At 58.2% G+C, this 57,671-nt stretch carries 47 protein-coding genes, 1 tRNA gene and 1 pseudogene (1 of these 49 running past the window's edge); 29 read left to right on the top strand and 20 right to left on the bottom strand.

Annotation, left to right across the window (positions count from 1 at the left end; genetic code table 11):
- A protein-coding gene (locus GWQ27_RS13035) for a hypothetical protein (protein ID WP_275907539.1) crosses the window boundary here: on the bottom strand, positions 1-1,324 show its 5' portion. 101 nt of this gene lie to the left of the window's left edge; the window shows 1,324 of its 1,425 coding nt (coding positions 1-1,324); its start codon is at positions 1,322-1,324; the stop codon falls past the left edge of the window.
- Entirely contained in the window at positions 1,324-1,674 is a 351-nt protein-coding gene (gene hinT / locus GWQ27_RS13030) for a purine nucleoside phosphoramidase (protein WP_005314859.1), read from the bottom strand. Before hinT ends, GWQ27_RS13035 begins: the two co-directional genes overlap by 1 nt.
- Before the next feature lie 250 nt (positions 1,675-1,924).
- Between hinT and GWQ27_RS13025 the strand changes: the two genes are divergently transcribed.
- Positions 1,925-3,937, top strand: a complete 2,013-nt coding sequence (locus GWQ27_RS13025) for a methyl-accepting chemotaxis protein (protein ID WP_011898620.1) — start codon at positions 1,925-1,927, stop codon at positions 3,935-3,937.
- A gap of 71 nt (positions 3,938-4,008) precedes the next feature.
- Here the strand turns inward: GWQ27_RS13025 and GWQ27_RS13020 are convergent, their stop codons facing one another.
- Positions 4,009-4,884, bottom strand: a complete 876-nt coding sequence (locus GWQ27_RS13020; protein ID WP_011898619.1) for a 6-carboxytetrahydropterin synthase — start codon at positions 4,882-4,884, stop codon at positions 4,009-4,011.
- 79 nt (positions 4,885-4,963) lie between these two features.
- Between GWQ27_RS13020 and GWQ27_RS13015 the strand changes: the two genes are divergently transcribed.
- The 4 genes from GWQ27_RS13015 to GWQ27_RS13000 all read left to right on the top strand — a co-directional run bounded on the left by GWQ27_RS13015 (position 4,964) and on the right by GWQ27_RS13000 (position 8,730).
- Positions 4,964-6,307, top strand: coding sequence for a dihydroorotase (locus GWQ27_RS13015; protein ID WP_087755504.1), 1,344 nt, complete (start codon positions 4,964-4,966; stop codon positions 6,305-6,307).
- Positions 6,308-6,547: 240 nt separating this feature from the next.
- Positions 6,548-6,624: transfer RNA gene (locus GWQ27_RS13010), tRNA-Pro, on the top strand.
- A 147-nt stretch (positions 6,625-6,771) separates the two neighbouring features.
- Positions 6,772-7,266, top strand: a complete 495-nt coding sequence (locus GWQ27_RS13005; RefSeq protein ID WP_275907538.1) for a hypothetical protein — start codon at positions 6,772-6,774, stop codon at positions 7,264-7,266.
- 204 nt (positions 7,267-7,470) lie between these two features.
- Entirely contained in the window at positions 7,471-8,730 is a 1,260-nt protein-coding gene (locus GWQ27_RS13000; RefSeq protein ID WP_034523991.1) for a dicarboxylate/amino acid:cation symporter, read from the top strand.
- 76 nt (positions 8,731-8,806) lie between these two features.
- Here GWQ27_RS13000 and GWQ27_RS12995 read toward each other — a convergent pair whose 3' ends face one another.
- On the bottom strand, positions 8,807-9,247 hold the full coding sequence (locus GWQ27_RS12995) for an isoprenylcysteine carboxylmethyltransferase family protein (RefSeq protein WP_275907537.1): 441 nt from the start codon (positions 9,245-9,247) through the stop codon (positions 8,807-8,809).
- Between the two features lie 191 nt (positions 9,248-9,438).
- Between GWQ27_RS12995 and alr the strand changes: the two genes are divergently transcribed.
- Entirely contained in the window at positions 9,439-10,665 is a 1,227-nt protein-coding gene (gene alr, locus GWQ27_RS12990) for an alanine racemase (protein ID WP_275907536.1), read from the top strand.
- A 52-nt stretch (positions 10,666-10,717) separates the two neighbouring features.
- Here the strand turns inward: alr and GWQ27_RS12985 are convergent, their stop codons facing one another.
- The 7 genes from GWQ27_RS12985 to GWQ27_RS12955 all read right to left on the bottom strand — a co-directional run bounded on the left by GWQ27_RS12985 (position 10,718) and on the right by GWQ27_RS12955 (position 18,580).
- Positions 10,718-11,677, bottom strand: coding sequence for a TerC family protein (locus GWQ27_RS12985; protein ID WP_059112226.1), 960 nt, complete (start codon positions 11,675-11,677; stop codon positions 10,718-10,720).
- A 295-nt stretch (positions 11,678-11,972) separates the two neighbouring features.
- The gene (oppF, locus tag GWQ27_RS12980) at positions 11,973-12,968 is read right to left on the bottom strand and encodes a murein tripeptide/oligopeptide ABC transporter ATP binding protein OppF (protein WP_058395427.1); all 996 of its coding nucleotides are present in this window, start codon (positions 12,966-12,968) and stop codon (positions 11,973-11,975) included.
- 110 nt (positions 12,969-13,078) lie between these two features.
- Positions 13,079-14,065, bottom strand: coding sequence for an ABC transporter ATP-binding protein (locus tag GWQ27_RS12975; protein WP_042869676.1), 987 nt, complete (start codon positions 14,063-14,065; stop codon positions 13,079-13,081).
- A 32-nt stretch (positions 14,066-14,097) separates the two neighbouring features.
- Complete coding sequence (gene oppC, locus GWQ27_RS12970) at positions 14,098-15,009, bottom strand: oligopeptide ABC transporter permease OppC (protein WP_099992815.1); 912 nt, start codon at positions 15,007-15,009, stop codon at positions 14,098-14,100.
- Between the two features lie 14 nt (positions 15,010-15,023).
- Positions 15,024-15,944: an oligopeptide ABC transporter permease OppB gene (oppB, locus tag GWQ27_RS12965; RefSeq protein WP_021139963.1), complete on the bottom strand. Its 921-nt coding sequence runs from the start codon at positions 15,942-15,944 to the stop codon at positions 15,024-15,026.
- Between the two features lie 98 nt (positions 15,945-16,042).
- Complete coding sequence (locus GWQ27_RS12960) at positions 16,043-17,662, bottom strand: ABC transporter substrate-binding protein (protein WP_099992811.1); 1,620 nt, start codon at positions 17,660-17,662, stop codon at positions 16,043-16,045.
- Positions 17,663-17,944: 282 nt separating this feature from the next.
- Positions 17,945-18,580 (bottom strand): YchE family NAAT transporter, encoded by a 636-nt coding sequence (locus GWQ27_RS12955; RefSeq protein WP_005314822.1) that lies wholly within the window; start codon positions 18,578-18,580, stop codon positions 17,945-17,947.
- Positions 18,581-18,848: 268 nt separating this feature from the next.
- On the opposite strand from GWQ27_RS12955, the gene GWQ27_RS12950 reads away from it, so the two are divergent.
- The 11 genes from GWQ27_RS12950 to GWQ27_RS12900 all read left to right on the top strand — a co-directional run bounded on the left by GWQ27_RS12950 (position 18,849) and on the right by GWQ27_RS12900 (position 33,961).
- Positions 18,849-19,481, top strand: coding sequence for a 2OG-Fe dioxygenase family protein (locus GWQ27_RS12950; RefSeq protein WP_265434100.1), 633 nt, complete (start codon positions 18,849-18,851; stop codon positions 19,479-19,481).
- Between the two features lie 295 nt (positions 19,482-19,776).
- On the top strand, positions 19,777-22,452 hold the full coding sequence (gene adhE, locus GWQ27_RS12945) for a bifunctional acetaldehyde-CoA/alcohol dehydrogenase (protein ID WP_169045920.1): 2,676 nt from the start codon (positions 19,777-19,779) through the stop codon (positions 22,450-22,452).
- Between the two features lie 110 nt (positions 22,453-22,562).
- Positions 22,563-23,798, top strand: a complete 1,236-nt coding sequence (locus tag GWQ27_RS12940) for an HD-GYP domain-containing protein (protein WP_111588691.1) — start codon at positions 22,563-22,565, stop codon at positions 23,796-23,798.
- Positions 23,799-24,151: 353 nt separating this feature from the next.
- Entirely contained in the window at positions 24,152-25,828 is a 1,677-nt protein-coding gene (locus tag GWQ27_RS12935; protein WP_275907535.1) for a sensor histidine kinase, read from the top strand.
- A gap of 75 nt (positions 25,829-25,903) precedes the next feature.
- Positions 25,904-26,608 carry a two-component system response regulator BtsR gene (btsR, locus tag GWQ27_RS12930; RefSeq protein ID WP_021139958.1) on the top strand — a complete coding sequence of 235 codons (705 nt, stop codon included), beginning with the start codon at positions 25,904-25,906 and terminating at the stop codon, positions 26,606-26,608.
- Positions 26,609-26,750: 142 nt separating this feature from the next.
- A complete protein-coding gene (locus GWQ27_RS12925; RefSeq protein WP_021139957.1) occupies positions 26,751-28,172 on the top strand; it encodes a carbon starvation protein A in 1,422 nt (473 codons plus the stop codon).
- Between the two features lie 287 nt (positions 28,173-28,459).
- The gene (locus tag GWQ27_RS12920) at positions 28,460-28,798 is read left to right on the top strand and encodes a DUF3302 domain-containing protein (protein WP_005314799.1); all 339 of its coding nucleotides are present in this window, start codon (positions 28,460-28,462) and stop codon (positions 28,796-28,798) included.
- 3 nt (positions 28,799-28,801) lie between these two features.
- Positions 28,802-29,839: an HlyD family secretion protein gene (locus GWQ27_RS12915; RefSeq protein WP_111588688.1), complete on the top strand. Its 1,038-nt coding sequence runs from the start codon at positions 28,802-28,804 to the stop codon at positions 29,837-29,839.
- Positions 29,840-29,940: 101 nt separating this feature from the next.
- Positions 29,941-31,701, top strand: coding sequence for a DEAD/DEAH box helicase family protein (locus tag GWQ27_RS12910; protein ID WP_275907534.1), 1,761 nt, complete (start codon positions 29,941-29,943; stop codon positions 31,699-31,701).
- A gap of 106 nt (positions 31,702-31,807) precedes the next feature.
- Complete coding sequence (gene dacB / locus GWQ27_RS12905; protein ID WP_265461872.1) at positions 31,808-33,253, top strand: D-alanyl-D-alanine carboxypeptidase/D-alanyl-D-alanine-endopeptidase; 1,446 nt, start codon at positions 31,808-31,810, stop codon at positions 33,251-33,253.
- 444 nt (positions 33,254-33,697) lie between these two features.
- Positions 33,698-33,961 (top strand): GrxA family glutaredoxin, encoded by a 264-nt coding sequence (locus GWQ27_RS12900; protein ID WP_005314790.1) that lies wholly within the window; start codon positions 33,698-33,700, stop codon positions 33,959-33,961.
- A 60-nt stretch (positions 33,962-34,021) separates the two neighbouring features.
- Here GWQ27_RS12900 and GWQ27_RS12895 read toward each other — a convergent pair whose 3' ends face one another.
- Positions 34,022-34,234 carry a DUF1653 domain-containing protein gene (locus GWQ27_RS12895; protein ID WP_265452348.1) on the bottom strand — a complete coding sequence of 71 codons (213 nt, stop codon included), beginning with the start codon at positions 34,232-34,234 and terminating at the stop codon, positions 34,022-34,024.
- Positions 34,235-34,626: 392 nt separating this feature from the next.
- Here GWQ27_RS12895 and GWQ27_RS12890 point away from each other — a divergent pair, with 392 nt between their 5' ends.
- Positions 34,627-35,841 (top strand): pyridoxal phosphate-dependent aminotransferase, encoded by a 1,215-nt coding sequence (locus tag GWQ27_RS12890; RefSeq protein WP_275907533.1) that lies wholly within the window; start codon positions 34,627-34,629, stop codon positions 35,839-35,841.
- Positions 35,842-35,905: 64 nt separating this feature from the next.
- On the opposite strand, the gene GWQ27_RS12885 is transcribed toward GWQ27_RS12890, so the two are convergent.
- Both GWQ27_RS12885 and fabV read right to left on the bottom strand, forming a co-directional pair.
- The gene (locus tag GWQ27_RS12885; RefSeq protein WP_275907532.1) at positions 35,906-37,381 is read right to left on the bottom strand and encodes a YfcC family protein; all 1,476 of its coding nucleotides are present in this window, start codon (positions 37,379-37,381) and stop codon (positions 35,906-35,908) included.
- Positions 37,382-37,543: 162 nt separating this feature from the next.
- The gene (fabV, locus tag GWQ27_RS12880) at positions 37,544-38,737 is read right to left on the bottom strand and encodes an enoyl-ACP reductase FabV (protein ID WP_021140931.1); all 1,194 of its coding nucleotides are present in this window, start codon (positions 38,735-38,737) and stop codon (positions 37,544-37,546) included.
- Positions 38,738-39,090: 353 nt separating this feature from the next.
- Here fabV and GWQ27_RS12875 point away from each other — a divergent pair.
- Positions 39,091-40,390: pseudogene (locus GWQ27_RS12875) on the top strand (methyl-accepting chemotaxis protein).
- Between the two features lie 191 nt (positions 40,391-40,581).
- On the opposite strand, the gene GWQ27_RS12870 reads toward GWQ27_RS12875, so the two are convergent.
- Both GWQ27_RS12870 and GWQ27_RS12865 read right to left on the bottom strand, forming a co-directional pair.
- On the bottom strand, positions 40,582-40,779 hold the full coding sequence (locus GWQ27_RS12870; protein WP_275907531.1) for a hypothetical protein: 198 nt from the start codon (positions 40,777-40,779) through the stop codon (positions 40,582-40,584).
- Positions 40,780-40,874: 95 nt separating this feature from the next.
- Entirely contained in the window at positions 40,875-41,771 is an 897-nt protein-coding gene (locus GWQ27_RS12865) for a DMT family transporter (protein ID WP_275907530.1), read from the bottom strand.
- Between the two features lie 112 nt (positions 41,772-41,883).
- Between GWQ27_RS12865 and rsxA the strand changes: the two genes are divergently transcribed.
- The 8 genes from rsxA to gloA all read left to right on the top strand — a co-directional run bounded on the left by rsxA (position 41,884) and on the right by gloA (position 49,352).
- Complete coding sequence (gene rsxA / locus GWQ27_RS12860) at positions 41,884-42,465, top strand: electron transport complex subunit RsxA (RefSeq protein WP_005310657.1); 582 nt, start codon at positions 41,884-41,886, stop codon at positions 42,463-42,465.
- A gap of 4 nt (positions 42,466-42,469) precedes the next feature.
- On the top strand, positions 42,470-43,033 hold the full coding sequence (gene rsxB / locus GWQ27_RS12855) for an electron transport complex subunit RsxB (RefSeq protein WP_017412577.1): 564 nt from the start codon (positions 42,470-42,472) through the stop codon (positions 43,031-43,033).
- 14 nt (positions 43,034-43,047) lie between these two features.
- The gene (gene rsxC / locus GWQ27_RS12850; RefSeq protein ID WP_275907529.1) at positions 43,048-45,621 is read left to right on the top strand and encodes an electron transport complex subunit RsxC; all 2,574 of its coding nucleotides are present in this window, start codon (positions 43,048-43,050) and stop codon (positions 45,619-45,621) included.
- Positions 45,622-45,624: 3 nt separating this feature from the next.
- Positions 45,625-46,677, top strand: a complete 1,053-nt coding sequence (gene rsxD, locus GWQ27_RS12845; RefSeq protein ID WP_005310650.1) for an electron transport complex subunit RsxD — start codon at positions 45,625-45,627, stop codon at positions 46,675-46,677.
- 34 nt (positions 46,678-46,711) lie between these two features.
- On the top strand, positions 46,712-47,344 hold the full coding sequence (gene rsxG, locus GWQ27_RS12840) for an electron transport complex subunit RsxG (protein ID WP_275907528.1): 633 nt from the start codon (positions 46,712-46,714) through the stop codon (positions 47,342-47,344).
- A 73-nt stretch (positions 47,345-47,417) separates the two neighbouring features.
- Positions 47,418-48,176 carry an electron transport complex subunit E gene (locus tag GWQ27_RS12835; RefSeq protein ID WP_021140424.1) on the top strand — a complete coding sequence of 253 codons (759 nt, stop codon included), beginning with the start codon at positions 47,418-47,420 and terminating at the stop codon, positions 48,174-48,176.
- An 18-nt stretch (positions 48,177-48,194) separates the two neighbouring features.
- Positions 48,195-48,836, top strand: a complete 642-nt coding sequence (gene nth, locus GWQ27_RS12830; protein WP_005310645.1) for an endonuclease III — start codon at positions 48,195-48,197, stop codon at positions 48,834-48,836.
- Positions 48,837-48,938: 102 nt separating this feature from the next.
- On the top strand, positions 48,939-49,352 hold the full coding sequence (gene gloA, locus GWQ27_RS12825) for a lactoylglutathione lyase (RefSeq protein ID WP_005310643.1): 414 nt from the start codon (positions 48,939-48,941) through the stop codon (positions 49,350-49,352).
- 71 nt (positions 49,353-49,423) lie between these two features.
- Here gloA and GWQ27_RS12820 read toward each other — a convergent pair whose 3' ends face one another.
- On the bottom strand, positions 49,424-50,299 hold the full coding sequence (locus GWQ27_RS12820; protein WP_034524193.1) for an OmpA family protein: 876 nt from the start codon (positions 50,297-50,299) through the stop codon (positions 49,424-49,426).
- 68 nt (positions 50,300-50,367) lie between these two features.
- Entirely contained in the window at positions 50,368-52,341 is a 1,974-nt protein-coding gene (locus GWQ27_RS12815; protein ID WP_275907527.1) for a methyl-accepting chemotaxis protein, read from the bottom strand.
- 148 nt (positions 52,342-52,489) lie between these two features.
- On the opposite strand from GWQ27_RS12815, the gene rnt reads away from it, so the two are divergent.
- Both rnt and GWQ27_RS12805 read left to right on the top strand, forming a co-directional pair.
- On the top strand, positions 52,490-53,161 hold the full coding sequence (gene rnt / locus GWQ27_RS12810) for a ribonuclease T (protein WP_219593742.1): 672 nt from the start codon (positions 52,490-52,492) through the stop codon (positions 53,159-53,161).
- Positions 53,162-53,412: 251 nt separating this feature from the next.
- Positions 53,413-54,735 carry a Na+/H+ antiporter family protein gene (locus GWQ27_RS12805; RefSeq protein WP_275907526.1) on the top strand — a complete coding sequence of 441 codons (1,323 nt, stop codon included), beginning with the start codon at positions 53,413-53,415 and terminating at the stop codon, positions 54,733-54,735.
- Positions 54,736-54,854: 119 nt separating this feature from the next.
- Here the strand turns inward: GWQ27_RS12805 and GWQ27_RS12800 are convergent, their stop codons facing one another.
- Together GWQ27_RS12800 and GWQ27_RS12795 are read right to left on the bottom strand one after the other, a co-directional pair.
- A complete protein-coding gene (locus tag GWQ27_RS12800) occupies positions 54,855-56,780 on the bottom strand; it encodes a bifunctional diguanylate cyclase/phosphodiesterase (RefSeq protein ID WP_275907525.1) in 1,926 nt (641 codons plus the stop codon).
- Position 56,781: 1 nt separating this feature from the next.
- Entirely contained in the window at positions 56,782-57,210 is a 429-nt protein-coding gene (locus GWQ27_RS12795; protein ID WP_275907524.1) for a molybdopterin-binding oxidoreductase, read from the bottom strand.
- Between the last annotated feature and the right edge of the window lie 461 nt (positions 57,211-57,671).

The following is a 57,671-nucleotide window of genomic DNA, read 5'->3' as shown; positions in this document are numbered from 1 at the left end:
CACTCCCCGCCCCCAGAGTGAGTTGCACCTCACCGGCCGGCAGCATGCCCTGCCAGCTGGATGCCTGAGCCGGCAGCGTCAGCCAGCTGCGGGTATCGGCCCGCTCAGAAAGGGTGTTGAAGATGCCCACCAGAATATTGCCCACATCACCTCCCTCCTTGGCGGCTGTGCGCCTCAACTGCTCCTTGGCCACCAGCCGCAGCGCCTGACGGGTCAGCATGCCCGGCAATCGCTCCTGCAAATCCTTGGCGGCCAGCGCTTCCAATCGCACCAGCTCGCTGGTCTGCTCGATTCGCTTGCCAACCGAGACAACAAGGGGACCGGTCTGACTGGCTCTATTGTCGTAATAGGGGACGGCCACGGTAAAGGTACGAAAATCACCACTGGAGGTAGAAATGGGCAGCGGCAGGAACAGCTCCCGCCGCGCCGGGATCAGCCCATCTTCAAACAACACCACCAGCTGACCCTGATCCTTGGCAAGCAGAGGCGCTTTGCGGCCCACCTTTTTCTCGGTCTCTTTCAGCTCATCCGGCGAGCCACGCAGCCGTGCCAGGCGCAGCAAGGCGTCCTGCAGGCTCTGGTTGTCCGGCGCTATCTGGTAACCCCGCTGATAGTCGACCCAGGCGTCGTTGAGATCCCCGGCCGCCTCATAGAGCACGCCGGAGAAATAGAAGGTGTAGGCGTTCTGAAAACCGTTTTTCACCTTGCCGATCAGCCGATCAAGATCCGGTGCCCCGCGCGACATGAGCTGGCGCATATTGCGCTCTGTGCTGGCTTCAGTGCCTTTTTCCCGGGCCTTGCTTACCTCCCCCGCTCGCGCCTTGAGGGCCCGCTCCTGCACCTGGTTGGCACGGCGTACCTCCACCAGCGCGCCGTCGGCATCCCCCCGTTGCAGGTAATTCAGCGCCAGATAGTGATGCAGCATGGTGCGCTCATAATCCGGCGTCAGGTAGGCCATGCTCTGATCGTTGGTAAGCAGGCTGCCCGCCTGACTCAGGCCCTGGCTCAGCCGATACTCGGCCTGATTGTCTTCCCACTCGAGGCGGCTGTCGGCGGCGGCAAAGGCCTGCTTGCTGCCCGCATCCTGCCCGGCCAGCCAGGCGATGCGCCCCTGCTCCAGCCGGTCCAGCACATAGGTGTCATCACCCAGGGTGGATTCACGCACCTCGGGCAGGGCCTCGGCGGCGTGTCCCAGCAGCAGCTGGTTGCGCAGGGGCACCATCTGATCGGAATAGGAGACGAACATATCCTGCCACTGGGAGGCGCAGCCCCCCAGCAGGGTGCTGGCCAGCAACAGACCGGCCAGACGGGGAAACGGACTCATCACAGGCAGAGCAGCGGCCCCAGGGATTGACCACCCACCAGATGCATATGGATGTGGTAGACCTCCTGCCCGCCGTGGCGGTTGCAGTTCATGATGAGGCGATAGCCATCCTCGGCGATACCGGCATCGGCTGCCAGCTTGCGTGCCACCGTGAACATGCGGCCAAGGGCCAGCTCATGCTCGGGCTCTACATCGTTGACGGTGGGGATCAGCACGTTCGGCACTATCAGGATATGGGTCTTGGCCTTGGGTTGAATGTCCCGGAATGCGGTCACCAAATCGTCTTGATAAAGGATGTCGGCGGGGATCTCTTTACGGATGATTTTGCTGAAAATGGTTTCTTGCGCCATGGATAACTCCCTTATATGAAAAAGAAAATTCTAAACCCACCTCAAGCGGCTCCCAAAGTTGCCGTCAGGGCCGGTCAAGTGTGACACAAGCCGATATTTGACACAGCCGTTGTCCCATTCTCTTCAGTTATTGTTAAAAATACCGATAGCCGGAGGACGTCTGCCGACGTCGCTCGCCCAGGGTGATAGCAGGGTATCAAATGGACGGGGTATTCAGGCAAGGGACTTTTGCATATACAGCGGGACAATAATGAAACAATCCATGTCAGACCTCTCCATCTTGCAGAGGGTCTATTTAGGCTTTGCCATTCTGGTGGCCGTGATGGCGGCGACCTCGGTACTCACCTTTCGCAGCCAGAGCGAGCTCAATCAGGCGCTGGATCAGGTTACCCGGCAATCCATGCCGCTGGTGATCGCCAGCAGCCAGACCCAGATAAGCCTGCTCAGCGCCAACAAATGGCTCACAGACGTGTTGACCGAGCAGGATCCCAAGCAGATCCCGGCCGAAGTGGCCGAGCTGCAACAGGCCAAGGCCCAGGTCGACAAGACACTCGCCACCCTCAGCCAGCAGGCCGCGGCGCACCCGCAACTGCAGGGTGACATGGCGACACTGACCAAGCTGGTCAGCGACTATCTGCAGCTGACCGGGACGCTACCCACCGAACACCAGGCCCTGCTCACCCGTCTGCACAAGGTGAACCAGGCCAAGGGGCAGTTTCAGGTCAGTCTGCCCCAGTTCAAGAAAAACCTCGGCGACATGATGATCACCATCGACGACAGCTTCATCAAGATGCTGTCCGAGACCTTGACCACCAAGCTCTCCGCCATCGAGCTCTCCACCATGGATGCGCTCAACCAGAGCATCCCCGCCCCCATAGAGGCGGCGCTCAAACGCAACAAGATGCAGATCGAGGGCTTCAACAGCACCATCAAGGATCTGCAGGGGGAGCTCAAGGATTTCGACAACAACATGGGGCACTACGTCCATGGGTTCGTGCGCGACACCACGGCCAGCGAAGGGGTGCTTGCCCAATACCTGGCGTTGATGAAGCAGCAGGAGCGGATGCGCGAGGAGAGCAAGCAGGCCAGCAAGCTCATCGTCAGCATACAGAGCAAACTGGAAGGGATCACCGATCAGAGCCAGCAGCTGATGAACAACAGCATTCGCGCCTCCGGCAAGGTGCAGGCCCAGAGCACCCTGACCCAGGGGATCAGCATCGCCATCGCCATTTTCATCGCCATCCTGGTGGCCTACACCCTGGGCAAAGCCATACGCCGCCCCCTCAAGGAGCTGCTGCGGGTGCTGACCGAAGTGACCCAGGGGGACATGACACAGCGCGTCGGTTTCAAGAGCCAAAATGAATTCGGCCAGCTCGGCAGCCAGGTCAACCTGCTGATCCAGCAGATGGGGGATGTACTCACCCAGCTCTCCCAGGCCTCGACCCAGCTCAATAGCGCCGCCCACGACAATCGCCACACCACGGAATCGGTGCGGGCGGATCTGGAAACACAGCGCCAGGAGACCGCCTCGGTCGCCGCCGCCATGACCCAGATGGAAGCCTCGGTGCGGGAAGTGGCCCAGGCCGCCAACCAGACCCTGGAGCGGGTACAGGACGTGGAGAAAGCCTCCGAGACCGGCCGCAAGGTGATGGCGGGCAACATCACCACCACCCATCAGCTGGCAGGCAAGTTGCAACAGACCGGCAAGGTGATTGGCGATGTCAGCGCCATGAGTGGCCAGATTGGCAATATCCTCGACGTCATTCGCGGTATCGCAGAGCAGACCAACCTGCTGGCCCTCAATGCCGCCATCGAGGCCGCCCGTGCCGGCGAGCAGGGCCGCGGCTTTGCCGTGGTGGCCGACGAAGTGCGCAGTCTGGCGGGGCGCACCGCCCAGTCCACCAGCGAGATCCAGACCATGATCGAGAACCTGCAGCAGGGGGTCGCCAAGGCGGTGACAGTGATGCAGGAGTGCTCCCGCGAGATGGACAGCTGCGTGGATCAGAGCTCCCACGCCAATACCGCCATGGAGGAGGTGCAGGGGATAGTGGTGCTCATCAGCGACATGTCGAGCCAGATAGCCTCCGCCGCCGAGCAGCAGCAGGCGACCAGTGCCGACATCGCCACCAACCTCAACCGCATCTCGGATATTTCGGATCTCAACTATCAGGGCATTGAACGGGTCGCCGAGACCAGCCAGCAGCTGGACGCCCTGGCCGAGCAGCAGGAGAATCTGGTCAAGCGCTTCAAGCTCAGCGCCTGAATCTCTCTCGCTGAAACAACAAGGCCCCGCTGTTGGCGGGGCCTTGTTTATCTGGTGGCAGTGCGGTGGGATCAGGCGTAGGCGATGGCGCCCTTGCCGACCCCTTCATAGGCCACGACCTTCACAAACTTGTCACCCACCGCTTTTTTCACTTCACGGGCTATGTAGCACGCCAGCAGCTCTATGGTGGTGTCGGTGTAGATCATCTCCACCTCGGCCGCCGGCATGGCGAGCTGAAACAGCCCCTGGGGGGCCACATACTTGAATCCCAAGTGCTGCTCACCCAGTTGGGACCGGGCGACATCGCTCAAGTTCAGTTCGCTCAGGTCCACCTTGTCTTCATCGGTGCCAAGGTAGATATCGGCCCAGCGCTCGGCCCAGTTAAGCTCGAGCTCACCGTCACGCATCCCATCCACATGGATTTCGATGGGAGAACGGTGGCCGTGGGCGATCCGCTGGCAGTTGCCATCGTGCTTCTTGAGACCGTGGCTGTAGTGATAGAAGGCACCGTCGATCTGCTCCTGACGCAGGGTCACCGACAGATCCCGGATGTTGCCGGGCAGACGCTGTGCCAATACCGCCAGCAGGTAGCGGGTGACGGACTCTTTATCGACCTGGGGCGCCGGTATGAAGGCAAAGCCCTGAGTCGGGCAGCGCAGGTGAATGGATCCCTGGGGGCGCAGCAGATCGACCGTGCTCTCCTCCCCCTCCAGATGCGCCACATGGATCAGGGCGCACTCGGCCGGCACCAGCAGCTTGTGATCCACCTCTTCGTCGATGATCGACTTGATCAGCTTTTTCACCCGACCAAAGTCCAGCAACATGCTCATCTCGTTGAGCTCGCCGCTCATCTCGACGTCCACCAGCCAGCTCTCCCCCACCATGCCGCGGCGTTCGCACAGGTAGCTGGAGTCGATCACGGTCAAATCTCTTACAAATAACTTCATCAGTCAGACCTTGCTACAGAGAAAGTACAGTTTGCGATATTATGACCCGCGATCACTGACAAAGGAACTGGACTCCCCCATGAACAAATTGCTTATCAAGAATGCCACCCTGGTCAACGAAGGCCGCATCTACGCCTCTGATGTATTGATTGAAGGGGAACGGATCGCCCGGATCGCCCCCCATATCGAGGCGCCCGATGCCGTTGTGATCGATGCGGCAGGCCGCCACCTCATCCCCGGCATGATCGATGATCAAGTCCATTTCCGGGAACCTGGCCTGACCCACAAGGGGACCATCGCCAGTGAATCCCGGGCCGCCGTGGCAGGTGGCACCACCAGCTTCATGGAAATGCCCAACGTCAATCCCCAGACCACCACCCTCGACGCCCTCGAAGCCAAATACCAGATAGCCGCCAACTCCTCCGCCGCCAACTACAGCTTCTATCTCGGCGCCACCAACGACAACCTCGACGAGATCAAGCGCCTCGATCCCAAGCAGTCCTGCGGGGTCAAGGTGTTCATGGGGTCGTCCACCGGCAACATGCTGGTGGACAATCAGGAGACACTGGCGGCGATTTTCCGCGAGAGCCCTGTGATGATAGTCACCCACTGCGAGGACACCCCCTCCATCAAGGTGCTGGAAGATGAGGCCCGCGCCAAGTGGGGCGAAGATGTACCGATGCGCGAGCACGGCCGCATTCGCAATGACGAGGCCTGTTACAAGTCCTCCAGCATGGCGGTGGGTCTGGCGAAAAAGTACGGTGCCAAGCTGCACGTGCTGCATTTGACCTCCGCCAAGGAGCTGTCGCTCTTTACCGCCAGCCACGACTTGAGCGAGCTGAAAGACAAGAACATCACCGCCGAGGTATGCGTCCACCATCTCTTCTTCAACGAGGCGGATTACGACACTCTGGGCAGCCAGATCAAATGCAACCCGGCGGTGAAGACAGCCGCCGACCAACACGCCCTGCTGGATGCTGTGCGGAGCGACGTGCTGGACATCATTGCCACCGACCATGCCCCCCACACCTGGGAGGAGAAGCAGAACAGCTACTTCAAGGCGCCGTCCGGCATCCCCCTGGTGCAGCACTCCATGCTGGCGCTGCTGGAGCTCTACCACAACGGCGTGTTTTCACTGGAGACTATCGTTAAGAAGACATCCCATGCGGTAGCCGAGCGCTTCCAGGTGCAGGATCGCGGCTACATTCGTGAGGGCTACTTCGCAGATCTGGTGCTGCTGGATCTGGGCAAGCCTTATGTGGTCAACGACAGCAACCTGCTCTACCTGTGTGGCTGGTCACCCTTCAACGGTTACCGCTTCCACAGCACGGTGGAGATGACCCTGGTGAATGGCCAGATCGCCTGGCAAAACGGTCAGGTCACCGATCAGGTGCTGGGCAAGCGGTTGACCTTCAACCGCTGATCAGATCACCACTGATGCAAACGGCCGCCTCCAGGGCGGCCGCTTTTTTATGGTGCCTTGAAAAATACGTCACAACGCCCCCTGAAATGAGCTATCGATGGCCGAATTCAACCACTGTGGCGGCACTTTGAGCGTCAATTGCTCGCAAAGCAGGCAAACAGTCTCAGAGCTGGATTTCCCCTGTTGACAGGGTCGGAGCATCTCCATAAACTCAGCCCCCGTCAGCCGAGCTGACTCCGTCGGTGTGTAGCGCAGCCAGGTAGCGCATCTGCATGGGGTGTAGAGGGTCGGAGGTTCGAATCCTCTCACACCGACCAAATTCCCCGGTAAAGGCCTTGTCAAACGACAAGGCCTTTTCTTTTGTGCCGCGTCTCTGGCACTGCCCGTTGATGACCTGAGCGACGATTGTCTCACTGATCAGTTTGTGCTGTAGTGACAAGGTGTTTTGCCAACCGGCCATCGAGATGCAACGTCCGCTCCTCCTCTCCTTTTGCTCACCCCTGCATGTTCTGCTGCTTGTCGTCAGCCTGTTCGGCACCCTACTGGGCGGCTGTGCCACCTCCTATCACAGCGAAAAGTCATTCTGGAACGGCAGGACCGGCTTCTCAAAGACACAACTTGGCCCCGACAAGTGGCAGCTGGAGTTTGTCGGCAACGATCTGATCGACCGGGAAACGGCTCGCAAGTATGTGCTCAAGCGCGCGGGCGAGATGGCGCAAAGCCGGGGCTATGAGTGGATTGAGGTGAACGAACTGACGCTGCAGCGCGATGCGGTCAGGGTCACCCCCTCGCGCCCCGTGTTCGGCTTTGATGAAGAGGAACCTGACCTCTTCCTGGCACAGATGCAGGTGCAACACGCCACCTCGGCCCTGCTGATTTTTACCCTGCTGCATCAGCCCTTACACGAACAGTGCATGGAAGCAAAATATCTTGTTAACATCAAAATAAACGGCGATTAATATCGATAAAATGCAAGATCCATATCACATACAACTAACTACAGCATAAAACACTGATACAAGACGCTGGATTTACCCCCCCGAATTAGGCATGCTGCAAGCACACCGGCTGTCAGGAATCTACGGCCCGGATCACAAAAACGGACTGAAGTGGCACCCCTGCCACTCAAAACGCTTTGCACTTATCAAAACTGGGACCACCTCATGAAAATGAATAAATTGACGGCTGCCATCATCATTTCGATGTTATGTGGCATCCTCACTGGTCAAGGCTATCGCGTGTTCGCCCCGGAGCAGGCCGCAGGCTTTGCCGACGATATCACCATACTGACCGACATTTTTTTGCGTCTGATCAAGATGATCATCGCCCCCCTTGTCTTCACCACGCTAGTGGTCGGCATCGCCAAGATGGGCGACACCCGCACCGTCGGTCGCATCGGCGCCAAGACCCTTGGCTGGTTCATGCTGGCCTCCCTGCTCTCCCTGACACTGGGACTGGTGATGGTTACCCTGCTGCAACCGGGCGTGGGCCTCTCTCTCGCCTTGCCGGATGATACCGCCAGCTCAGGTGTGGTCGTCACCGCCATCTCCCTCAAGGACTTTGTCACCCACGCCATACCGAAAAGCGTGGTAGAGGCCATGGCCACCAACGAGATCCTGCAGATAGTGGTGTTCTCCCTCTTCTTTGGACTAGCCTCCGCCGCCTTGGGCGATACCGCCAAGCCGGTGGTCAAGCTGATGGCCAGCGGCGCCGAGATAATGCTGAAAGTAACCGGCTACGTGATGAATTTTGCGCCGTTCGCGGTATTTGGTGCCATCGCAGCCATGGTCGCCAAGGAAGGTCTGAGCATCCTGGCCACCTACGGCACCTTCATGGCGCAATTCTATCTGGCTCTGGGTTGCCTCTGGCTGCTGCTGATTGCCATGGGCAGTCTGTTTATCCGCCGCCGCATCCTGACCCTGCTGGCCATGATCCGCGAACCCATACTGCTCGCCTTCTCCACCGCCAGCTCCGAAGCTGCCTACCCCAAAACCCTGGATCGATTGGAGAAGTTTGGTTGTGACAAGCGCATCGCCAGCTTCGTGCTGCCCATGGGCTACTCCTTCAACCTGGACGGCTCCATGATGTACTGCACCTTCGCGGTCATGTTCATCGCCCAGGCCTATGGCATAGAGCTCTCCCTGGCTCAGCAGATCACCATGCTGCTGCTGTTGATGGTCACCTCCAAGGGAATGGCCGGTGTGCCACGCGCCTCTCTGGTGGTCATCGCTGCCACTCTCAACCAGTTCCACATCCCGGAGGCAGGCATTCTGCTGCTGCTGGGGATCGATCATTTCCTCGACATGGGCCGCTCCGCCACCAACGTGCTGGGCAATGCCATCGCCGCCAGCGTGGTCGCCAAAACCGAAGACAGCCTGGGGGAAACCGAACCTCTGGGTGAGGTCGATACCGCCAAGGCGTGATCCTTCCCACGAAAAGCAGAACGGCCCGCTGATGCAGGCCGTTTTTTATCTGTATTTTTTCAGCGTGTCGCGCGGCTCAGCACCAGCGACGAACCCGCCGGCAGTACTCTGCATACGCCTCACCGAAGCGAGCCTGCAGAGCCCGCTCTTCCGGCACGATTTGAAAGCGATTCAACCAGCCCCACAGCACCAGGGGCCCGATCCAGACCCCCATGCCACCCAGATAGCAGGCCAGCGCCATTGTCCAGCAGAGCAGCCCCAGGTACATGGGATTGCGGCTGAGCCGATAAAGCCCTGCGGTCACCAGCACGCTGGCCTGCGCCGGCCGGGTTGGACTGACGGTGGTGCCATGCTGGCGAAAGCGCAGCACGCCGCCAAAACCGAACACACAGCCGACCACCGTCAGCAACAGGGCCAGCTCTGGCCGCCCCTCCCCGCTACCGCCCCCCAACACCATGGCCAGCACCACTATGCCAAACAGCAGGACAGGCGGCACACGACACTCCAGATCTCTCATCTACTGGCTCCCATGAGACGTGCCACAATCGACACCTTGCGATACACTTCCCACAGGAATAATGCCGCAGGAAATTGACAAAGTTCATAACAATAACAATGCCTTGGCTACACTCTATCCCATCTGCATGACAAAGGCCGTCATAAGGTCGTCATGCACCTCAACGCCAACAATAAAAAAGGAATCACCCCATGCACAAGAAGACACTGCTGGCCACCTTGATCCTGGGCCTGCTGGCCGGTCAAGCCGTCGCAGCCCCCTATCTGCCGCAGGCGAGCGATCATCGCAACGGCGAAGTACAAACCGCCAGCAACGCCTGGCTGGAAGTAGACCTGACCGCGTTTGAACAGAACCTGCAGACTCTCAAGACCCGCCTCGGCGACAAGGGCCCGCAGATCTGCGCCATCATGAAGGCGGATGCCTACGGTCACGGCATCGATCTGCTGGTTCCCTCCGTCATCAAGGCCGAGATCCCCTGTATCGGCATCGCCAGCAACGAAGAGGCCCGCGTCGCTCGCGAGAAGGGCTTTACCGGTCGCCTGATGCGGGTGCGCGCCGCCACTCCTGTCGAAGTGGAACAGGCCCTGCCCTACAAGCTGGAAGAGCTGGTTGGCAGCCTGGTGAGTGCTCAGGGGATCTCCGACATCGCCCTGCGCCACAATACCCGGATCCCGGTGCATATTGGCCTCAATTCCGCCGGCATGAGCCGCAACGGCATAGACCTGCGTCTGGCCGATTCCAAGCAAGATGCGCTGGCCATGCTCAAACTCAAGGGGATCACCCCGGTCGGCATCATGACCCACTTCCCGGTGGAGGAAAAAGAGGACGTCAAGCTGGGGCTGGCCCAGTTCAAGCTGGACTCCCAGTGGCTGCTGGAAGCAGGCAAGCTGGATCGCAGCAAGATCACCATCCATGCCGCCAACTCCTTCGCCACCCTGGCAGTGCCGGACGCCTACTTTGACATGGTGCGCCCGGGCGGCCTGCTCTACGGCGACTCCATCCCCTCCTACACCGAATACAAGCGGGTGATGGCATTCAAGACCCAGGTGGCGTCGGTCAACCACTATCCGGCAGGCAACTCCGTCGGCTATGACCGCACTTTTACCCTCAAGCGTGACTCCCTGCTCGCCAACCTGCCGCTCGGTTACTCCGACGGCTATCGCCGTGCGCTCAGCAACAAGGCCTATGTACTGATCCAGGGTCAGAAGGTACCTGTGGTGGGCAAGACCTCCATGAACACCATCATGGTGGACGTGACCGATCTCAAAGGGGTGAAACCCGGTGATGAAGTGGTGCTGTTTGGCCGTCAGGGTGAGGCCGAAGTGAAACAGGCCGATCTCGAGGAGTACAACGGTGCCCTGCTGGCGGACATGTACACCATCTGGGGCTACACCAACCCCAAGAAGATCAAACGCTAAGATGTGACAATCTCACCAGCAAAGAGGGCTCCCGCGGGAGCCCTCTTCATATTCACCGTTCTGCGTTGACCGACTGCTGGCTGCGAGTAGTCCAGAGGCTCAGCCCCATGGAGATCAGCAGGATCAAGCTCACGACCCCAAGGGCAATGCCGGTCGGTATCTTGAAGATATCCAGCAGCAGCATCTTGATCCCGATAAACATCAGGATCAGCGCCAGACCGTATTTCAGCAGGGCGAAACGCTCGGCCACACCGGCCAGCAGGAAGTACATGGCGCGCAGGCCCATGATGGCGAAGATGTTGGAGGTCAGCACGATGAAGGGATCCGTGGTCACCGCGAAGATGGCCGGGATACTGTCCACCGCGAAGATGAGATCGCTCACCTCCACCAGCACCAGAATGAGCAGCAGCGGCGTCGCATACCGCACACCGTCACGCCAGACGAAGAACTTCTCCCCCTCCAGGGTCTCGGTCACCTTGAAGCGACGGCGCATCCAGCCCAGCAGCGGGTTGTTGGCCAAGTCAGGCTCCTTGTCGGCTGCCCACAACATCTTGACCCCGGTCAGCAACAAGAAAACCCCGAACAGATACAAGATCCAGTGAAACTCCTCGATGAGCCAGCTGCCCGCGAACACCATGCCTGCCCGCATCACTATGGCACCCAGTACCCCGTAGAGCAGCACACGGCGCTGCAACTCGGCCGGGATGGCGAAGTAACCGAACAGCATCAGCCAGACGAAGACGTTGTCCACCGCCAGCGCCTTCTCGAGGAGGTAGCCGGTGAGAAACGCCAGTCCCTTCTGGTTGGCGATTTCGCGGCCTGCGCTGTGATCCAGCCAGAGCCAGATTGCCAGGTTGAAGAGCAGCGCCACGCTGACCCAGACCAAAGACCAGATGCCCGCCTCTTTGAGGGATACCTTGTGCGCCTTGCCACCACCGACAAAACGTATATCTATCCATAACAGGACCAGCACTATGCTGAAGAAACCGGTCCACATCCACCATTCACCCATGTTCATCTCTCCCAAAAACGACAAAACCCACGACCGAGAGGCGTGGGTTTGCGTTTGGAGCAGATACACCTTGCCTCTCGGCAAGGTCTCACTTACAGCTGATTTGCATCAACTGCCCGGCTGCCGGGTGCACTGCAGGAAATGGGTGCACCGTAATGACGACAAACCAGCGAGAAGTTACTCCCCTTGTTGAAGCGGATAGTAACAGCAGCAAAAGAGAACACCAAGATGCATCTTGTCCAAATGCAAAATGAATCGGGGCGCCACCTAGGCGCCCCGTATCGGATTCTCACACTCAGAGCGGATCGGCCTTGAGGCAGGAGACGGCGTGGTCGAAATTGCCCTCCAGCTGGGGCCGGGTCTTGGCACACTCGGGACCCGCCACCGGGCAGCGGGTACGAAAAACGCATCCGGACGGCGGATTCATGGGGGATGGCAAGTCCCCTTCCAGGATCTGGATGACCTTGCTGCGCTCCAGATCCGGATCCGGAATGGGCACGGCCGACATCAGCGCCTTGGTGTAGGGATGCAGGGGGTTCGCGAAGATCTCTTTGCGCGTACCCAGCTCCACCGCATTGCCCAGATACATCACCAGCACCCGATCCGAAATGTGTTTGACCACGGACAAGTCGTGGGCGATGAATATAAGCGACAACCCCATCTCCTTCTGGATTGCCTTGAGCAAGTTCACCACCTGAGCCTGGATGGAAACATCCAGCGCCGACACAGGCTCGTCACAGATGATCATCTTGGGTTCCAGGATCAGCGCCCGGGCGATGCCGATACGCTGGCACTGACCGCCGGAAAACTCGTGGGGATAGCGGTTCACCAGGTTGGGCAGCAGACCCACCTTGCTCATCATGGCGCGCACCTTCTCCTTCACCTGCTCTTTGGAGAGGTTGGGATAGAAGGTGATGAGCGGCTCGGCGATGATGTCGCCGATGGTCATGCGCGGGTTCAGGGAGGCCAGCGGATCCTGGAAGATCATCTGGATCTCTTTGCGCTTCTCCCGCAACGCCTTCTGGTCAAGCTTGGTCAGATCGTTGCCCAGCCACACCACCTTGCCGTCGGTAGCCGGCACCAAGCCTATCAGGGCACGGGCAAACGTAGACTTGCCACAGCCGGACTCCCCGACTACGCCAAGGGTTTCCCCTTCATACAGGCGCAGGGTTACCCCATCTACCGCCTTCAACGCCGAGGGCTTGGCCCAAGGCCAGGCCTTGTCACTCTTGATGCTGAAGTGGACCTTGAGGTCGGACACTTCCAGCAGCAGTTTCTTGTCAGTACCCATTTAATTCGCCCCCTTGATCATGGCATCCGATACCCAACGACATGTCCGCTCACGCCTGTCGTTAAACGGCGTCAGGAGCATGGAGGATGGCTGGCCGCATATAACCGCATTCATACGCTCACCTCCTTGGCGTTGATGGCATCCGATACCCAATGGCAGGCCCGCTCACGCCCGTCGTTGAACGGCGTCAGAACAGGTGACTGCTGGCCGCAAATCTCGCTCACCCGGTGGCAGCGCTCCTGGAAGGGGCAGCCGGTGGGCAGACGCAGCAGGTTGGGCGGATTGCCCGGTATGGTGGGCAGCTCTTCCCCTTCGGTGTCGAGGCGGGGAATGGCGCGCAGCAAGCCTTCGGTATAGGGATGGCTCGGGCGATAGAAGATATCGTTCACCCGGCCGTACTCCATGGTTCGACCGGCGTACATCACCAGCACCTTGTCACAGATACCCGCTACTACGCCGAGATCGTGGGTGATCATGATGATGGAGGTGTTGAACTCGCGCTTGAGCTCGTTCATCAAGGTCATGATCTGGGCCTGCACCGTCACGTCCAGCGCCGTGGTCGGCTCATCGGCGATGAGCAGCTGCGGCCGGCAGAGCAGGGCCATGGCGATCATCACCCGCTGGCGCATGCCACCGGAAAACTCGTGAGGATACATATTCATCCGCTTGCGCGACTCGGGGATCTTCACCGCATCCAGCATGCGCACCGACTCTTCGAACGCCTCGGCCTTGCTCACTCCCTTGTGCAGCATCAGCACTTCCATCAGCTGATCCTTCACCTTCATGTAGGGATTGAGAGACGTCATGGGGTCCTGGAAGATCATGGCGATCTTCTCGGAGCGGATCTTGTTTAGCTTGTGCTCCGGCAGGTTGAGGATCTCGTCACCCTGAAACTTGGCCGACCCCGTTATGATGCCGTTTTTGGCCAGCAGCCCCATGATGGCAAATGCCGTCTGGGACTTGCCGGATCCTGACTCGCCGACGATCCCCAGGGTCTCGCCAGCCGCCAAGGAGAAGTTGAGGTCGTTGACCGCCACCACATTGCCATCCGGAGTCTTGAACTCGACCCGCAGATCTTTTACATCCAGTAATTTCATAAAAACTCCTTATCGATCTTTGGCCGCTCTTGTTATCGATCCTTCGGATCGAGTGCGTCACGCAGACCATCCCCGAGGAAATTGAAGCAAAACAGGGTCACCACCATGAAACCGGCAGGGAACAAGAGTTGCCATATGGCCACTTCCATCGACTTGGAGCCTTCATCCAGCAGGGCACCCCAGCTGGTCATGGGTTCCTGGACGCCGAGGCCCAGAAAACTCAGGAAGGATTCAAACATGATCATGCCCGGCACCAGCAAGGTGGCGTAGACGGCCACGATACCGAGCACGTTCGGCACTATGTGACGGGTGATGATCTTCCACTTGGAGACGCCACAGACGTGAGCCGCCTCGATAAACTCCTTGCTCTTGAGACTCAGGGTCTGGCCTCGCACGATCCGCGCCATGTCGAGCCAGCTCACCGCACCGATGGCGATGAAGATGAGCGCCAGATTGCGGCCGAAGAAGGTCACCAGCATGATCACGAAGAACATGAAGGGGAAGGCGTTGAGGATCTCGAGAATCCGCATCATCAGGCTGTCGACCCGCCCACCGATGAAACCGGACGCCGCGCCATACAGGGTGCCGATGACCACGGCCACCATGGCGCCCATGATGCCGACCATCAGCGAGATGCGGCCACCCAGCAGGGTGCGCACGAACAGATCACGCCCCAGACTGTCGGTGCCGAACCAGTGGCCGGTTTCCATATCCGGCGCGGCCTGCATGGCGCCCCAATCCGGATCGTCGAAGGTGTATTGGGACAGATGGGGACCGACGATCACCGCCAGACCGATAATGGTCAGTATGATGAGGCTGGTCAGTGCCGCCCTGTTACGCAGGAAACGGCGACGGGCATCCTTCCACAGGGAGCGTCCCTCCACCACTTCCACTTGCTGTGCGAACGCCTCGACGGCCTCGCGTTTTTCAGTTGTGACAACCATGATGAACTCCCGACTTAGTAACGGATCTTGGGATCGATAAAGGCATAGAGAATATCGACCACGGCGTTAAAGGTAATGGTGAGGGCACCGACCAGAATGGTCAGGCCAAGCACCATGGAGTAATCACGGTTGAGGGCACCGTTGACAAACAACTGACCAATTCCCGGCAGACCGAAAATGGTCTCTATCACCACTGAACCCGTGATGATGCCCACAAACGCAGGCCCCAGATAGGAGACCACTGGCAGCATGGCCGGACGCAGCGCGTGTTTCAGTATGATGTGACGCAGCGGCAAGCCCTTGGCACGGGCGGTACGGATGAAGTTGGAGTTCATGGTCTCGATCATGCTGCCACGCATGATGCGCGAGATGGCGGAGATGTAATACATCATCATGCCAAATACCGGCAGTACCATGAATTGCACCCCGCCCCCCTGCCAGCCACCGGCCGGGAACCAGCCCAGATAGATACTGAAGAAGAGCACCAGCAAGGGTGCCAGCACAAAGCCCGGGATCACCACACCAGCCATGGCCGACGACATCAAGAGATAGTCGATGAGGGTGTTCTGTTTCAAGGCTGCAATGGTGCCAAAGGTCACCCCCAGCAAGACGGCAAAGACGAAGGCCGCGCTCCCGATCTTGGCGGAAACAGGCAACGCCTGGCTCACCAGATCATTGACGCTGAAGTCCTTGTACTTGAAAGAGGGGCCCAAATCGCCCTGTACCAGGTTGCCCAGGTAGGTGAGGTATTGCACGCCTATGGGCTTGTCCAGGCCGTACTTGGCCTCGATGTTGGCCAACACTTCCGGCGGCAGGGCACGTTCGCTGGTAAAGGGGTTACCGGGCGCAAAACGCATCATGAAGAAAGAGACGGTGATCAAGACCAGCAGAGTCGGGATCGCTTCCAATAGACGTTTAAAAATGAATTTCAACATAGACAATTCCTGTCCTGTACTGCTTCCAAAGGGTCGCGGTTTTAATACTAAGGCCCGCCGTCTGGCGGGCCTGCTTGTTATGCGACTTGTTATTTTACTCAGTGAGCAACGATGTACATGTCTTTGCTGTAGAGGTTGTCCAGCGGGTTGGCCGGATAGCCGCCCACATAGGGTTTTACCATACGGGCAGTCACGTACTGGTAGATAGGCGCTATCGGCATGTCCTTGGCCAGGATCTCTTCAGCCTGGACATAGAGCTGGTTGCGGGCAGCCACATCGACCTGATCACGGGACGAATCCATCAGCTTGTCGAACGTCGGGTTGGAGTACTTGCCATCGTTGTTGCCATGAGTGGTCTGCATCAGATCCAGCATGGAGGAGGCTTCGTTGTAGTCGGCGATCCAGCCAGCACGGCCCACATCAAACTGGCCCTGTTTCTTGGTTTCCAGGTAAGTTTTCCACTCCTGGTTCACCAGGCTCACCTGCACACCCAGCTTCTTCCACATGGAGGCCACGGCAACCGCTACCTTCTTGTGGTTGTCGTCAGTGTTGTAGAGCAGCTCGAATTTCAGCGGCTTGCTGGCATCAAAGCCTGCCTCTTGCAGCAGGGCTTTTGCCTTGGTGTCACGCTCAGCCTGGGTCAACTTGGACCACTCGGGGGCAACCGGCTTGAAGCCATCCACAAAATCAGGCACCAGGGTGTAACCCGGAGTCTGGCCCTGCCCCATCACCTTGTCGGCAATCACGTCACGATCGATGGCGTAGGAGAGCGCTGTCCGCACCCGCACATCATCAAACGGCTTCTTCTTGACGTTGTACTGGTAGTAGTAAGTACCGACATAACCGGTCACTTTCAGCTCATCCGGCTTATCTTTCTTCATCTGCTTGAAGCGTTCGATGGGCATCTGATAAGTCATGTCCACTTCGCCTGCCAGATAGCGGCTCAGCTCGGCATTGGTGGATTGGATCGGCAGATAAACCACCTTGTTGATCACCGTCTTGGCGTTGTTCCAGTAGTTGGGGTTGCGCTCGACGTCGACGCGCTCGTTCACCACCCAGTCTTTCAGTTGATAGGCACCGTTGGATACCATATTTTCCGGCTGGGTCCACTTGTCACCAAACTTCTCGATCACCTTCTTCGGCACCGGGTAGGTGGTGGTGTGGGAGAGCATGCTGACGAAGTAAGGGATCGCTTTTTCCAGCTGCACTTCGAAGGTGTAATCATCGACCGCCTTCACGCCAAGGGTATCTGACGGCTTCTTGCCGGCAATGATCTCGGTGGCGTTGATTATGGTCGGGATCTCCAGATACCAGGAGTAAGGAGAGGCGGTCTTGGGATCCACGGCCCGCTTGAAGGCGAACTCGAAATCGTGGGCTGTCACGGGATCCCCGTTGGACCACTTGGCATCTTTGCGCAGGTGGAACACGAACTTTTTGTTGTCCTTGGTTTCCCAGGACTCGGCCACAGCAGGGAGCACTTCTCCCTTGGGGCCGGAAGTAACGAGACCTTCGAACAGGTCACGCAGAATATTGGATTCAACCGTTCCTTCGGTTTTGTGGGGATCGAGCGTTGCGGGCTCGGAGCCGTTGCCTTTCACCAACTGCTGAACATCAGACAGTTTGGTACCTGCGGGGACATCAGCAGCGTGCGCCGCATTCATTCCGCCAAATAGCGCTGCCACCAATAGGGTATTAATCATTGTTTTTTTATGAGTCATTTCCATTTACTCCAACAAGAACATTCCATGCATTTGTCCATCAACGAGATAAGTACCCCGCTGCCAGCATAATTCCCTGACAATTCTAATAATGCAATAGATATCATCAGGCTAGGCTGGGCTTCATGGTTAAAAAAACAGCTTTTAGCCAATTATTCAGCATTTAAATATCGCGCCGCGGACGTTTTTTATACAAACCCGCTCGATTCTAGGAAATGACTAACAAAAAAGAAACAATAAAAAGCCGGTCACGAGGACCGGCTCCGACAAAACAGACCTGAATCACATCAATCCGGGGAAGACTCCCTTGATTCCTGCCACCATGATCTCGATGCCCAGCGACATCATGATAAGGCCCATGATCCGGGTAACCACGTTGATGCCGGTGTTGCCCATCAGCTTGAACAGCAAGGGGGCAGCGCGGAAGATGAGCCAGGAGCAGAATGCAAACACCATGACCACCAGCGACATGCCCAGCATCTGGGACCAGGTGCTCTGGCTGGCGTAGACAATAGAAGAAGAGATGGCACCCGGACCCGCCATCAACGGCAGTGCCAAGGGCACCACAGCGACAGATTCGCGCGCGGCCAGCTCACCCTTCTCCTGTTTGTTATGCTTCACTTCCCCCAGCTTGCCCTGCAGCATGGACCAGGCGATCAGGGTAATCAGGGATCCACCGGCGATGCGAAACGACGCCAGCGAGATGCCAAAGCCATCAAGGATCAGCTGCCCCATGTACATGGAGACCAGCAAGATAATCATCACGGCAATGTTGGCAGTGGTGTTGGTCTTCATCCGCTCTTCCGGCGTTTGATGGCCGGTCAGACTGACAAACACCGGCAACAACCCCAATGGGTTGATGATCGCGAACAAACCGATGAAGAACTTCAGATATAAAGAGACGTCAATCGCTGCCATAGGCGCCATCCAGAAGTAAGCAAGGCCACGGGGATCCCCCCGATAAATCGTGCGTAAATTTACACCATGCCAATGCCCTTCACCAATCAAATAATCTCACCCTTTCCGTGGCTTTTCAGTTAGTTCCTCTAATGCATGGCCAAAATTCAACACATTGATTTGTTAATAAAGATTGTCGCCATTTAACACTCTGGTAAAATCACGTCGAGCTTTATGCGGCCACGGAGTTTTGGCGCAAGATTTCATCTCAGCAAACAAGGATTTTGTAATGATTGATACGGACATCAAGTTGAAATGGCACCTGGATGCGCTGCCGGCAGGCACGGTCGACCCCCTGCTCGGCTTTTTTGATCGACTGCCGGTCGATCCCTATATTCAGGGCACCTTTCGGGAACGCCGCTATGGCCGTGTCGAGAAAGAGGGGTCACGCTTCTCCCCCCTCGACAACGGCGTCTTCTTTCAGGCCGCCGCCATCAACAAGTTCCTCGGGGATGTGCCCAGAACCTATGCCGAGCTGGATCCCGCTTTTGTCACCCATCCCGCCTTTGGGCAGATGCTGACCCGCTTTGCCCGCCATGTTCGACTCGCCGATGGCAAGGCGATCGGCATTCACCAGATGCGGATCACCACGGCCCAGGGCGAAAGCGTGCCTCCCGCACCGGAAGGCGTCCATCAGGATGGCTTCGACTTTATCGGCGTGTTCTTTTGTGGCAGCGAAGGGGTCAGTGGCGGCGCGCTTCAGCTTTATCATGGATTAAAAGAACAACCATTTTTCCAACAAGAGTTACATCCTGGAGAATATCTGGTCCTAGATGATCGCCGTTTCTATCACAATGCAGCCCCTGTACTCCCCCTGACCCCGACCCGTGGACACTGGGATGTAATCGTGCTAACTGCTTGAAAAATAGTACGTGACACTCTGTTCACCCATGATTCATCCCGCTTTTGTTTCACTCTACATCCTCGCAACATCCGGAAAACATGTATTGTGAAACAAAATTTCTTTTGTTCTTTTGTTACACATGATCCAGATCAAATTTTTCTGAGTCAGACCCGCTCTATAATCGGCTCAGAAAGCAATTTAGTAAGGCATGTAAATACCCCCTTATAGTGATTCTCGCCTTGACAGGGCGACTATAATTGCCGGGCATTGCCAAACTCTTACTAAACAGTTTTCAAATCATCAGGAGATAAACATGGCAGTAACCAATTTGGCTGAACTGGATGCACTGGTCGCCCGCGTCAAAGAAGCCCAGCGTGAATTCGCCAGCTTCTCGCAAGAGCAGGTAGACAAGGTTTTCCGTGCCGCCGCCCTGGCCGCCAGCAATGCCCGTATCCCCCTGGCCCAGATGGCCGTGGCAGAATCCGGTATGGGTATCATCGAAGACAAGGTTATCAAGAACCACTTCGCCTCCGAATACATCTACAACGCCTATAAAGACGAGAAGACCTGCGGCATCCTGAGCCAGGATGACGAGATGGGCACCATGATCATCGCCGAGCCGGTAGGTATCATCTGCGGTATCATTCCGACCACCAACCCGACCGCTACCGCGATCTTCAAATCTTTGATTTCCCTGAAGACTCGTAACGCCATCATCTTCTCCCCGCACCCCCGCGCCAAGAACTCCACCAATACCGCTGCCAAGCTGGTGCTGGATGCAGCCGTTGCCGCCGGTGCACCGAAAGACATCATCGGCTGGATCGATCAACCGTCCGTTGAGCTGTCCAACGCACTGATGAAACACAACGACATCAACCTGATCCTGGCCACCGGTGGCCCGGGCATGGTGAAAGCCGCTTACTCTTCAGGCAAGCCTGCCATCGGTGTAGGTGCCGGTAACGTGCCAATCGTCATCGACGAAACCGCCGATGTGAAACGTGCCGTCGCCTCTATCCTGATGTCCAAAACCTTCGACAACGGTGTGGTCTGTGCTTCCGAGCAAGCCGTCATCGTCGTTGACTCCATCTACAACCAGGTAAAAGAGCGTTTCTCCAACCACGATGGCTACATCCTGTCCAAAGATGAAGCGGACAAGGTACGTAAGGTGCTGCTGATCAACGGCGCGCTGAACGCAGATATCGTCGGTCAGCCAGCCACCAAGATCGCCGCCATGGCCGGTGTGACTGTGCCTGCCACCACCAAGATCCTCATCGGTGAAGGCCTGGAATTGTGCGCTGAAGATGAGTTCGCTCATGAGAAGCTCTCCCCGACTCTGGGCATGTTCCGCGCCAAGAATTTTGAAGACGCTGTCGAGATGGCCTGCACCATGGTCAACATCGGTGGTATCGGTCACACCTCAGGTCTGTACACCGACCAGGATCGCAACCAGGACCGTATCAGATACTTCGGCGACAAGATGAAGACCGCCCGTATCCTGATCAACACCCCTTCCACCCAGGGTGGTATCGGTGACCTGTACAACTTCGCTCTTGCTCCTTCCCTGACCCTGGGTTGCGGCTCCTGGAGTGGTAACTCCATCTCCGAAAACGTCGGTCCCAAGCACCTGATCAACAAGAAGACAGTCGCAAAACGGGCAGAAAATATGCTGTGGCACAAACTTCCGAAATCCATCTACTTCCGTCGTGGTTCCCTGCCGATCGCTTTGGGCGACCTGGAAGGCAAGAAGCGCGCCATGGTGGTAACTGACCGTTTCCTGTTCAACAACGGTTATGCCGATGACGTGGTTCGTCTGCTCAAGAAGCTGAACATGGAAGTGGAAGTATTCTACGAAGTGGAAGCTGACCCGACCCTGTCCATCGTCCGCAAGGGCGCCGAGATGGCCAACTCCTTCAAGCCGGACGTTATCCTGGCGCTGGGTGGTGGTTCACCCATGGATGCGGCCAAAATCATGTGGGTCATGTACGAGCACCCGGATACCGCGTTTGAAGACTTGGCCATGCGCTTCATGGACATCCGCAAGCGTATCTACAAGTTCCCGAAAATGGGCGTGAAGGCCGAACTGGTCTGTATCACCACCACGTCCGGTACCGGTTCTGAAGTCACTCCGTTTGCAGTCGTGACCGACGACGCCACCGGCATGAAGTACCCGCTGGCCGACTACGAGCTGACCCCGAACATGGCCATCGTGGATGCCAACCTGGTCATGAACATGCCCAAGTCCCTGTGCGCCTTCGGTGGTGTGGATGCGGTCACTCATGCCATGGAAGCCTACGTTTCCGTACTGGCCAACGAATACTCCGACGGTCAGGCGCTGCAAGCCCTGAAGCTGCTGAAAGAGTATCTGCCTTCCAGCTACCAGAATGGTGCCAACGACCCGGTTGCTCGCGAGAAGGTGCACAATGCGGCCACCATCGCCGGTATCGCGTTCGCCAACGCCTTCCTGGGTGTCTGCCACTCCATGGCGCACAAACTGGGTGCTGAATTCCACATCCCGCACGGCCTGGCCAACGCCCTGCTGATCAGCAACGTCATCCGCTACAACGCGAACGACAACCCAACCAAGCAGACTGCGTTCTCCCAGTACGACCGTCCGCAGGCTCGCCGTCGTTACGCCGAAGTCGCCGACCACCTGGGTCTGACTGCCGCCGGTGACCGCACCGCTGCCAAGATCGAGAAGCTGCTGGCCTGGCTGGACGAGCTGAAAGCCACCCTGGGCATCCCGGCCTCCATCCGCGAAGCTGGCGTGAACGAAGCCGACTTCCTGGCCAAGGTTGACCAGCTGGCGCTGGAAGCGTTCGATGACCAGTGCACCGGCGCCAACCCGCGCTACCCGCTGATCACCGAGCTCAAAGCCATCCTGATGGACACCTACTATGGTCGTCCCTTCACCGAGGAAGCTCAGGTAGCGACCAAGGTAGAAGCCAAGGTTGAGACCAAGGTAGACAGCAAGAAGAAATCCAAGGCCTGATAATCGGACTTGAACTCGAGAGCCCGCGCACATGCGCGGGCTTTTTTGTTTGTCTATCTCTCTAATTTTGCTAGCTTGTTGGTAGGCATTCATGAAATGCGAGTTAGCACATGGCGCTGATACAAGCCTCGATAGAGCAGTTACGGATCGGCCACTACATCCATCTCCCCACGGGATGGACCAGTCACCCTTTTATGTTCAATGCCTTCAAGATCAAGGATCAGCAGCAACTCGACATCATACGTCACCTCGACCTCACCCTCTTGATGGTGGACCCGGACAAGAGCGACCTGCCCATCGAACCCATCTTGCGGGGCGATGTCCCTTCTGCCGGCCCTGATCTGTCGACCATTGACGAGATAGTAGACGCAGGCCCTCCCCCTTTTGATGAGAAAGCCTTCCGCCGCTCCCTGCGCGCCGCAGACAAGGCCTTTGGCCAATCCATGTCCGATCTGCGCGATGCGCTGGGGGCCCTCAACCTCAAGCCTGACGAGGGGCTGGCCAACACGGCGCAGATAGTGCGCAATGCCGCCGCTCGCATCAGTGAACATGAGGGGCCACTCGGCCTGCACCTCATTCGCAGCCCGCACACCGACATACTGCTGCAGCACAGCCTGAACGTGGCTTTCATTGCCATGCTGATGGCACGGGAACTCGGCATGAACCCGGTCGAAATCGAGGAGACCGGGCTGGCAGGCTTGATCCATGACATAGGGGAGATGAAGATACCTAGCCAGATCACCCAGAAACGGGGAGAGCTCAACAAGTCGGAGCAGAACTTTCTCAACATGCATCCCCAGTACGGACTGGAGATGCTGACACAGTTGCAGGCATTCGAGCCCAAGATCCGCCAGGTGGCCCATCTGCACCATGAGCGTCTCGATGGCAGCGGTTATCCTCTTGGCATCAAGGGCGGCGAAATCCCCCCGCTGGCCAGGATAATAGGGCTGGTAGACTACTATGACGAACTGCTGCATCCACGCAACAGCTCCACACCTGCGGCACCCAGCCAGGCCATCAGTCTGCTCTACAAGCTGTCACAGAAGAAGTTCGATCAGGATCTCGTCAAGCTGCTGATCAAGGTGTTGGGGGTCTATCCTCCCGGCTCGCTGGTTAAACTCTCGGATGAAAGCATTGCACTGGTGCTGTCCACCGAGCCCACCATGCCCCTCAAACCCAAGATACTGCCCTATATCAAGGCACAACGACCGGAAGGGGTGGCCATGCTGGACTTGCGGGAGGATGAACGGACCATTACCGGTGTGCTGAAGCAGGAAGATCTGGATGAAGGGCAACGGCTGTTTTTTAACCTGACCCGGCGCTTCTGTTACTATTTTGCCTTCTGAGTTATCCCCAGAAGCTGGGGATAACTCATTGGACAAACCTGAATAATTGCCCGATTACCCTCAAAACGGTTCACTGTCGACCCTGGATAAAAAACGCCCAGCCAAGGGGCTGGGCGGAGCATGCCACTTCCATGTGGCGTATCCAGCGGATACATTCATGCTCCACCCAGCAATATCAACCCTTTGGCGATTACACAAATATCAATTTAACATGCTGATTTAATATGGTTTTATTTCACGTTTCTGGCAAACTGCGCCCGTGTTCGGGTCGGGGGCGCCCGCAGAACAAGATCCTGATCACATTTACACATCCCGGCCGCCTTTTTTGGTATGAACTCTGAGGAACGTTTTTTATGCAGTTGGTCCTCTCTCTGCTTCAACAGATGAGCGTCAGCCTGGTGATCGCCTACCTCTTCTCCAAGAGCCCCCTGTTGCGTCCCCTGGCCAACTATTCCGTAAGGCTTCCTCACAAGATACTGATATATATCATTTTTTCTTGTTTTTGCATCCTGGGCACCTATGTGGGACTGGATATTGACGATGCCATCGCCAATACCCGTGCCGTCGGTGCCGTGCTGGGGGGACTGCTGGGGGGGCCGCTGGTGGGTTTTTTGGTCGGACTGACCGGGGGTCTGCACCGCTACACCCTGGGGGGATTTACCGACCTCGCCTGCGCCATCTCCACCACCTGCGAGGGGCTGCTGGGCGGGCTGGTGCACTGGCGGCTGATGCGCTCGGGGCGTATGAATGCGCTGTTCGAACCCAGAATTGCGTTCTTCACGACATTTGGCGCTGAAATATTGCAGATGGTCATCATACTGCTGGTGGCGACCCCCTTTGACAAATCCCTGCTGCTGGTACGCACCATAGCCACTCCCATGATCCTGGCCAACTCCTGCGGTGCGGCGCTATTTATCAGCATGATCCGCGATCAGCAGCGGATGTATGAGAAGTTCTCCCGGGTCTTCTCCGCCAAGGCGCTCACCATTGCCAACCGCACCGTCGGTATCATGAGCCAGGGTTTCACCGCTGAGGCAAGCAGCAAGATAGCCCATATCGTAAAAGAGGAGACAGGGGTCGGCTCCGTCGCCATCACGGATACCGACAAGATCCTCGCCTTCATCGGCACGGGGGAAGATCACCACAAACCGGGTACTCCCATTGCCTCCGCCATCACGCTGCAGGCCATTGCCCAAAACAAGGTGCTGTTTGCCGATGGCAACAGCCAGCCCTACCGCTGCAGCCTCTCGCCCCAGTGCCAGCTTGGCTCAGTATTGGTGATACCGCTGCACGGTGATGAGGGGGTGATAGGCACCATCAAGCTCTATGAGCCCAAGAAGCGGCTGTTTCTCAAGATCAACCACACGCTGGGGGAAGGGATAGCCAACCTGCTGTCACAACAGTTGCTGGCCGGGCGACTGGAGCAGCAGCAGCGACTGCTGGTGCAATCCGAGCTCAAGCTCATTCAGGCCCAGATCAATCCCCATTTTCTGTTCAATACCCTCAATACCATCAGCGCCATTACCCGGCGCGATCCGGACAAGGCCCGGGAACTGCTGCTGCACCTGTCGCTGTTCTTTCGCAAGAACCTCAAGCGCCAGAGTGGCCTCGCCACCCTGCTGGAAGAGCAGGAGCACTGCCAATCCTATCTGGAGATAGAGCTGGCCCGCTTTGGGGACAGACTGACCGTCATCAACGAGATCCCGCCTCATCTTGCCAACCTGAAGTTGCCGAGCTTTACCCTGCAGCCGCTCATTGAGAATGCCATCAAGCACGGCATCTCGACCTTGCTGGAGCAGGGATACATCCGCCTTTATACCGAAGAGCATCAGGAGAGCGTGACTATCTGCGTGGAGGACAATGCCGGCACCTGGCAGGAGAAACCCGCAGGGGATGGTCTGGGCATGACCATAGTGGATCGACGCCTCAAGAGCGCGTTTGGCAATCGTTATGGCGTCAGTGTCAGCTGCGAGCCGGAGCGCTGGACCCGCGTCTCCTTCACCCTGCCCAGAGACGCATCCGGATGCTGAACCTCCTGATATTGATGGGGTGCACTCCCTCCCCCCATGGCCACTCACCCATTGTCACTCTGTTCAGGAGATCCCATGATCCGCACACTCATCGTCGATGATGAACTCTATGCCCGTGAGGAGCTGGCCCTGCACCTTGGCCAGGACCCCGATATCGAGATCCTGGGCCAGGCGGCCAATGCCATCGAGGCTTTGCCACTGATACAGCGGCTCAAGCCGGATGTGGTGTTTCTCGACATCCAGATGCCCAAGCTGAGCGGCATGGAACTGGTCGCCATGCTGGATCCCCTGCCCCGCATCGTGTTTGTCACCGCCTTCGATGAATACGCCATCCAGGCCTTCGAAGAGAACGCCTTCGACTATCTGCTCAAACCGGTAGAGCCAGCCAGGCTGGCCAAGACGCTGGCTCGCCTCAAGCAGGATATCAGCCCCCAATCCATGGCGATGCTGGCTCCGGCTATCCGCCACATTCCTGGCTATTTGCACAACCGGGTGCGGCTGCTGCCCATCGAGCAGGTGGAGTACGCCTTCTCCGATCTCGGCGGTGTGCACGTCGCCTGTCAGGGCGAGCTGTTTCATACCCAGCTCACCCTCAAATCTCTGGAAGAGAAGACCCCCCTGCTGCGCTGTCACCGCCAGTATCTGATCTCTCCCGGCGCCATCTTCGAGATCCAGCTGCTGGAAAACCAGCTGGCCCAGATCGTTACCCCAAGCGGCGCCCGGGTACCGGTCAGCCGTCGCTACCTCAAGGAGCTCAAAGACGAACTGGGACTGGAATAGTGGCGTGGGACTGTGCGCCGGATCACAGCCGGCGACCACTCGAGTCACCATGGCGCCGCTCGGCGCGTTTCACCTGCCCTTGACAGACAACCCCATTAGACTGGCTGCGCACACCATAAAATAACAATGCAGGAGCGTAGCAATGATCTGGTTCTTCCTCTGTGTCGGCTTACTTGTCGCCGGCTATTTTATTTACGGCAAGTTCATCGAGCGGATATTTGGCCCGAAACCCGAGCGCGCCACCCCCGCCATCACCATGGCTGACGGTGTGGACTATGTGCCCATGTCGGACAAGAAAGTCTACCTGGTGCAACTGCTCAACATCGCCGGCGTCGGTCCCATCTTCGGCCCGATCCTCGGCGCCCTCTATGGTCCGGTCGCCATGCTCTGGATCGTATTCGGCTGCATCTTTGCCGGTGCGGTGCACGACTACTTCTCCGGCATGCTGTCGGTGCGCGCCAAGGGCGCCTCCGTACCGACCGTGGTCGGTGAACATCTGGGCACGGTCGCCAAGCACTTCATGAACCTGTTTGCGGTCGTGTTGCTGATGCTGGTAGGCGTGGTCTTCGTACTGAGCCCGGCGGGCCTGCTGGCCAACCTCACCTCCACCGATCTGGTCTACTGGATTGTGGCGATTTTTGCCTACTACATCCTCGCCACCATAGTCCCCATCGACAAGATCATCGGTCGCTTCTATCCCATCTTCGGCGCCCTGCTGGTGTTCATGTCGGTCGGCCTCATCATAGGTCTCATCGTCTCCGGCAAAGGCTTCTACAACACAGGGATGGACTTCTCCAACCTGCACCCCACCGAGCTGCCGCTGTGGCCGCTGCTGTTCATCACCATCGCCTGTGGCGCCGTCTCCGGTTTCCATGCCACCCAGTCGCCGCTGATGGCGCGCTGCATGCAGAACGAGAAATCCGGCCGCTTCATTTTCTACGGCGCCATGATAGGTGAAGGGGTCATCGCCCTTATCTGGTGCACCCTGGGACTCTCCTTCTACGACAGCACAGAGGCGCTCAACGCTACCATGGCCAGCGGCGGCCCGGCGGCAGTAGTGCATGAAGTGTCCACCAGCCTGCTCGGCACAGTGGGCGGTATTCTGGCCATCCTCGGCGTGGTGATCCTGCCCATCACCTCCGGCGATACGGCGTTTCGCAGCGCCCGCCTGATTGTGGCTGACTTCCTCAACCTGACCCAGAAACCCATGGCCAAGCGTCTGCTCATCGCCATTCCCATGTTCATCCTTGGTTTTATCATCTCCAAGGCGGAGTTCGGGGTGATCTGGCGCTACTTCGGCTGGGCCAACCAGACCACGGCCGTGATCATGCTGTGGGCCGCGGCGGCTTATCTGGCCAAAGAGGGCAAGCTGCACTGGGTCTGCACCATTCCCGCCATGTTCATGACGGCTGTGGTGTTCACCTATCTGGCCAATGCCCCCATAGGTTTCGGGCTGGAGATGGGCATTTCCACCGTTATTGGCCTGGCATCCACCGCCGCCATTACCATTGCCTTCCTGCTGAAATACCGCCCGACCCTGGTCAGCAACCCAGGCGAAAGCTGAACATCACGCTGCAAATAAAGGGGGAGCCAAATTGGCTCCCCCTTTTTCGATCATCCGCGGCGGCTGGCAAGCACAAACAGGCGGCCTGTGTCACCAACCAAACGCGCACCTTTTCGCTCGTAAAAATGAGTCCTGCATCAATGTTTAATTATTCCATTCTGCTTAAGCTTCGATACAAGATCAGGCTGTAAAATCCCGCCGCATCCCGGATAAATATGTGATCTTTAATTGCTTTATCTAAAATTGAATCCAATGATTGGTTGTGCATCAAACCTGTGGAGACACCCATGTTCCTTGATTATTTTGCCCTTGGCCTGCTCTTCTTTGTCGGGCTGGTCATGTTCTACGGGATCATAGTGATCCACGATATTCCTTATGAAATAGCCAAACACCGTCAGCACCCCCATCAAGATGCCATTCATGTGGCGGGATGGGTCAGTCTGTTTACCCTGCATGTGCTCTGGCCCTTCCTCTGGATCTGGGCCACCGTCTATCGTCCTGATCGCGGCTGGGGCTTCAACCAGCGTCTGCAACAGGATGAAGACGAGATACAGCTTCTCAAGCAGGAACTCGCCGATCTCAAGGCACGCATCGATACCATCCAACAGACTGAACAACAGGGATAAATCATGGACCTGCTACTGATCCTGACCTACACGGCCCTGTGTGTGGCCGTGTTCAAGATTTTTCGCATCCCGCTCAACAAGTGGACTGTGCCCACGGCAGCGCTGGGTGGCGTGCTCATCATCGGCACCCTGATCATGCTGATGAACTACAACCACCCCTACTCCGAAATGGCCCGCAACTACTACGTCTCCACGCCGATTGTTCCCCTGGTGAAGGGGCGGGTCGTCGAGGTACCGGTACAAGCCAACCAGCCGGTGAAAAAAGGCGACGTACTGTTTCGTATCGAGTCCGAACCTTTCCAGCTGAAGGTGGATAGCCTGAGTGCGCGACTCGACGCCAACCGTGAACACCTCAAATCCATCGAGGCCAGACTGCGTTCTGCCAGACTGGACAGGGATCGCGCCAGTGACTTGATGCGGCGGGGAGTTGGCAAGCAGCGGGATCTCGATGTCACGCAAGCGAATGTGGACGACATAGTGGCCCAGATTGACCAGCAAAAAGCCACCCTGGAAGATCTGCAAGCCCAGCTGAACGAGGCAAAATACCAGCTGGCACAGACAGTGGTTTATGCCCCCAGTGATGGCCATGTGGTGCAGCTGGCCCTGCGCCCCGGCATGATTGCCACCCCTTTCATGTACCGCCCCGTGATGACCTTCATCCATAAAGACGATACCGCCTATGTCGGCTGGTTCTGGCAAAACAGCATGCAGCGTCTGGCAATTGGTGACGAGGCCGAAGTGGTGATCGATGGTATCCCCGGCAAGATCTTCAAAGGCACTGTCACCGCCGTGGTACCGGCTATCGCCGCCGGCAATGTCCAGGCCAATATTGGTCTGCTGGATCAGACAACAGCGGTACGTCCGGGTCGTCTGCCTGTGGTCATCTCCATCACGGATCCCGAGTGGCACAAGTATCAGGTGATCGCTGGCGCAAGTGGTCAGGCCGCCATCTATACCCAGCACTTCCACCATGTTTCCGTGATGCGCAAGGTGCTGCTGCGCATGGCAAGCTGGATGAACTACGTCTTCCCCTTCCATTAATCAGAATAAGGGATCCCAGCGGGCCGGCATCATGCCGGCCCGCTGTTTTTGTGGCGCCAAGATCCCTATAATGGCGCCATCCTGCACCACATCCGTTCCCCATGTTTGTTCTCAGACCCTATCAAATCGAGGCCGTCAACGCCGTTATCAGCCACTTTCGTCGGCATCCTGACCCTGCTGTGGTAGTGCTGCCAACCGGTGCGGGCAAGAGCCTGGTGATCGCCGAACTGGCCCGCAAGGCCCGTGGCCGGGTGCTGGTGCTGGCGCACGTCAAGGAGCTGGTGGAGCAGAACCACGCAAAGTACGAAGCCTGGGGGCTCAAGGCCGACATCTTCGCCGCTGGTCTGGATCGCAAGGAGGCCAAGGCCCAGGTGGTATTTGGCTCGGTACAATCGGTCGCGCGCAATCTGGATGCCTTCGATGGCGCCTTCTCGCTGCTGATCATCGATGAGTGTCACCGGGTGTCGCTGGATGACGAGAGCCAGTACCACCAGGTGTTGGGCCATCTCAAAGCCAGCAATCCGGCCCTGAAAATTCTCGGCCTCACCGCCACGCCTTACCGCCTGGGGCTGGGCTGGATCTACCGGCGTCACTATCACGGCATGGTAAAGAGCCATGGCGAGCGTCTGTTTGGCGATTGCGTGTTCGAGCTTCCCTTGCGCTTCATGGTGAAAAATGGCTACCTGACGCCGCCGCGGCTCATCGACGCCCCCATAGTCCACTACGACTTCAGCAAGCTGGTTGCGCGGGAGAATGGCCTGTTCAGCGAGGCGGATCTCAACGGCGAGCTAAAACGTCAGCAGCGGGTCACCCCCCATATCCTGAGCCAGGTGCTGGAATATGCAGCCGATCGGCAAGGGGTCATGATCTTCGCCGCCACCGTCGAACATGCTGGTGAGATCCAGGGGCTGCTGATTGCCAAATCCCAGACTGCGGCCCTTATTACGGGCGAGACACCGGGCCCGGAACGCGATGCACTCATCAGCGCCTTCAAGGCGCGGGAGATCAAGTTTTTGGTCAATGTGGCTGTGCTCACCACTGGTTTCGATGCCCCCCACGTCGATCTCATCGTCATGCTGCGCCCCACTGAGTCTGTGTCGCTCTATCAGCAGATCGTGGGCCGCGGTCTTCGCCTCTCACCAGGCAAGGCCGATTGTCTGGTGCTCGATTACGCGGGCAACAACTTCAACCTGTTCGCTCCCGAGGTGGGTGAACCCAGACCCCACGCAGGCACCGAGCCGGTACAGGTACCCTGCCCGGCTTGCGGTTTTGCCAACACCTTCTGGGGCAAGACTGATGAAGAAGGCAAGGTGATTGAGCACTACGGCCGTCGCTGTCAGGGGCTGTTTGAAGATGACGAGGGCCACCGCGAGGAGTGTGACTACCGCTTTCGCGCCAAGGTGTGTCCCGCCTGCGGCGCCGAAAACGACATCGCCGCCCGCCGCTGCAAGAGCTGTGATCAGCTGCTGGTGGATCCGGACGACAAGCTCAAGGAGGCCCTCAATCTGAAAGACTGCATGGTCATTCGCTGCGCCGGTCTCACCCTCACAGCGGGCCGTGGTAAACAGGGGGAGCGGCTGGAGGTGACCTATCACGATGAGGATGGTCTTACCCTGATGGAGTACTTCGGTTTTCACTCCCCGGGTGCACGGCGCTTGTTTCAACAGCGCTTTGTGCGTCATCATTGGCCCGCCCCGGGCCTGGAGCCGGAATTCACCACCCTGGAGAACGTGCTGGCCGCATCAAACCAGTTTCGTCACCCCGACTTTGTCATCGCCCGCAAGTCAGGTCGCTTTTGGCAGGTGAAAGAGAAAATTTTTGATTATGAAGGCCGGTACCGCGCCGCCAATGCCCTTGGCTGAGCACGGCTCATACCTTGCAGCGATAGGCTGGCCGGTGAACGTAAACATAGTGATTATCAGGGTGGGTAGCGCACTACCGACCCCCTTCGTTAAGTTAGAGGATCTTATGCAGCGGCTGTTGATTGGTTTTTGTGCTCTGTTTTCCACACTTGTTCCGGCTCTGGTTCAAGCCGCCACGCTGACGCCGCCCAAGGGGGGCCAGTACGCCATCATAGTGCAGGGCAATGGCGGCATAGAGTTCGCCCGCAATGCCGATGACATGATAGCCCCCGCCTCCACCATGAAGGTGCTCACCGCCCTGGCGGCACGGCTCGAGCTCGGTGCCGACTTCCGTTTTGCCACCGACATTCAGGCCCAGCCAGGTGCCAAACAGGGGGATGCCATCAATGGCGACATCTGGATCAACTTCGTCGGCGACCCCACCTTGTCACGGATGGATCTGCTGGCCCTGTTCAAGCAGCTCGGCGTCAACCGCATCAAGGGCAATGTCTACGTCAATACCGGCGCCTATAACGGGTACGAGCGCGGTAACGGCTGGTCCTGGGGGGATCAGACCCTCTGCTTCGCCGCCCCCGTCTCCTCTGTCATCATCGACAAGAACTGCGCCTACGCCACCATTACAGCCACCCAGATTGGTCGCCCCGCCACCGGCAACGTCGCCACTGGCGTGCCCATCGGCATTGGCACCGACAGGGTGGAGGTGATGAGCTATGGCGACATGGCGCGTCAGTTCTGCGCCCTGGAAGTCGACATGGCCAAGGGCAACTTCTATGAGCTCAAAGGCTGCATCACCCCCAACAAGGAACCCCAGGGGCTGCGCTTTGCCATCCACGACGTGGAGGCCTGGGGCTGGGACAACATCCGCTGGGCAATGGACAGAGCAGGCATAGCACACGAAGGGCTGCTTCAGGTCACCCACAAGGCACCAGGCAGTGCCGAGACCCTGGGTACCCATTACTCTGTCTCATTGCCCATCATGCTCTCCAAGATGCTGAAGAAATCGGACAACCTCTACGCCGATACCTTCCTGAAAACGGTAGGCCGCCACTACTACAACAAGCCGGGCAGCTATCGCAGCGGCACCATGGCGGTACGCGCCATCCTGACCAAGCAGGGCATCGACCTCGGCAATGCCACCCTGGCCGACGGCTCCGGCCTCTCTGCCCATAACCTCATCAGCGCACGCCAGATGCTGTCTGTGCTCAACTTCATCCAGAAAAATGATGCCGAACTCGGTCTCATCAAGTTGCTGCCCAGCTCTCAGGTGGATGGCACCCTGGCCTGGCGTCGCAGCGTTACCGCCCCCATGATGAAAAACCGGGTGCATGCCAAGACAGGCACCATCACGGGTACCTCCAATCTGGCCGGTTTTATCGACACAGTCGGTGGCCAGCGCAAGGCATTTGTCATGTTCCAGCGCGGCCTGTCGCAGGACCCAGCCACCCACGAGCGCTACCGTGCCAGCAAGGCACCCTGGCCCTGGACCGTATTTGAAAAAGGAGTGCTGGAGAGCATCTACCAGCAACAACCCATCCAGATCATCGAGCAGTAATGTGGGGAGCCACCTTGCCAGCAAGGCGACTCTTATGCCCTGAACAAGGCTCGAGAAAGGAGTGCTGGAGAGCATCTACCAGCAACAATTCATCCGGCTCATCGAACAGTAATGCGGGGAGCAACCTTGCCAGCAAGGCGACTCTTATGCCCTGAACAAGGCTCGAGAAAGGAGTGCTGGAGAGCATCTGCCAGCAACAATTCATCAGGATCATCGAGCAGTAATGTGGGGAGCCACCTTGCCAGCAAGGCGACTCTTATGCCCTGAACAAGGCTCGAGAAGGGAGTGCTGGAGAGCATCTACCAGCAACAATTCATCCGGCTCCTCGAGCAGTAATACGTCGGCTTATCGGAAATGGCGAATGGTCATATCGACAATTTGCACTTTGATCGGTACCGAGGCAAGGCTATGCTGTGCCCTGCCTCAATTCAACGGAGAGAGAAGATGTTTGCAGTGATTTTTGGTCGTCCCGGTTGCCCCTATTGTGTCCGTGCCAAGCAAATCGCCGAGCAACTGGTTGAACAGCGTGACGATTTCAATTTCCGTTACGTGGATATCCACGCAGAAGGCATCACCAAGGAAGATCTGGCCAAGAGCGCCGGCAAACCGGTCAATACAGTGCCGCAAATCTTCCTGGACGAGCAGCACATCGGTGGCTGCACCGATTTTGAAGCCTATGCCAAAGAGAACCTGGGTCTCTACCAGTAAGCTCTCCCCCATAGAAAACAGGCGCCTGATGGCGCCTTTTTTTATGATGCAAACCGCCGCTCAGCCCGCAGTCGGGGTGAAGCGGCTTACCACCTGCCCTTGATGCTCGATCCACTCCATGAACATGGCCACAGGACGGGCATAGACGACCCCATCCTGATCGGATTGATAGATCACCAGCTGCTCCCGGGTTTCGGTGTGCAGGGCCAGGGTGAGCACCTGATAATAGCCCCCCTTGAAGTGGCGATAACGGCCGGGCGCGGGTGCATGCATGGACATACCTCTGTGAGTGCGGGCTCGATGAACAAACGAAGAAGAAAGCCGCAGGCCCTGTTGTCTGCGCCCTCTTTATTATTCGCTGGCACGGGCGAGACGGCGATTTAGGGCGCAAGCCAATCGTGCCATTGGATGCGAATATTTCAACACAGTCGGGTGGCTTTGTTAATCAGCCCCTCATCTTTCACTAGTGAACCTTGGTTCATACAAACGATTGTGCTGAATTTAACGTTTTAGCAGCCCTGTTTTAAGGCTAAAAATCAGGGAATTCTACTAAAAAGAAGATTGTTCTAGCATTCAATTCTGTGAAGAATAGGGGAAAAGAAATTTGATACTAAAAATCGCCTTTTTCGCCAACGCGTCCCCACGGGGAAGGAAGCACACTCACCATGTTCACTATCGACAAGTCGCACAAGCTCGACGATGTCTGCTATGACATTCGCGGCCCGGTGCATAAAGAAGCGCGCCGTCTCGAAGACGAAGGCCACCGCATCATCAAGCTCAATATCGGCAATCCGGCCCCGTTTGGTTTCGATGCACCAGAAGAGATCATCAAGGACGTCATCCTCAACATGCCGCTGAGCCAGGGCTACTGCGACTCCAAGGGACTGTTTTCTGCCCGCAAGGCGGTGATGCAGTACTACCAGCAAAAAGGGATGCGCAAGGTCGACATCGACGACATCTATATCGGCAATGGTGCCAGCGAGCTCATCGTGATGGCCATGCAGGCGCTGCTCAACAACGGCGACGAGATGCTGGTGCCCTCCCCCGACTACCCGCTCTGGACCGCGGCGGTGACCCTCTCCGGTGGCCATGCGGTGCACTACCGCTGCGATGAAGGGGCCGACTGGTATCCGGATCTGGATGACATCCGCGCCCGCATCACACCGCGCACCCGTGGTCTGGTGCTGATCAACCCCAACAACCCGACCGGCGCCGTCTACGGCAGCGAGTTCCTGCTGGAAGTGATCGAGATAGCCCGCCAGCACAACCTCATCATCTTCGCCGACGAGATCTACGACAAGATCCTCTACGACGACATCTCCCACACCAGCGTCTGCACCCTGTGTGACGATGTGATGGTGGTGACCTTCAACGGCCTCTCCAAGGCCTATCGTGCCTGTGGCTTCCGTCAGGGCTGGATGGTCATTACCGGGCCCAAGGGCCGTGCAAAGGGGTATATCGAGGGGCTGGAGATGCTGGCCTCCATGCGACTGTGTGCCAACGTGCCCATGCAGCACGCCATCCAGACCGCCCTTGGCGGCTACCAGAGCATCAACGAGCTGATCCTGCCGGGCGGTCGCCTGCGCAAGCAGCGGGACAAGGCGTGGGAGCTCTTGAACGAGATCCCCGGCGTCTCCTGCGTCAAACCCAAGGGGGCGCTCTACATGTTCCCGCGCCTCGATCCCAAGGTGTACGACATTCGTGACGACCAGAAGATGGTGTTCGACCTGCTGCAGCAGGAGAAGCTCTTGCTGGTGCAGGGTACCGGCTTCAACTGGCCGGTGCCGGATCACTTCCGGCTGGTATTCCTGCCCCGGGAAGAGGAGCTGGAAGAAGCCATCGGCCGCCTCGCCCGCTTCCTCAAGGGCTACAAGCAGTAAGCACGGCTCATGAAAAAGGCTCCTTCGGGAGCCTTTTTGCTATCTGTCATGTGCAGCTGAATCATCAGCCATGCAACAGGGTGCCCGCCACCAGCACCGCCATTGTGATGAGGGCCACCCCGACGATGAAGGGCAGCACCCAGCGCACGAAGCGATCGTAGGGGATCCTGGCCAGCGCCAACCCCGCCACCAGATGGGCAGCGGTGGGAGCGAACAGGTTGATCCAGCCGGAGGCGGATTGATAGGCGGTGATCACCAGATCCCGCGAGATACCGGAAAAATCCGCCAGCGGCCCCATCAGCGGCATGGAGACGGTCGCCAGCCCCGAGGTTGAGGGAATAAAAAAACTAAGAATGATGTGCACCAGATAAGCCATCAGGATGAACACCGACGAGGAGAGACCGCTCACCAGCCCTTCGGCCCAGTGCAAAATGGTGTCTATGATGACGCCCTGCTCCATCACCACATAGATGCCACGCGCCACCGCCACCACCAGCGCCACCCCGATGAGATCCCGCGCTCCGCTCAGGAAAGTCGCCACATAGTTGGACTCGGGCATCCGGTTGATGAGCGCTATCAGGATGGAGGCGCTGAAAAACAGGGTGGAGAGCTCGTCAAACCACCAACCCAGGGTCGGCAGCAGGTCTATCCCCAGATCCGACCAGGGCACCACCGCATAGATCATCAGCAGGAAGGTGCCAAAGAACACCAGCATGGTGAGCTTCTGCTTGCCGGTAAAGGCCGAGTCGCTGCGCTTCATCTGGGAGAATTCATCGTCATAGACGATGTCCGCCAGCACGGAGCGGGACTTGTCCTGCTGCACCTGCTTGGCGTAGCGCATCACGAACCAGGAGGCGAAGATCACCAGCAGCAGCCACTGGATGACCCGCAGGCCAATCCCCTCACCGATGGGAATGCCGGCAAAACCGGAGGCGATGCCGGTGGCAAACGGGTTGACTGTGGAGGCAAGCACACCGACGCCGGAGCCAAGCAGGATGATCCCCGCCGCCACCATGCGATCGAAGCCTGCCGCCATCATGACGGGCACGATGAGCGCCCAGAAGGCCACCGTCTCTTCCGCCATGCCGAAGGTGGAGCCGCCGAGGGCAAACAGAGCGATCAGTACCGGGATCAGCCGCCGCTCGCGCCCGGCGAAGGTGCGCACTATGGCCCCCACACCCGCATCCAGCGCCCCGCTTTGCATGGTCACCGCCAGAAAGCCGCCGATGATGAGCACGAACAGCGCCACATCCGCCGCCTTGTGAAAGCCCTGAATGGGGGCCTTGAGCACCTCGAACACCCCTTGTGGCTGGGAGGGCAGCTCGGTATAGCTGCCGGGCACAGGCAGCAATCGCTCATCGCCGCTGTAATCGGCAACTGTGGCGGCCGCAACCGGCTGCTGGCTCTTGGCGGTGACATAGTCATATTTGCCCGCCGGCAGCACCCAGGTGAGAGCCGCCATCAGGGCGATGATGATGAACAGCAGTGTGTATACGGTGGGGAGTTGGCGCTTCTTGGGCGCCTCATGTGGGGTGGTCATAGCTTCCATTCCTCGGCAGCGCCGTCATGTGATCCGACAGCGCAAGATTAGCGGGTTTGATATGGGGAAAAGGTGATCGCGGATAATAAAATTTCGTGATTTCACCAGATTGTTGACAAAAAAACAGGGTCCCGCAGGACCCTGTTTTCACCTGAGTCAGACTCAGAGCTCAACCACGTCGAATTTCACGTCCGGGTTCACATCAGCCTCGTAATCCACCTCGGCCAGACCGAAACCGAACAGGCGCAGGAACTCCTGCTTGTAGCCGGTGTAGTCGGTCAACTCGGAGAGGTTCTCGGTGGTGATGGAAGGCCAGAGATCACGGCAGGTCTGCTGCACGTCTTCACGCAGCTCCCAGTCATCCATGCGGATGCGGGCCTGCTCGTCCAGCGCCAGCTCTTCCCCATAGAGACGGGTGCGCATCATGCGGTAGACCTGCTCCATGCAACCTTCGTGGATACCCTTCTCCTTCATGATCTTGAAGGCCATGGAGATATAAAGCGGCATCACCGGAATGGCAGAAGAGGCCTGGGTCACCACGGATTTCAGCACAGCCACGTGAGCGGTGCCGCCCTTGGCGGCCAGATCGCCACGAATGGCGGTGGCGGCGCGATCCAGATCTTCCTTGGCGCGACCCAGGGTACCGTGCCAGTAGATGGGCCAGGTCAGGTCGGTACCGATATAGGAGTAGGCCACGGACTTGGCGCCGTCGGCCAGCACACCTGCATCGCGCAGGGCCGCCATCCACAGCTCCCAATCCTGACCGCCCATGACGGTGATGGTGTTCTGGATCTCTTCCTCATTCGCCGGCTCGACGGTGGCGGTGATGATCTGATCCTTGTTGGTATCGATGGCGGTGGTGGTGTAGGTCTCGCCGATGGGTTTCAAGGCTGAGCGCACCACTTCACCGGTATCCGGCATCTTGCGTACCGGCGAGGCCAGGGAGTAGACAACCAGGTCAATCTGGCCCAGATCGGCCTTGATAAGCTCGATCACCTTGGCGCGGCATTCGTTGGAGAAGGCATCGCCGTTGACACTTTTCGCATACAGACCCGCCTCTTTGGCGGCCTTGTCGAACGCGGCAGAGTTATACCAGCCCGCAGTCGCCGTCTTGGTTTCGCTGCCGGCTTTTTCGAAGAAGACGCCTATGGTGGCAGCGCCGCTACCGAAGGCAGTGGCAATCCGGGAGGCCAGACCATAACCGGTGGAAGCGCCAATCACCAGCACCCGCTTGGGACCATTGGCAATCATGCCCTGTTCCTGGGTGTAAGCAATCTGACGACGAACATTGGCTTCACAGCCGACCGGGTGAGTGGTGGTGCAGATAAAGCCGCGAACCTTGGGTTTGATAATCATAGAGGGGTCTCGACACCGTTAAATGGATGAAATCGGGGCATAAGATACCTCATCTTGCCGCCCTAGGGTGCTCTGATGTGTTGGACTGAGGGGAAAATGAACAGATCCACTGTATCCGCACGGCCAAAACCGGGCCGGCGCCAGGGGGATGGCGCTGGAATAAGCCCGGGCATGAGGCCTGTACCGGCCGTACACCAGAGTCTGCTCACCCCGATGGTGACCAGAATAAATAAAATAAAAACAGATAATTACCCTCCATATCCGCACCATTGGACAAATATTCTGTACTAGTATTCAGCCGGTCGACTATTGTCACGAAAAGTCTCACAAGGGTCTCAAGGAGGAGCTCCACCATGTTTTGGAAACGTACGAACAACAATGAACAGCGCGAGCAAGAGGCGGCACTGGCGGAACTGGGCGCCTTCGAACAAGCCATTCAGTCCCGGGTACCCTATATCCAGTTCACGCAGGAGGGCGTGGTCACCTTCGTCAACGATCTTTTTCTCGATATCGTGGGCTATCCACGCGAGGAAGTGGTAGGCAAACACCACAGCACGCTCTGCTTCCCGGAAGATGTCAGTACGCCCGATTACGAGCTGTTGTGGAGCGCTCTGCGCAACGGCGAGTTTCGTAATGGCTGCTTCATTCGCCAGGCGCGGTCAGGCAAAGCCGTCTGGCTGGAAGCCACTTACTTTCCCATCATTGTTGATGGCAAGGTCATCAGGGTAGCCAAGGTCGCCTCGGACGTGACCCAGCAGCAGTCATCCCTGGAGCGAACCCAAGCCCTGCTGGCGGCGCTGGACAAGTCACTCGCCGTCATCGACTTTCAGCCGGATGGCACCGTCATCACCGCCAACCAGAACTTCCTGCACTGTTTCGGCTACCGGCTGGATGAGGTGGCGGGCAAGCACCACAGCATGTTCTGTGATGACGAGTTTTATCGGAAAAACCCCGACTTCTGGCGAGATTTGGGCTCAGGAAATATCCAGTCAGGTCTCTTCATGCGCCTTGGCAGCCACGGTGAAAAGATCTGGCTGGAGGCCACCTACAACCCCATCTTCAACCACGAAGGCAAGGTGATCAAAATCATCAAGCTGGCGAGCAACATCACTGAGCGGGTCGAAAAATCCATCTCGGTGCGCGAAGCGGCGCAAAAAGCGTGCGCCATCGCTGGTGAAACAGTGTCGAGCGCCGCCAAGGGGCGCGAGGTGATCGACAAGGTGCTGGAGACCTCGTCGCACATCAACACCTCGGTCAACGAGGTCAGCAGGCAGATTGAGAACCTCAACCAGCAATCGAAAAGCATCGAATCCATCATCTCGACCATCAGCGGTATCGCGGATCAGACCAATCTGTTGGCACTCAATGCCGCCATCGAGGCAGCCCGGGCCGGTGAGCAGGGTCGTGGCTTTGCCGTAGTGGCGGATGAGGTACGCCAACTGGCTGCCAGAACCTCCAGCTCCACTGGCGAGATCATCTCTGTCATCAAGCTCAACTCGGACATCACTTCCAGGATCACCCAGACCGTCTCTGTGGTCTCTGACAAGGCCATGGCGGGCCAGGAGCAGGCCAGCATCATTGCCACCGTCATCAAGGATGATCATCGAAGATGCCAACTCCGTCTCCGCCACGGTCAAGGACTTGTCCATCTGATAAGGAAAGGCGACGCAAGGCAACAAGCGGCGGGGAGCTCGTCGCTTGTTCCATTCTGTAGAAGGTTGTCCGCAAGGTGGCACAACCGTATGGCGGCGCAGAGGGCCGTATTGATGTGGGCGGCAAGAGTGTGGCGAGCAAGGGGTGAAAAGGCGCCCGTACCCGGCGTTCGAGATAACCAGACCCGATACTCAGCCTTCCCCCTTCATGTAATGGCGAGCCGCTTCGTCGGCCTGCATCAGGGCTGCCTCCCACAATTCAGCGATCAGCAGCCCCTCCTCTCCCACCGCAGCCTCCTCCAGTGCTTCCAGCAACCTGGCATCGTCCAGCATAAAGGGGCTATGGGTCAACAGGGCCTGTGCCCTGGTCAATAACATCATGCTGTTCATCGGCATTCTCCCGGATAAAGCCTGGCCAAGGTGATGAGCGATGCACGCCCTTTGACTGTGCTGACTCTAGTCCATCGATCAGCCTCCGGGATAGATCAGCTGTCGGCGATAACCGGCTCGCGCACTTTGCGCCGAGCGGGCAGCTGGCCCACGGCAATCCCCAGCAGGACGGCGCCACAGGCAAGCCATTGCAATGGCGTCAGAGTTTCACCGAGCAGCAGATAGGCCAGCAACAGAGTGAAGACCGGAATGAGGTTCACATAGGCCGCCGCCAGGGTCACCTTGACCTGGGTCACCGACCAGTTGTAGAGCAGGTAGGCTCCGAGCGTCACAAAGGCGCCAAGAAAGAAGATGACCGCCATGTCCTGCCAGGCCCAGGCGGTGGGCCAGGGTTCGCTGAAGGCGAAGGGGGTGAAAAAGAGGGTACCGACGAAGGCCTGCAGCGCTGTCAGGGTGAGCACACCGTAGCGGCTGGAGAGCTTCTTGAAGACCACAGAATAGGTGGCGGCGCACAGCATGGCCGCCATCTCCAGGCTGTTGCCGAGCAAGGCGTTGGGGGCAAACTCATCCACGCCGCTACCCAGCCCCAGCAGGGCAATGCCAATGATGGCGATGGCAAAGCCGAGCAACTGGCGGCGACTGACCCGCTCCTTGAGCAGCACAAAGGCCACCAAGGCTACGATGAGCGGCAACAGGGCACAGACCATGCCCGCCTGACCGGCACTGGTGTAACGCAGGGCATTGACCTCCAGCAGGAAATAAAGGCAGGGCTCCAGTCCCCCCATCAGGGCCAGCCAGCGCCAATCCCCCTTTTGATAGGTGAAACTGCCCAGATAGCGGTAGCAGAGCAGCCAGCAGAGCGCCGCCACACTCATGCGCATGAACAGCACCTGACCGAAACCCCAGATCCCCAGCACGTGCTTGAGGGCGATAAAGGAGCTGGACCAGAGCAGCATTGCCAGGGTCAGGGTAAAAATGGGTAAAGGGCGCACATTTCCTCCATGAAATTGGCCATTTGAATAATAACCATGCGGCCTTGCGGTTGTTTAAGGAGACCTAAAATCAGATAATACCGCCGCCTTCAAACCGGATAACCCATCTCCCATGACTGAGTACCTGCTTTTATTGGTCAGTACCGTGCTGATTAACAACTTCGTGCTGGTGAAGTTTCTCGGCCTGTGTCCCTTTATGGGCGTCTCCGGCAAGCTGGAGACCGCCGTCGGCATGGGGCTGGCGACCACCTTCGTGATGACGCTGGCCAGCGCCAGTTCCTATCTGATGGAACACTATATCCTGATCCCGCTGAACATCGCCTACCTGCGCACCCTTGCCTTCATTCTTGTGATCGCCGTCGTAGTGCAGTTCACCGAGATGGTTATCCGCAAGAGCAGCCCGACCCTCTATCGCCTGCTGGGCATCTTCCTGCCGCTCATCACCACCAACTGCGCCGTGCTGGGGGTGGCACTGCTGAGCATCAACGAGCGTCACAACTTCATTCAAAGCATCATCTACGGATTTGGCGCAGCCGCAGGCTTTTCGCTGGTACTGATACTGTTTGCCGCCATGCGTGAACGCCTGGTGGCGGCCGACGTTCCCACTCCGTTTCGCGGTGTGTCGATTGCCATGGTCACCGCCGGCCTGATGTCGCTGGCCTTTATGGGCTTTACCGGCCTTATCAAGATATAGCGCTATGACTCACATACTCTTTGCCGTTCTGGTACTGGCCCTGCTGGCCCTTGCCTTCGGAATCATTCTGGGCTTTGCCGCCGTCAAGTTTCACGTGGAAGCCGATCCCATCGTCGATCAGCTTGACGCCCTGTTGCCACAGACCCAGTGCGGCCAGTGCGGTTACCCTGGTTGCAAACCTTATGCCGAGGCGCTGGCCAATGGCGATCAGATCAACAAGTGTGTGCCCGGTGGCGATGCCACCATGCGCAAGATAGCCGACCTGATGGGGGTCGACCCTCAACCGCTGGGCAGTGCCGAGGCCGCCATCCCGGTCAAGAAAGTCGCCTTCATCCATGAAGATCAATGCATCGGCTGCACCAAGTGCATCCAGGCCTGTCCGGTCGATGCCATCGTCGGTGCCACCAAGGCGATGCACACCGTCATCACCGACGAGTGCACCGGTTGCGATCTCTGTGTCGATCCCTGCCCGACCGACTGTATCGAAATGATCCCTGTGCCGACCACGGTCGACAACTGGAAGTGGGATCTGGCCAGCGTCGCCATTCCGGTCAAGATAGTGGAATAAACAGCGGAGTAACCATGCAGCATCTGCTCGAACGCATCAAAGCCGGCACTCTGTGGGATTTTCACGGCGGCATTCACCCTCCCGAGAACAAGCACCAATCCAGCCTGACACCCGTGGTGGACGCGGGTCTGCCGCCCCAGCTCATCATACCGGTGCGCCAGCACGCAGGGCCGGCCGGCGATCTGCTGGTGCAGATCGGCGACAAGGTCAAGAAGGGTCAGCCACTGACCCGCTATGACAAGGGCCGCATAGTGCCCGTGCACGCCTCGACCTCGGGCACCATCACCGCCATCGGCCACCATACTGTGGCGCACCCCTCGGGTCTCGATGATCTCTGCATTACCCTGACGCCGGATGGGGAGGATGCCTGGGGTGAGCACCAGGGCAAGCCAGACTACTGGAATCTGGATCGGGGCGAACTGCTCGAGCGCATCCAGCAGGCCGGCATTGCGGGTCTGGGCGGCGCCGTGTTCCCGACTCACAGCAAGCTGGACGGCCGCGGTCAGCTCACCGAGATCCTGATCGTCAACGGACTGGAGTGTGAGCCCTACATAAGCACAGATGATCGTCTGATGCAGGAGTATGCCGACGAGATCATGGACGGCATCCGGGTGCTCAAGCATCTGCTCAAACCCAAGTTGACCCTGATCGGGGTGGAAGACAACAAACCCGCCGCCATTGCCGAACTGACCCGCCACGCCACCGACGAGGACGTGCTGGTGAAGACGGTGCCGACCAAGTACCCCTCGGGTGGTGCCAAGCAGACCATAGAGCTGCTTACCGGCCGTCAGGTGCCCAAGGGTGGGCGGGCGGTGGACATGGGTATCATGGTGCTCAACGTGGCCACCGTATTTGCCATCAAGCGCGCCATCATCGACGGCGAGCCGCTCATCTCCCGCATCGTCACCCTGACTGGCGATGCCTTCAAGAAGCCAGGCAATGCCTGGGTACTGCTGGGCACGCCAGTACGCTGGCTGTTGCAGCGTTTCGAGCTGCAACCCGAGACGGACCAGAGGGTCATCATGGGAGGCCCCATGATGGGCTTCACCCTGCCCCACGCCATGGTCCCCGTGGTCAAGGCCACCAACTGCCTGCTCTCCCCGACCCGTGCCGAGCTGCCGCCCCCCGGTCCCGAGCAAGCCTGCATCCGTTGCAGCGCCTGCGCCGATGCCTGTCCGGCCAATTTGCTGCCCCAGGAGCTCTACTGGTACAGCCGCGCCAAAGAGTACGACAAGGCCGAAGGGCTCAACCTGTTCGACTGTATCGAGTGCGGCGCTTGCGCCTGGGTCTGCCCCAGCCAGATCCCTCTGGTGCAGTACTACAAGATTGCCAAGGATGATATTCGCGAGGCCCGTGCCGAGGCCGAAAAAGCCGAGCGTGCCAAGCAGCGTTTCGAGGCCAAACAGGCCCGCTTCGAGCGGGAAAAAGCGGCCCGAGAAGCCCGCCATGCCGAGGCTGCTGCCCAGCGCCGCCAGGCCATGACGGCCAGTGGAGGGGAAGATCCCGTCGCTGCCGCCCTCGCCCGCATCAAAGCCAAGCAGGAAGTCACGGCCAGCGCTGTTGGCGAGCAGCCAGACAACAGCGCCATGATTGCCGCCCGCGAGGCGCGCAAGCAGGAGGCCCTCGCGCGGCGCGCCGCCAAGGCCGCCAGCAGCGATGAACCTGCTGACGTTGCCGCCGTCGTTGCACCAACGCCAGAGACGCAGGATCCAAAAAAGGCAGCTATCGCCGCAGCCCTTGCTCGGGCCAAGGCAAAAAAAGCAGCTCAAGCAGCGGATGAAAACGTCGCCGAGCCTGAGGCTATGGCTACCGAGACCCAGCCGACAAGCGAACCCGCACCGGCGACTGCCGAGGTTGACCCCAAGAAAGCAGCCATTGCCGCCGCCATCGCACGGGCCAAGGCCAAGAAGGCAGCGCAAGCTGCGGATGAAAACGTCGCCGAGCCTGAGGCTATCGCTAGCGAGGCCGAGCCGGTCAGCGAACCCGCACTGGCGACTGCCGAGGTCGACCCCAAAAAGGCAGCCATTGCCGCCGCCATCGCACGCGCCAAGGCAAAAAAAGCAGCGCAAGCGACGGATGAAAACGTCGCCAAGCCTGAGGCTATCGTTACCGAGACCCAGCAGGCCGGTGAACCCGCACTGGCGACTGCCGAGGTTGACCCCAAAAAGGCAGCCATTGCCGCCGCCATCGCGCGGGCCAAAGCCAAAAAAGCAGCGCAAGCGGCGGATGAAAACGTCGCCAAGCCTGACGCAACGGCTACCGAGGCCCAGCCGGTAAGCGAACCCGCACCGGCGACTGCTGAGGTCGACCCCAAGAAAGCAGCAATTGCCGCCGCCATCGCGCGGGCCAAGGCAAAAAAGGCCGCGCAAGCGGCAGATGAAAACGTCGCCGAGCCTGAGGTGACGGCTAAGGAGGCCGAGCCGCTCAGCAAACCCGCACTGGCGACTGCCGAGGTCGACCCCAAGAAAGCAGCCATTGCCGCCGCCATCGCGCGGGCCAAAGCCAAGAAGCTGGCAGCAGAGGCTGCCGCACAAGGCCTGACCACCCAAGCACAGTCACCTTCCCCATCGCCAGACAAGAGCCACTGATCCATGTTCAATATCGCGAGTGCGCCGTTTGCCCATAACCGCAAACAGACCCAAACCCTGATGTTGCTGGTGATCCTGGCTTGCCTGCCCGGCCTGCTGGCCCAGACCTGGTTCTTTGGCTGGGGTTCCTTCATCCAGATCCTGCTGGCGCTGGTGACGGCGCTGGGGGCCGAGGCGCTGGTGCTTCGCTTGCGCCGCCGCCCCATCAAGCCTGCCCTGATGGATGGCAGTGCCGCCCTGACCGCCGTGCTGATTGGCCTCTCTTTGCCCCCCCTGCTGCCCTGGTGGATGCTGGTACTGGGTACCGCCTTTGCCATCATCATCGCCAAGCACCTCTATGGCGGCCTGGGCCAGAACCTGTTCAACCCGGCCATGGTGGCCTATGTGTTGCTGTTGGTCTCCTTCCCCGTGCAAATGACCAGCTGGTTGCCGCCAGACACCATTCGCGCCTATGACATCGGCTTTGGCGATGCAGCGTCCGTCATCTTTACCGGCTTCAGCCTGGATGGCTACAGCATGGCGCAGCTCAAGCAGGGAGTGGATGGCCTCACCATGGCTACGCCACTCGATACCCTGAAGACAGGGCTGAATCAGGGGCTCACCACGGGTGAAGTGATGAGCCACGCTGTATTCGAGGGCTGGGGCGGCATCGGCTGGAGCTGGGTCAACCTGGGTTACCTGCTGGGCGGCCTGTTCCTGCTGCAGCAAAAAGTGATCAACTGGCGTATTCCGGGTGCCATCCTGGGCTCCTTGTTGCTGGCCGCAACCCTGGGTTATCTGATGACGCCGGATGCCACCGCCACACCCATGTTCCATCTGTTCAGCGGTGCCACCATGCTGGGGGCCTTCTTCATCGCTACCGATCCGGTCAGTGCCAGCACCACGCCCCGTGGCCGGCTGGTATATGGCGTACTGATCGGCGTGCTGGTCTACCTTATCCGTCGCTTTGGCGGTTACCCTGATGCCTTCGCCTTCGCCGTGCTGCTGGCCAACTTGTGTGTGCCGCTGATCGACAGCCTGACTCGCCCCAAGGTCTATGGAGCCCGTCGCAAATGACCCCGGCGCAAACCTCACTCTCAGGAAGTATCCAATGTTAAAGAGCATGCGCAAAAACGGCGTCACGCTAGCCCTGTTTGCCCTGGCCTGCACCGCCGTTGTGGTGCTGACCAACGAGCTGACCCGCGACAGGATCGCCCATCAGCAGCAGCTGGAAAAGCTGCGCACCCTCTCCGCCCTGTTGCCAGAAGGAAGCTATGACAACGACCTGGTGGCCAGTTGCAAGCTGGTACAGAGCAAAACCTATCTGGGCAGCGATCAGGCCATGCCGCTCTACACTGCAACCCTGAAAGGCGAGACCACGGGTTATGCGCTGGAAACCGTGGCACCCGACGGCTACAGTGGGGCCATTCGCCTCATGGTCGGTACCGATGCCAAGGGCAGCGTCAGTGCTGTGCGGGTGCTGGCCCACAACGAGACGCCGGGCCTGGGTGACAAGATAGAGCTGAAGAAATCGAGCTGGATAGACAGTTTTGTCGGCAAGTTCCTCAGCCGCGACAACGAGGCAAGTTGGGCAGTGAAAAAAGATGGCGGCGAATTCGATGCTTTCACCGGCGCCACCATCACCCCCCGCGCCGTGGTCAAGGCAGTGAAAAACCTGCTGCTGCTGGAGCAAACGCACCCTGAGTTGCTGCGTGATGCCCCTCCGTGCGACCCCACGCCATAAGCCTGGGCCCACACATATGAAACAGACTGATGTGCTATGCATATCCATGTGCCATCTCAGCCGGAGCCGATAAATGGAACACTCTCATACACTGGATGACCAGACCCCGATCAGTGAGGGCAAGGGCCGTCGTGAAGAGCTCAAGGAGCTGATGCTGCAAGGGCTGTGGAAGAACAACCCCTCTCTGGTGCAGGTGCTGGGGCTCTGCCCTACCCTGGCAGTGTCCTCCACCTTTACCAATGCGCTCGGACTGGGATTGGCCACCATGGTGGTGCTGGTGAGCTCCAACCTTGCCATCTCCCTGGTTCGCAACCTGGTGCCCAAGGACATTCGCATTCCCATCTACGTGATGATCATCGCCGCCCTGGTCACCAGCGTGCAGCTGCTGATGAATGCCTATACCTATGGCCTCTATCAGGCGCTCGGTATCTTCATCGCCCTGATTGTCACCAACTGCGTCATCATAGGCCGGGCCGAAGCCTATGCCTCCAAGAATCCGCCCCTGCTGGCGGCACTGGACGGTTTCATGATGGGGCTGGGCTTTACCCTGGTGCTGCTGGTGCTGGGTGGCCTGCGGGAGATCATTGGCATGGGGACCCTGTTTGACGGCGCCGAATTGCTGCTGGGTGACTGGGCCAAGTCCCTGCGCATCGAGCTGTTTCATGCCGATGCCAGCCTGCTGCTGGCGATCCTGCCGCCGGGGGGCTTTATCGGGCTAGGCCTGATGATCGCCGGCAAGAATGCCATCAATGACTGGCGTGATCGCAAGCAAGCCGCCCCCCTTGCCGATAGCAGTGTGCCGGTGGCGGGTGTGCGCGCCACCCAGCTCTGACCTGAGATGTGAGAAACCATGAACAACCAGAAACGCAGGCAGATCCTGGAGCGACTGCGGGACAACAATCCCCATCCCACCACAGAGCTCAACTTCACCTCGCCCTTCGAGCTTTTGATTGCCGTGTTGCTGTCAGCCCAGGCCACCGACGTAAGCGTCAACAAGGCCACCGACAAGCTCTATCCGGTGGCCAATACCCCGGCCGCCATGCTGGCGCTCGGGGTGGATGGGCTGAAACAGTACATCAAGACCATAGGCCTGTTTAACACCAAGGCCGAAAACGTCATCAAGACGTGCGCTATCTTGCTGGAACGCCATGGCGGCGAGGTGCCGGAGAACCGCGAGGCGCTGGAAGCGCTGCCCGGTGTGGGTCGCAAGACCGCCAACGTGGTGCTCAATACCGCCTTTGGCTGGCCCACCATCGCCGTCGATACCCACATCTTTCGGGTGTCGAATCGCACCGGCTTCGCGGTGGGCAAAAACGTTGATCAGGTGGAAGAGAAACTGCTGAAAGTGGTGCCTGCCGAGTTCAAGCTCGATGTGCACCACTGGTTGATCCTGCACGGCCGTTACACCTGTCTGGCTCGCAAACCGCGCTGCGGCTCCTGTATCATCGAAGACTTGTGTGAATACAAAGAAAAAGTCTATCCACAGGAATAAGGCAGCATGCAGGCTGTACGCTACAGCCCGCAAACTTCTGCTGCGATTCCTGTATCATCCAAGACTTGTGTGAGTACAAAAATCTACCCGGAGAACTGAGCAATGAGAATTCTGCATACCATGCTGCGTGTTGGCGATCTGCAACGCTCCATCGACTTCTACACCCGAGTGCTGGGTATGAAACTCTTGCGCAAGAGCGAAAACAGCGAATACAAATACACTCTGGCCTTCGTTGGCTACGGTGACGAGAAAGACGAAGCCGTCATCGAGCTCACCTACAACTGGGGTGTCAGCGAGTACGAACTGGGCTCGGCCTACGGCCACATTGCGCTGGAAGCGGACGACATCTATGCCACTTGCGACGCCCTGCGCGCCGCCGGCGCCAAGATCACCCGCGAGCCAGGTCCAGTGAAGGGCGGTACCACTGTCATTGCCTTCGTGGAAGATCCGGACGGTTACAAGATTGAACTGATCGCCAAGAAAGATGCAGGCAGCGGCCTGGGTGACAGCTTCTGAGGCAATGCCTCAGGCAACGCCCAATAAAAAGAGCGCTGCGGCGCTCTTTTTTCATCTCAGTGCACAGGCCATCAGATGGCGCCATTGCGGCCCATATTGATCACCACCCGCCGGTTCTTGGCGCGACCGTCGTCGGTTTCATTTGAGCGGACATGACGCTTCTCGCCATGCCCTTCCACCGAGATCTTGCCCGGATCGATCCCCAGATCCACAAACACCTTCTTGATGGCATCTGCCCGCTTCTCGGAGAGTTTCTGGTTGGGCCAGCGGCCGCCATAGCTGTCGCTGTAGGCGTTGATCACCACCAGATCTATGCTCTTGTCGACCTTCACATACTCGCCGATCATCGCCAGTCGCCGCCGGGAGGCCAGTGACAGCTGATCGCTGTTCTTGTCATAGGAGAGTACGCTGAAGGCGATGTCATTGAAGCTATAGGGCAGCAATCCACTCAGGCAATCCACAAAGGCCTGGTACTTGACCCGAAAGTTGACAGAGGAGAGGGAGACCCGCACCGGTCGATTCTGGCGGTACCAGTCACGATACTGGAAAGTTGGCATGCGCCCCCCTTCCAGCTCATCGAGCATGGTCCAGGCGGTCTGCCCCTCCACCAGACCATCAAACTGCTGGTAAAAGCGCAACTGGCTCACTTCCCGCCCGGCAACACCGGGACGCCAGAGTGGCGGCATGATCCCCAGACTCACCGTCTGGGTCTGGGCTTGCTGTCGCAGCCCCTTGAGTTCGAAATCCAGATTGATCTTGCGACCGGCACGGCTGACGAAGGCGCCCGTCCCCCAGTTGGGAATAGGGTGTTCGAGGCGGCACTCCACTTGCGTATCCGAGGTCAAACGCCAGACGGATTGATCCAGGCCGGCACCAAACTCGGTAACCCCCGCCTGTAATTGCATACTCACTGATATGCTGACCAACCCGACTATCCAAGCGTTCAAGTGCCTGCCCTCCACACGATCTCACGTTAGGTATCGGCAGGGGCAGGGCAAGCTTTAGGGCAAAGCACTCAGTGGGGGGAAGGACGATCCATCAGCTTGAAGCTGGCAATGCGACCCGCCAGCTCGCGAGCCAGCAGATCCAGCTCGGCGCTGTTTTGCTGCAAGGTTTCAGAGTGCAGGCGATGAGCTTCGTACACCTCGCGTATGGTCATCACATTGTGCTGGATATCGTCAGTGACGTAGCGCTGCTCCTCCGTCGCGGTGGCCACCTGGGCAGTCATGTCGCTCACCTTGCGCACCTCGCTCACTATGTCGCTCAGCTCGCTCCCCGCCCGCTTGGCCTCGGTCACGCTCAAACCCGCCTGCTCAGTGCCCAGATGCATGGCCGTGACCGCCTGATCCGCCCCCTGACGCAATCGGGACAACATCCGCTCTATGTCCTCTGCAGCCTGCTGGGTGCGAGAGGCCAGTGCCCTTACCTCTTCCGCCACCACGGCAAAACCACGACCAGATTCACCGGCCCGGGCCGCCTCTATGGCTGCATTGAGGGCAAGCAGGTTGGTGCGATCCGAGATCTGCTTGATGAGATTTAGCGCCTCACCGACCGACTCTGTATCCTGATACAGGCTATCCACCAGTTGCTGGGTGTTGGCCAGAGTGCCCGCCACCAGCTGGATGGCGTCTATGGTCTGATCGACCTCCTTGTCGCCCTGACGGGCACGTCCGATAGCCTGCTGGGTCGCCAGCGACGTCTGGGTTGCATTGCGCGCAATCTCGGCCACCGTCGAGGCCATCTCGGTGGCTGCTGTCGCCACCAGATCCACCTGACCGAAACCTTTGACGACGCCAGCATTCACCTCGGCGATCACGTCTGCCGAGGTGGCGGCGCTGCGGGCCAGCACCTCGCAGGAACGGCGTACCGCCAGCAACAGCCCCTCAAGGTGCGCGAGGAAATGGTTCAGATCCTGCGCCAGGGCGCCCAGTTCGTCACCGGACCGCCAGTTGACCCGCACCGTCAGATCATTCTCCTGTACCAGCCGTTTGAAGGTCTGGTGCAACGCCATAAAACCCAGGTGCAGATCTCGCACCACCCGCCAGCAGACGATGGTGGTCAACGCTACGCACAGCAGCACACCGAGCGCCGCCCACCAGAAGTCACGGGCACTCTTTGCCCGCATCTGCTCGACCCGCTCGAACAACTGCTGATAAAGGCGATCTTCGCTCTCCTTGAGCAGACCTATCTTGTCGGTACTCAAGGCAAACCAGGCTTCGGCATCGACCCCGAAGCCGCCTGTGGTGGCTTTGTCCAACGCCAGTTGCTCCATGGCGGCGACCTTGGCTACCACGGGAGAGGCCAGGCTGTCGGCCAGCAGTTGACGTTGTGACGGGCTCGCCACCGCCTGGAAACGCTCGAGATAGGTATTCTGGGCCGCCAGCAGGGAGATGAATTGCTGCAACAGCGCGGGGGTAAAGTGATCACGGCCGAACACATTGCTCAGGGTTGCCCGCTCCAGCCCCATTCGTTCCTTGCTCTGCAAGAAGGCGGCGTAGGCATTGGTCTGCAGCGCTATGGTGGCATCCTGACTGTTGAGACTGACCTGGTCCACCACGGCCAGCAGCTGGCTGATAAGATGGCTGTAAAAGCCAACCTGCTCGGCCACTTCGACCCCCAGCGCGCCGACCCGCTCACGCATGGCGGTGAGCCCGGTCAGCGCCTGTTGTACCTCTCCCAACGCCAGCAAGGCGGGATCCTCGTGAAAACGGACCAGCAGGGTATCGACCAGCTTGCGCTGGGCAGGCAGGGCGTCGCGAAACTTGTTGCCACCAGAGCCAAGGAAACCTGCCGACATGCCGCGCTCCTTTTGCAGCTCGTGGGCCAGTTGCGCCGCCTCCCGCACCACATAGAGTGCCGCTTGTGCCTGGCCCATCTCCTGTTCGACCTGATAACGCTCATACACGTATCGGCCAGAAAAAAACAGCAAGGCCAGCAGTGGCAGGCAGACCACCAACAACATCTTGTGTGCCAATCCCAGCTTGTTCATCCCCTCTCCCCATTCCATTGTTGAAGTGGTCAATTATAAGCACGAGTGGCGAGAATAGAATCAGACGCCCGTCTCATGGCTGCTGATGAGGGACAAAGGCTGGCTTTTTTGCCATAATGCCGCCTCATTTCACGCCGACCGAGATACCATGACCGACGCTGTACACACTCTCAAGGGCCGTTTTCGTGGCTTTTACCCCGTCGTCATCGATGTTGAAACCGCCGGGTTCAATGCCAGGACAGACGCCTTGCTGGAGATCGCCGCCTATACCCTCAAGATGAATGAAGATGGCTGGCTCGCTCCCGATCAGGTCTTTCATTTTCACGTCGAGCCGTTCGAAGGCGCCAACCTGGAAAAGGCGGCGCTGGAGTTCACCGGCATAGACCCTTTCAATCCGCTGCGCGGCGCCGTCAGCGAGAAAGAGGCGCTGACCGAGATTTTCAAGGGCATTCGCAAAGGGATGAAGGAGAGCGACTGCAACCGCGCCATCATAGTAGCCCACAACGCCACCTTCGATCATGGCTTCGTCATGGCTGCTGCCGAGCGGGCCGGCCTCAAGCGCAATCCGTTCCATCCGTTTGCCACCTTCGACACTGCCGCCCTCTCCGGCCTGGCCCTGGGTCAGACAGTGCTGGCCAAGGCGTGCCAGAGCGCTCGCATCCCGTTTGACAATAAAGAGGCGCACTCGGCCCTCTATGACACCGAACGCACCACTGAGCTGTTCTGTCATATCGTCAACCGCTGGAAGAGCCTGGGTGGCTGGCCGCCAGCCCACCCGGATGATGCCCCCGTCGATGACGCGAACGAACAAGCAGGATAAGCAACAAGCAAGAAGGCTGCCATGGCAGCCTTCTTCTATTGGAATATGGTATCAACGTGGTTTGACCAGAATGGCAGGCAGACCCGGACAGCACAGTTTTCAACCGCTCTGCTCCCCTCGCTCACCCCAACCCTGCGGGGATGCGTCTCACAGGCCAATTGCCTGATTTTTTACTCGACATTTGTCGTGATTTTCGCAAACTAACTGCCTTTCAAAAGACAGACAACCAATAACCATTAAAAGGAAGTCACATGAACCCTGTTGTTGTCGCGGTCTCGCTGATGCTGGTGCTCAGCCTGCTGCGGATCAATGTGGTGGTCTCGCTCTCCATCAGCGCCATCGTAGGTGGCCTGCTGGGTGGCCTGTCCCTGGCCGACACCCTCAGCACCTTCAGCGGTGGCCTGGGCGGTGGCGCAGAGATCGCTCTTTCCTATGCCATGCTGGGGGCCTTTGCGGTCGCCATCTCCCGCTCAGGGATCACCGACCTGCTGGCCCGCAAGGTGATCAACCAGCTGGGGCAAGATGCCAGCAGCTCGCGCATCCTCTGGGTCAAGACACTGCTGCTCGGCGCCGTCCTTTGCGTATCCGTCGCCTCCCAAAACCTGATCCCGGTCCACATCGCCTTTATTCCCATCCTGATCCCGCCGCTGCTGCATGTGATGGCCAAGATGAAAGTCGACCGCCGCCAGGTGGCCTGCGTCATCACCTTCGGCCTGACCGCGACCTATATGCTGTTGCCGGTGGGCTTTGGTGGCATCTTCCTCAACAACATACTGGCCAAGAACCTGATCGACAACGGGGTGCCGGTCGAGCTTGACCAGCTGCCGATGGCCATGGCAATCCCTGTGCTGGGGATGTTCCTTGGTCTGCTGGTCGCCGTGTTCATCACCTACCGCAAGCCACGCCAGTATGACATGGACAAGATCCTGGCCGCCGAGCCCGAATCCACCGAGCTCAATCTCAACCATATCTGGGTTGCCCTGCTGGCCATCGCCGTCGCCCTCGGGCTGCAGCTGATGACCAACAGCATAGTGCTGGGTGCATTGGCAGGCTTTGTCATCTTTACCTGTGGCGGTGTCATCAAGTTTCGCGAGAGCCAGGACGCCTTCACCCAGGGCGTGCGCATGATGTCCCTCATCGGCTTCATCATGATCTCAGCCGCCGGCTTCGCCGCCGTGATGAAGGCGACCCAGGGGGTGGAGAGCCTGGTGCAATCCGTCTCTGCGGTGATCGGGGATCAAAAAGGCCTCGCCGCCTTCCTGATGCTGCTGGTTGGTCTCTTGATCACCATGGGGATAGGCTCTTCCTTCTCCACTGTGCCCATCATAGCCACCATTTATGTGCCGCTCTGTATCCACCTCGGCTTCTCCCCCATGGCGACCATGGCCCTGGTCGGCGCCGCCGGTGCACTGGGGGATGCAGGTTCACCCGCCTCGGATTCGACCCTGGGCCCCACGTCGGGTCTCAATGTCGATGGTCAGCACGACCATATCTGGGACAGCGTGGTGCCCACTTTTATTCACTACAATATCCCGCTCATCCTCTTTGGCTGGGTGGCGGCCATGGTGCTCTAGCACTCGGGCAAGATGCAGACATGCAAAAGGCGACCTCGGGGTCGCCTTTTCATTGATAAAGGAGTGGTATCAACATGGTACGGAGCAACTGTGACATTGTGGGGAAAGCGGTAATAGCGCTAGCCCAACACCACCTCCTGCATAATGGCCCGATTGATAAAATAGCGATGACAGAACAGTAAAAAATCCTGTAAAGGCAGTGGCTTAGAGTAAAAATACCCTTGAATTTCGTCTACTCCGATGTTCAACACTGCATTGAGTTCATTACTATTTTCCACTCCTTCTGCCACCACCCGCACCCCGAGTTGATGCGAGAGCGTAGTAATGGCTTCTACAAACAGCGCCTGACGAGTATCACTGTCGATGGCAGTGATGAAGGATCTATCGATCTTAAGTTTGTCGAAGTAAAGCTCGCGCAAATATGAGAAAGATGACCAACCGGTCCCGAAGTCATCGAGAGCCACCCGCACCCCGATCTGGCGCAAGGAATGGATTATCTGCTTGCTCAGCTCGATATCGTCCAGCGCTATGGTTTCGGTCAGTTCTACGATCAGCTGCTGTAACCCCAGCGGTCCCTCGCTTGTCTTCGCTTCCACATTCGCAGCCAGTCCCATGTTGAACATAGAGCTGGAAAGGTTGACCGATATTTCAAGTGGTTCTATCAGATCGCTCGGGAAAATAGCCAGATCGTGTTGCAAACGCATGAAAATCCACACACCTAGATCCTCACCCAATCCGTTTTCTTCCGCTAGTGAGATGATGTCAAGTGGAGGGATAAAGCCATATTCCGGATGACGCCAGCGGATCAACGCCTCCGCACCGAGCCTTACAGCGCCTTGCCCGTGGACAATCGGCTGATAGTAGAGACTGAGCTGCTGACAATCGATACAACAGATGAGCGCACGAAGCTCGGCCGACAATCTACGGTTACGCAGATAGTGTTGATACATGCTGCTGGAGAACACGACATACCGATGTAAGCGCCGCCGTTTGGCGCTGTCGAGCGCGATATCAGCAAATAGCAGCATCTCCTCCGGTGTATTGACAGGCCTGGCATATTGACTGACGCCCATGAACACTCGCACTCTATGCGCAGGATCTGCCGCAAATGCCAGTTCAGCAAGCTCACTACGCAACTGTTCCAAAAACGGGAAACGCAGGTAAGTAGGCATAACACCAGAAATAACGATGGCAAACTCGTCGCTACCGGTTCGAGCAACAAAGATCCCGGCAGTCAACGCATTACGGATCCGTTCGGCCAACTGCTTGAGCAAGGCATCGCCGATCTCATAACCCAGACTGTCATTTACCTCCCTAAAATGCCCCAGATCCACCACGCAAACAGTGATACTACGTCCCCCACCTCGATGGGCTGCACGCTGCTTGAGATGTTTAAGGTGTTTGATAAGCGCAGCCCGGTTTGGCAGACCCGTCATTGTGTCATTCCAAGCCAGAAAGTGCTGATGACGCACCTCGCGAAACAACACCAGCAGCATCACCATGGTCGCCAGCATCAAAAAAGCGAGGATGGCAAAATTCTGAGTTCTTGAATCGTTGAGTAACTCTCGCTGGGCAATGGCCGAGGGGCCGGTGAAATTTTTCACCATGACATCACGGATAGCCACCAAATCTCGGTTTAATTCATCAGAGAAATGGGCGAGTGGACTCGATTCATGTCCTCCACTCATCACATCCTGCTCATACTGCTCGAACAAGGTCATGATCTTGCCAGCCGCCTTGCCAGCCCCGAAGCGATCCCTGACAGACCTCGCCTCCTCCCCATGCAGAAAGACGTCGAGCCGGTTCCAGGCAATATCAAAACGCTTGTTCATCTCATCCTGACTGACGGCGCCGGCACGATAGAGCAACAGAGCTTCGTCAAACGCGTGGATCTCCAGCTCCAGTTGCGCCAAGGCCCAAGCCGAAAGTTGTGTGTAGCGAGTCACTGCATTAAAAGCGCGGTCATAGTTCCAGACTGACCAGATAGCGACGCCCAGAAATGTCGTCACCATGAGGATCAGGCTAAGAAACTTGCCGCGCAGCATGTTATTTGCTCTCGAGTGCCGTCAGTTGCCACACCATGCGGCTGTGATAGACCTCTTTGTTGAGCTCGGGGTGTTCAGATAGGGGGTAAATGATCCAGAGAGGCCCCTTGTTGCGCAAGGTCAACTCCTTGCCACCCTGCTTCTCGGCCAGCAACACCGGGTAAAGTTGCCCATCTTCTAGAGGTACCGATGCCCAGTAATCATTGATGGCGACCGCCTTGACCTCCAGGCTCTTGAGACCGTATATCCTGACAAGATCTCGCAGCAACACTCCCCGATAGGTATGACTACCCTCAGTCCAGGGGGTATGTGTTTTGACTTCTGTCTGCGGCAAGGCCTCAAATTCGGCACGGGTCAGCACCACCTCCCCTTTGCCATTACAACAGCCATCCCCCTTAATCCTCAGGAACGAGTCATCTGCCAGAGCCATTGCTGACACAAGATACCCGCATAGCAGAAGCCCCCGACCAAACCATCCACCCATAATGAACCTCCATGTAATACTGTTCGTTTTATTAATCTCACGCGGCCCATTCACATACAAACAATAGGGCATGAATACAGACCAAAGTCGTAGCTACTTGGGTTCACTCAAGAAATCACTTGCTCCAAGCAGTTCCCGAATGACTCCATAAGCATGGCATCGACGCTCCTCATGCAGCAACCGCACCGGTGAATTTAAATGCTCTTGTGACTCTCATCTCTTTTCTGTGCCGCCGATGAATAGCGACTGAGGATAGGCCGCGATACCCAACCCCAAATGGCAGTGTCTAGTCCTGAAATAGGTTTACACATTTTCGGCTAGCATTTCTCCACTCAGAACCCCCGATGCACTGCATCGGGGGTTCTGTATTTCAACGCATGATGCGGCCGCTCCACGTTGTAGATATC

Source organism: Aeromonas sp. 5HA1, assembly GCF_029237245.1.
Classification (GTDB): Bacteria; Pseudomonadota; Gammaproteobacteria; order Enterobacterales; family Aeromonadaceae; genus Aeromonas; species Aeromonas salmonicida.
This window is presented reverse-complemented; position numbering and strand designations above follow the sequence as displayed.

Coding starts and splice junctions, on each gene's coding strand:
- hinT (WP_005314859.1), bottom strand. CDS start 1,674: ATGGCGCAAGAAACCATTTTCAGCAAAATCATCCGTAAAGAGATCCCC.
- GWQ27_RS13025 (WP_011898620.1), top strand. CDS start 1,925: ATGAAACAATCCATGTCAGACCTCTCCATCTTGCAGAGGGTCTATTTA.
- GWQ27_RS13020 (WP_011898619.1), bottom strand. CDS start 4,884: ATGAAGTTATTTGTAAGAGATTTGACCGTGATCGACTCCAGCTACCTG.
- GWQ27_RS13015 (WP_087755504.1), top strand. CDS start 4,964: ATGAACAAATTGCTTATCAAGAATGCCACCCTGGTCAACGAAGGCCGC.
- GWQ27_RS13005 (WP_275907538.1), top strand. CDS start 6,772: ATGCAACGTCCGCTCCTCCTCTCCTTTTGCTCACCCCTGCATGTTCTG.
- GWQ27_RS13000 (WP_034523991.1), top strand. CDS start 7,471: ATGAAAATGAATAAATTGACGGCTGCCATCATCATTTCGATGTTATGT.
- GWQ27_RS12995 (WP_275907537.1), bottom strand. CDS start 9,247: ATGAGAGATCTGGAGTGTCGTGTGCCGCCTGTCCTGCTGTTTGGCATA.
- alr (WP_275907536.1), top strand. CDS start 9,439: ATGCACAAGAAGACACTGCTGGCCACCTTGATCCTGGGCCTGCTGGCC.
- GWQ27_RS12985 (WP_059112226.1), bottom strand. CDS start 11,677: ATGGGTGAATGGTGGATGTGGACCGGTTTCTTCAGCATAGTGCTGGTC.
- oppF (WP_058395427.1), bottom strand. CDS start 12,968: ATGGGTACTGACAAGAAACTGCTGCTGGAAGTGTCCGACCTCAAGGTC.
- GWQ27_RS12975 (WP_042869676.1), bottom strand. CDS start 14,065: ATGAAATTACTGGATGTAAAAGATCTGCGGGTCGAGTTCAAGACTCCG.
- oppC (WP_099992815.1), bottom strand. CDS start 15,009: ATGGTTGTCACAACTGAAAAACGCGAGGCCGTCGAGGCGTTCGCACAG.
- oppB (WP_021139963.1), bottom strand. CDS start 15,944: ATGTTGAAATTCATTTTTAAACGTCTATTGGAAGCGATCCCGACTCTG.
- GWQ27_RS12960 (WP_099992811.1), bottom strand. CDS start 17,662: ATGACTCATAAAAAAACAATGATTAATACCCTATTGGTGGCAGCGCTA.
- GWQ27_RS12955 (WP_005314822.1), bottom strand. CDS start 18,580: ATGGCAGCGATTGACGTCTCTTTATATCTGAAGTTCTTCATCGGTTTG.
- GWQ27_RS12950 (WP_265434100.1), top strand. CDS start 18,849: ATGATTGATACGGACATCAAGTTGAAATGGCACCTGGATGCGCTGCCG.
- adhE (WP_169045920.1), top strand. CDS start 19,777: ATGGCAGTAACCAATTTGGCTGAACTGGATGCACTGGTCGCCCGCGTC.
- GWQ27_RS12940 (WP_111588691.1), top strand. CDS start 22,563: ATGGCGCTGATACAAGCCTCGATAGAGCAGTTACGGATCGGCCACTAC.
- GWQ27_RS12935 (WP_275907535.1), top strand. CDS start 24,152: ATGCAGTTGGTCCTCTCTCTGCTTCAACAGATGAGCGTCAGCCTGGTG.
- btsR (WP_021139958.1), top strand. CDS start 25,904: ATGATCCGCACACTCATCGTCGATGATGAACTCTATGCCCGTGAGGAG.
- GWQ27_RS12925 (WP_021139957.1), top strand. CDS start 26,751: ATGATCTGGTTCTTCCTCTGTGTCGGCTTACTTGTCGCCGGCTATTTT.
- GWQ27_RS12920 (WP_005314799.1), top strand. CDS start 28,460: ATGTTCCTTGATTATTTTGCCCTTGGCCTGCTCTTCTTTGTCGGGCTG.
- GWQ27_RS12915 (WP_111588688.1), top strand. CDS start 28,802: ATGGACCTGCTACTGATCCTGACCTACACGGCCCTGTGTGTGGCCGTG.
- GWQ27_RS12910 (WP_275907534.1), top strand. CDS start 29,941: ATGTTTGTTCTCAGACCCTATCAAATCGAGGCCGTCAACGCCGTTATC.
- dacB (WP_265461872.1), top strand. CDS start 31,808: ATGCAGCGGCTGTTGATTGGTTTTTGTGCTCTGTTTTCCACACTTGTT.
- GWQ27_RS12900 (WP_005314790.1), top strand. CDS start 33,698: ATGTTTGCAGTGATTTTTGGTCGTCCCGGTTGCCCCTATTGTGTCCGT.
- GWQ27_RS12895 (WP_265452348.1), bottom strand. CDS start 34,234: ATGCATGCACCCGCGCCCGGCCGTTATCGCCACTTCAAGGGGGGCTAT.
- GWQ27_RS12890 (WP_275907533.1), top strand. CDS start 34,627: ATGTTCACTATCGACAAGTCGCACAAGCTCGACGATGTCTGCTATGAC.
- GWQ27_RS12885 (WP_275907532.1), bottom strand. CDS start 37,381: ATGACCACCCCACATGAGGCGCCCAAGAAGCGCCAACTCCCCACCGTA.
- fabV (WP_021140931.1), bottom strand. CDS start 38,737: ATGATTATCAAACCCAAGGTTCGCGGCTTTATCTGCACCACCACTCAC.
- GWQ27_RS12870 (WP_275907531.1), bottom strand. CDS start 40,779: ATGAACAGCATGATGTTATTGACCAGGGCACAGGCCCTGTTGACCCAT.
- rsxA (WP_005310657.1), top strand. CDS start 41,884: ATGACTGAGTACCTGCTTTTATTGGTCAGTACCGTGCTGATTAACAAC.
- rsxB (WP_017412577.1), top strand. CDS start 42,470: ATGACTCACATACTCTTTGCCGTTCTGGTACTGGCCCTGCTGGCCCTT.
- rsxC (WP_275907529.1), top strand. CDS start 43,048: ATGCAGCATCTGCTCGAACGCATCAAAGCCGGCACTCTGTGGGATTTT.
- rsxD (WP_005310650.1), top strand. CDS start 45,625: ATGTTCAATATCGCGAGTGCGCCGTTTGCCCATAACCGCAAACAGACC.
- rsxG (WP_275907528.1), top strand. CDS start 46,712: ATGTTAAAGAGCATGCGCAAAAACGGCGTCACGCTAGCCCTGTTTGCC.
- GWQ27_RS12835 (WP_021140424.1), top strand. CDS start 47,418: ATGGAACACTCTCATACACTGGATGACCAGACCCCGATCAGTGAGGGC.
- nth (WP_005310645.1), top strand. CDS start 48,195: ATGAACAACCAGAAACGCAGGCAGATCCTGGAGCGACTGCGGGACAAC.
- gloA (WP_005310643.1), top strand. CDS start 48,939: ATGAGAATTCTGCATACCATGCTGCGTGTTGGCGATCTGCAACGCTCC.
- GWQ27_RS12815 (WP_275907527.1), bottom strand. CDS start 52,341: ATGAACAAGCTGGGATTGGCACACAAGATGTTGTTGGTGGTCTGCCTG.
- rnt (WP_219593742.1), top strand. CDS start 52,490: ATGACCGACGCTGTACACACTCTCAAGGGCCGTTTTCGTGGCTTTTAC.
- GWQ27_RS12805 (WP_275907526.1), top strand. CDS start 53,413: ATGAACCCTGTTGTTGTCGCGGTCTCGCTGATGCTGGTGCTCAGCCTG.
- GWQ27_RS12800 (WP_275907525.1), bottom strand. CDS start 56,780: ATGCTGCGCGGCAAGTTTCTTAGCCTGATCCTCATGGTGACGACATTT.
- GWQ27_RS12795 (WP_275907524.1), bottom strand. CDS start 57,210: ATGGCTCTGGCAGATGACTCGTTCCTGAGGATTAAGGGGGATGGCTGT.